We start from the raw sequence: 48,952 nt of genomic DNA on the forward strand, positions 1-48,952 counted from the left end.
GGCGCCGTTACCGCAGGACCGGTCGGTGCCCGGCGCGAAGGCGAAGTTCACCCCGCCGCCGGCTCGACCGCGGGCCGCAGCGGGCAGCACCGGCGCGGGCGCGTTCACTCCGGTGCTCTGGCGGACCCTCGCCGACGGTTCGGGGTGAGCGGCCAGGTGGTCAACATCGTCGTCCGCAAGACCGGTGACGGGCTGACCGAGTACGTGATCGAGCGCGGCCTGCGGTACATCAGGCGGCCGAAGAGCAACTTCGAGGAGCTGGAGGACATCGTCGAGCTGGACAAGAAGGCGGTGATGACCCGGGCCGGACGGGTGCTGGAGTTCCTGGGCAGGGGATCGGCGGCAAGTACGACAAGATCGACAACTGGATCATCCACGACGTCATACCGCCGCACGTCTGCTGAGCAGCACGCGGCCTTCGACCGCATACGACCACCGCCCCGGCTCGGACGTACTCGTCTAGGCTCGCTTCGTCCGGTGCGTCGGGAGTGGCGGGGGAGGCGGGCATGCGGGCGGGCTGGTACCCGGATCCGTTCGGACGGCAGCCGCTGCGCTGGTACGACGGTACGGAGTGGACGCCGCAGGCCCTGGACGGATGGCAACGCCCGGTGGTCGATCCGCCGCCCCCGCCGGGCGCTCCGGTTCCCGGTTCCTCCCCGGCTGCTGGTCCACCCTCGGCCCCGACCCCCGGGTTGGCCCCGGTCCCGGGTCCACCCTCGGCTCCGGTTGTCGCTGGCCCGCCCGGTCCGGCCGGCCCGCCCGAGCCTCCCGCGCTCCCCGCGCAGCCCGGTCCGGCGGCGAGGCCGGGGGTGCCGGCCCCGGAGGCCCCGGCGCCGTCGAAGTCGCTGGTGGCGTCGTTGGCCTGGAGAATGCCGCTCTTCGCCGTCGCCGCCGGGCTGATGCTCTTCGGATTCCTGGTGCTGCCGTGGGTCGAACTCCGCTTTCCCGACCGGCGGGTCGGCATCGGCTACCTCAGGTTCGCGGACTGGTTCATGGCGAACAACGTCGAGGTCGGCGCCGCGCGGGGCGCGTACGGTCAGGGACTCGCGCTGCTCCTGGCGGGAGTCTGCCTCGTCGTCGCGCTGGCGGCGATCGTGGTGACGGTCGCGCAGGGCCGGGTGGCCGGCTGGGTCACCGTCGTCTGGCTGCTGTTGTTCGTGTCGGCCCTCCTCAGCTGGGCGGGGCAGCCGACGGTGGGCGGCCTCGACGTGCCGTGGAGCGGTCCGCCGTACGCCCTGCCGGGCAAGGGCCCGCTGGCCGTCACCGTCGGTCATTTCGCGCTGGCGTTCGCCTGCCCGACGGTCGACGCGCCGATCAGGCGCACGACGCGACGGTAGGGCGGCGGACCGGGCGCTACGCCGACTGGCGCGGTACCAGGGTCGGCTCGAAGATCACCGAGGTGGGGCGCAGGGTGGGGTCGTCCACCCGGGCGAGCAGCAGCCGGGCGCTCTCGGCCGCCATGTCCTCCAGCGGATGCCGGATCGTGGTCAGCGCGGGCCGGGCGGCGAGCGCCGCGCTGCTGTCGTCGAAGCCGATCACCGCGACCTCCTGCGGGACCGCCCGGCCCGCATCCCGCAGCGCGGCCAGCGCGCCCTGGGCCATCAGGTCGTTGGCGACGAAGACGCCGTCCAGCTCCGGCTGCTCCGCCAGCAGCCGCCGCATCGCCCGTTCCCCGCTGTCGTGGGTGAAGTTGCCGGGGACGCAGGGGAACCAGGCGTGGCCGTGCCGGGCCATCGCCCGCCGGAAGCCGGCCATCCGGTCGGCGCTGGCCGGCACGTCCACCGGCCCGGAGATCATGGCGACACGGCGGCAGCCGCGCGCGGCGAGCCGGTCGGCCGCGAGCGCGCCGCCGGTCTCGTTGGCGAGGTCGACGTAGCTGATCGGCAGCGGCCGGGCCGGTCGCCCGATCATCACGGCCGCGAGGCCGGCCTCGGCCAGCAGGCGCGGCAGCTCGTCCTCCGGGTGCAGGGAGAGCAGGACGACGCCGTCGGCCTGACCCTGCCGCAGGTCGCCGACGAGCCGGGTGCGCGCGTCGGTGGAACCGACCAGTTGGAGGGCGAGCTGGACGCCGGCCGGGCGGAGCACGCTCATCAGCCCGCCGACCACCCGCCCGAAGAACGGGTCGGTGAAGAACCGGCCCATGAACGGGTCGTCCTCGGCGTGCTCCTCGGAGTCGGAGACGACCAGGGCGACGGTGCCGGTGCGCCGGGTCACCAGCGACCGGGCCGCGCGGTTGGGGACGTACCCGGTCGCGTCGACCGCGTTCCACACCACCTCGTGCAGGCGGGGATCGACGTTGCGCACGCCGTTGATGACCCGGGAGACGGTGGCCCGGGAGACCCCGGCGACCTGGGCGACGTCCTCCAGGGTGGGCAGCCGGGTCCCGCCGCGCCGGTCGGTGCTCATCGTGGCGCGCCCCGTGACGTCATGGCGGCATTTATAGCACAGCGCTGGGAGAGCGCTCTCCCGCCGCGCGGGTCCGCTGGGGAGGAACCCCGGAAGGCCCCTCCCCAGCACCGCCTCAGCGGTAGACGCCGAACTCCCAGAGCGAGTAGCCGTACCCGGTGCCGCGCTCGGTGCCGTTCATCCGGACGTACCGGCCGGACCCGGCCACGTCGACGCGGTCGAAGCCGCCGTCGCCGCTGGTGGTCGAGTAGACGGTGGTCCAGGTGTCGCCGTCCGGCGAGGTCTGGATCTGGTACGACTTCGCGTACGCCGCCTCCCAGGCGAGCAGCACGTGCGCGAAGGTGGTGTTCGCGCCGAGGTCGATACGGATCCACTCGGCCGGCGTCCAGTCGCTCGCCCAGCGGGTGCCGTAGTCGCCGTCGACGGCGTACGCCGGCAGCTGCGGGCCGCTCGGCCCGGTCGGCTGGTACGACGAGGCGGTGACCGGCCGGTTCAGCGCCACGTTGGTACCGGGGACCGTGGGCGGCACCACCCGGAACGAGCGCTGCTCGATCCCGACGTTGCCCTGCCCGTCGTACGCGTAGACGTAGACCTTCCAGACCCCCAGCTGCTCCGGCGCGGTGACCGAGAAGTGGCCGGGGCTGGTCTGGGTGAAGCGGACGTGCCGCAGGCCGGTGTTGCCGGTGATGTGCTTGTCGCTGAACATCAGGTTGTAGCGGACGGTGTCGCCCTGCGGGTCGGTGGCCGGCGCGTCCACGGTGAACTGCCCGCCGGCCGGCACCGCGGTCTGCGGGGTCACCGTCATGGCGCCGAACTCCGGCGGCGTGTTCGCCGACGCCTGGCCCGTGTACGCCTGCCGCAGCGCGTGGTAGCCCTGCCGGCGCCAGCCGCCCGTGGTCGTGTTGAGCCACACCCCGCCGAAGTCGTTCTCCAGCCCGTAGTGGAACTCGGTCGCCCCGAGGGCCACGCCGGGGTGCGACCGCACCGCGTTCCAGCTCGCGGTGTAGCCGGCCCGCTTCTGCGCGTCGGTCGGCTCGGACGGCACCCCGTTGACGTCGGCGGGCACCTCCCACTCGCCGGCCGGCCCGCCCTCGGTGATCAGGTACGGCTTGGTGTAGCCGCCCGCGATCCAGTCCGACTTCACCGTGCCGATCGCGCCGTACGAGTTGACCGCCAGCAGGTCCAGCGCCGGGGCGTACGTCCGGTAGTAGGGCCAGGCGCCGGTCCACGCGTCGGTGGAGGTGACCGGGTGGTTGGGGTCCGCGGCGTGGATCGCCACGGCCACCTCGTTGACGAACCTGGCGTACGCCACCCGCCGGGCCTCCACCTCGGCGGCGGGCAGGCCGTGGTCCTGCATGGTCAGGATGACCTCGTTGCCCACGTCCCAGAGCAGCACGCCCTGGCGGTTCTTCAGGGCGTTGACCCGCGCGACGATCTCGTTCTTCACGTTGTTCTTGTAGGTGGTGTCGTTGACGTAGTCGGCGCCCTGGTTGAGCCAGTGCCCGACGATGACCTTCACGCCCTGCTGGGCGGCCCGGTCGAGCAGCACCGGCGTCTGCGCGTCGTCCACGCCCCAGGTGCGGATCGTGTTGACGCCCATGTTCCGCAGGTCCCGCAGGTAGCCGTCGGCGGCACCCTGCGGTGGGCCGTAGGTGATCCCGCGCACCTCGTACGGCGCGCCGTTGACCTGGAGCTGCCAGTTGCCCTGGGAGCCGGTCACCCGTACCACGCTCGGGCCGGCCGGGGTGGCCGGGTCGGTCATCGCCGCCGGTACGGTCCCGCTGGCGCGGGCGACGGAGACCGAGTCGACGCTGAGGACTCCGCCGGACGTGGTCTCGGGCGTCGGGGTGGTGCGGCCGGCGACCGCGTTCGGCAGCGAACCGCCGATGGCGAGGTCCAGCCGCAGGTAGAACCCGTGCTGCACCGCGTCGCGCCAGGCGGTCACCCCGACCTGGCTCTCCCGGACGACCCAGGTCTGCCGCCCGTCGAGGTAGAACCGGATCTCCTCGTCGGTCTTCGTACGGTCGATGACCTGGCTGTACTCGTGGTAGCCGCCCTGGCAGCCGACGCAGCTGGCGAAGCCGCTGGTCCGGCCGTCGTACTCGTTGCACGGCCCGCCCGGCGCGGTGCCGCAGTGCAGGGTCTGCGCGAGCTGGTCCCGGCCGTTGACGTCGGTCATGATGTCCGTTTCGCCGACGCCCGGCCAGTTGGTGAAGTTGCCCCGGTAGGCGGCGCCGGTGGCCCGGAAGCCGGGCCAGTAGCCGAGGCCGACCGCCACGTCGGGCTGCCGCAACACGGCGCTGAACTTCAGCAGCTCGCCCGGGTTCGGGGCGAAGTCGGCCCGCTGGGTCTCCAGCCGCCCGGAGGTCCAGTTGCCGGCGCCGTCGCGCAGCGCCCGGATGTTGAGGTGCCCGGCGCCGTCGAGGTAGACGTTCGCGGTACCCGCGCTGGCGGTCTCGACCGAGCCGGTACCCCAGTTCGGGGCGCCACCCGGATACTGCGTACCGGTGCGCAGCAGCCAGTTGGCGGCCGACGGCGAGCTGTTGGCGCCGCCGGTGAAGTCGTCGCTCCACACCGTCGTCCAGCTGCCGGGCACCGGGTCGGGGGAGCCGGTCGGCCCGGGCGTCGGGGTGCCGTCGGTGCCGGTGTAGACGCCGAACTCCCAGAGCGAGTAGCCGTAGCCGTTGGCCCGTGCGGTGCCGTACATCCGCACGAAGCGGCCGGAGCCGGCGACGGTGAGGTCCTGCACGCCACCCGGCCCGCTGCCGGTGGTGTAGACGTCGGTCCAGCTCGTACCGTCCACCGAGGTCTGGATCGCGAAGGTCCGCCCGTACGCGGCCTCCCAGCGCAGCAGCACCCGGCAGATCGACCGGACGGCGCCGAGGTCGACCCGGATCCACTGCGGATCGGAGAACTGGCTCGACCAGCGGGTGTTCGGGTCGCCGTCGAAGGCGGCGGCGGCCGGGGTGCCGGCGCCCTCCTCCGAGGAGGCCGTCGCCGGGCGGCCCTGGGCGGCGTCGGTCGTGCCGCAGTCGGCCGCCGCGGCGCGGGCGGCGTACGGTGCCGCCCCGGCGCCCGGCGGCGTACCGGTCAGCAGGGCGGCGAGCAGCGCGGCCAGGGCGACCGGCAGCAGGATTCGCCAGGGTCGGGGCGGGATCGGCCACCGGTCGGGGCGGGGCGGGAAAGCCGGTTTCACGGGTGCACTCCTGCCTGGAGGGGGCGGCTGGCGGGGCGGTCGGCACGGCCCGGCGGGTGGGGGTGGGGGAGCGGGGTCGCCGGTCGGGGTGGCGTGCCGGGCGCGGTGCGGTCGCGCTTGGAGAGCGCTCTCCGTCCCGCCGTCGAAGTGTTACGCCGACTTTTCCAAACTGTCAAGACAGTCGATCCCGCGCCCTCGCGCCTCCGCGCCTCGTGCCCCGTGCCCGGCGGCCGGTGCCGTCGGGCACGGGGCCCGCCGCGGCGGGAGTCAGCTCGCCTCCGGAAGGAGCACCTCGCCGTCCGACGCGGCCCACGCCTCCGGTACCGCGCCGATCCGCTCGTGGATCGCGCGGGCCTGGCGCAGCTTCTGCGCCGCGTCCCGCGAGTTGCCCAGGCGCTGCGCGCAGCGGCCGATCCCCGCCAGCGCGCGCGCCTCCTCGCGAGGGTTGCCCGCGCGTCGCGCCAGCCGCAGCGCCGCCCGGTACCGGCCGGCGGCCTCGGTCGGCTCGTTACCGGTCAACAGGAGCAGACCGAGCTGGTTCAGCGCCTCCGCCTGGCCCAGGCAGAGACCGCGCCGCCGGAACAGCGCCAACGCCCGCTCGCAGGCGTCACGCGCGGCGCCGTGTTCCCCGCGCAGGCGCAGGAGTACGCCGAGCAGGTTCAGGGCGTCGGCCTCGCCGTCCGGGTCCTCGATTTCGCGGTACAGCCGCAGGGCCTCGGCGAGCTCCCGTTCGGCGGCCGCGTACTCGCCGGTTCGGCTGTGCAGGTCGCCCAGGTAGTTCAGGGCGTGCGCCTCGCCCTGCCGGTAGCCGAGTTCCCGATGCCGCCGCAGCGTCTCGGTGAGCGTCCGCTCGGCCGCCCGGTGCTCGCCGAGCTCGATCAGCACCAGCCCCTGCAGGCCGAGGACCCGGTCCTGCCCGTTGCGGTCCCCGAGCCGGCGGTACAGCACCAGGGCGCGTTCGTACGCCTCCTTGGCGGCGCGGTACTCGCAGCTGCGTTGCTGGAGCGTGCCGAGCTGCTTGAGCGTGCTCGCCTGGCCGTGGTCGTCGTCGAGCTCCTCGCGGATGGCCAGCGACTCGCGCAGGATGCGTACCGCGCCCGCGTGGTCCCCGGTCAGGTGGCGCACCACACCCAGCTCGTCCAGGACGTCCGCGTGTCCGTACGGGTCGCCGAGGCGCTGGCAGAGCGCCAGAGCCTGTTCCAGCTCCGCCACGGCGGCGAGCGGCTCGCCGCGCCGTCGGCGCAGGGTGGCCAGCTGGGTCAGCGCGTTCGCCCGCCGGTCGTCGCGCCCCAGCCGCAGGTACAGCTCCAGGGCCTGGCCCAGCGCCTCTTCCGCCTGCGGGTACCGGCCGGTCAACCCGTACGCCAGGCCGAGTTCGCGCCGGGCGTCGGCCTCGGCCAGTGGGTCACCGGTCTCGAGGGCGGCCCGCGCCGCCGCGCGATGCAGCGCGATGGCCTGTTCCCACGGCCCGGTCTTGCGCAGGTAGGCGGCGAGGGCCGCGGCGAGGTCGATCAGGCGGCGCGGCTCGGGCTCCCGGTGGAGCAGGGTCGCGCAGGCGACGAGGTTGGCCCGCTCGCGCTCCAGCCACGCGGCGGCCATCCGGTCGTCGGGCAGCTCGGGCACCGCCGGCCCGGGCCGCACCGCCGCGCCGCCGGCCGGCCGCCCGGGCCGGGACAATCGCCGGTCGGCAAGGTGGGCGCCGTGCTGGTAGTAGTCCAGCAGGCGCCCGACCGCGTCGTCCCGCTCCCGGCCCGGATCGTCGTCGGCCTTCGCCCGGGCGTACTCGCCGATCAGGTCGTGCAGCCGGTACCGACCCAGGACCGGCTGGTCCAGCAGGTGGTCCTCGTAGAGCGCGTCGAGTTGCCGGCGCGCCCGCTGCAGCGTGGTGCCGTCGAGCGCGGCCGCCGCGTAGGCGTCCAGGTCGGGACCGGGGTGCAGGCTGAGTCGGCGCAGGAAGCGCCGCCGGGTGAGCGGCAGCAACCGGTACGACAGGTCGAAGGCCGCGTCGACGGCGACGTCCTCGGCCCGCATGGCGCCGAGCGGGTGCCGGGCCGGGCCCATCTCCCGGACCAGGTCGGCGACCCGCCAGCCCGGCTCGGGCCGCAGCTTCGCGGCGAGCAGGCAGATGGCCAGCGGCAGCAGGCCGCAGCGGTGGACCAGCTCCTCGACCGCGTCCGCCTCGTCGCCGCCGGGACGACCGGCCACGGTCGAGAAGAGCGCGGTGGCGTCCTCGGGCGGCAGGGTCCCGAGCGACAGCGTCTCGGCGGCCTGCTGGGCGCCGAGACCGGCCAGCCGGCGCCGGCTGGTGACCAGGACCAGGCAGCCGGCACCGCCCGGCAGCAGCTGCTCGACCTGCCACCGGCCGGCGGCGTTGTCGAGGATCAGCAGGGCGCGTTTGCCGGCCATCCGGCCGCGCCAGGAGGCGGCCCGCGCGTCGACGCCGTCGGGCACCCGGGCGGGCGCCACACCGTCGGCGCAGAGCAGGGCGTAGAGCGCCTCGGCGGGGCGTACCGGGGTCCGGCCGGCCGTGTACCCGTGCAGGTCGATGAAGAACTGCCCGTCCGGGAAGCGGGTGGCGAGCACGTGTCCGGCGTGTACGGCCAGCGCGCTCTTGCCGACCCCGGGCATGCCCTCGATCGTGTAGATCGGCAGCGGCGCGCCGTCGGCGTCCGGCGCCGTGACGCGATCCAGCAGGCGCCGCAGTTCCCGCTCGCGGCCGGTGAACGCGGGCGTGTCGCGCGGCAGGATGTTGCTCGCCGTGGCCGGCGCCGGCGGCGGCTTCTGGTAGATGTACTGGTTCCCGGCGGCCTGGTACACCCGGTCGGTGCCGTAGGCCCGCAGGTTCCGCGCGCCCGGCGCGGTGGCCGGCTCCGGCCCGCCGGCCGGCTCCGGCCGGGGCTGCTCGCACGCGCCGGCCATCACGGTCGGTCCGGTGTGGGTGATCCGTCGAGTGACCTGCCGCCGGCCGGCGCCGGAACGGCGGTGGCGTCCGGACGCGACGACGTCGGGATGGACATAATGGTGTGCTTTCCTGCTCCTGCCAGCACGATGCTCCCCCTGACTAAAAGTGATCCTGAGGCTCAAGGTAGAGAGGCAAGTCGATGGTGCCCAGACATCGCCGACGGCCCACGCTGCCTGCTATGTCGGGTCTTTCGCGGCGGACTGATCGGGGCGTCAGCATCCTGACCGGCCGTGACGAGTGACTACCTTCGGTGTCGGCCGATGAGTAATGATCGGATAACCCTCTCATTCACCCGATTCCGTCACGCTCTTTCACGTATTCACGTCCATCGACGCGCTTGACTCCGTGGAAATTGCATCGGTACGGCACTCTCGGTATTTGGTGCCTTACTCGACGGTGGTCCGGTCGGTAGCGTGGGGTACTGGCCCTCTCGCCGGAGGTGGATGGTGACCGATCCAGTGATGCTCGCCGTGGCGACGGCGGTCGCGACCAAGGCCGCCGAGGGCCTGACCGAGGGAGGCCGGAGCGCCCTCGCCGCCCTCGTCCGGCTGGTCCGCGGCCGATTGCGCGACCACGACGAGTCCGCCGTACTCGACTCGGCCGAGGCCGAACCGGCCGACGACGACCGGGTGGGCCACCTCGCCGCCGCGCTGGAGCGCGCCGCGAGCCGGGACCCCCGCTTCGCCGACGAGCTGGGGCGGCTCTGGCGCGGCCTGCGCGAGACCGGCTCCACCGCCGTGGACGGCGGCGTGGTCAACCAGGCGTCCGGCCCGGTCAGCGGCACCGTGGTGCAGGCGCGCGACGTGCAGGGCGGCATCGTCTTCGGCGCTCCCGCCCCGGTCGACCCGGGCCGCCGATGACGGACTCCCGGTCCGAGACCGCCGCGACCGCGCCGGGCGAGGTCAGCAACGTGCTGCGCGGCACGATCGCGGGACCGACCGTCCAGGCCGGAGCCGTGTACGGGGGCGTCCACTTCCACGAGCCCGCGACGGAACTTCCGGCCCCTCGACAGGTACCGGCGCCGCCCGCGCACCTCGTCGGCCGGGCGGCGGAGCTGGCCGAACTGGACCGGTGCCTCGCGGCGGGTGGGACCGCCCCGCCGCTGGCCGTGGTGACCGGGGTGGGCGGCGTGGGCAAGTCCGCGTTGGCCCTGGCCTGGGCGCACCGCGCCGCCGCGCGCTTCCCGGACGGGCAGCTCTACGCGCAGCTCGGCGCCTTCGACCCGGAGGGTCCGGCCGCCCCGGGCGAGCCGCTCGGGCGGCTGCTGCGGTCGCTGGGGGTGCCGGCGCAGCGGGTACCGGTCGAGACGGGGGAGCGGTCCGCGCTGTTCCGGTCGCTGGCCGCCGGGCGGCGCCTGCTCGTCCTGCTCGACAACGCCGTCTCGGCGGCACAGGTGCGCCCGCTGCTGCCCGCCTCGCCCGGCTGCGCGGTGCTGGTGACCGCGCGGTCGCGGCTCGGCGCGCTCGCCACCGAGGGGGCGCGGTTCCTGCCGCTGGAGCCGCTGCCGGCCGACGCCGGGGCCGAGCTGCTGGCCCGTACGGTCGGCGCGGAGCGTACCGCCGGGGAGCCCGAGGCGACATCGTCGCTGGTACGCCTCTGCGGCGGGCTGCCGATCGCCCTGGTGGTGACCGGGGCGCGGCTGGCCACCCGGCCCCGCTGGCCGCTGCGGCGGGTGGCCGGCGAGCTGGCCGAGGAGAGCCGGCGGCTGCACGCCCTCGGCGGCCCGGGGGAGGCGACCGTGCGGACCACCTTCGACCTGTCATACCGGGGGCTGCCGGCGCCGGTCGCGCGCTGCTACCGGCTGCTCGGGCTGCACCCGGGGGCCGAGTTCGGCGTTCCGGTCGTGGCGGCCGGGCTGGACGTCTCCGCGGACGAGGCCGCCGAGCTGCTGGACGCGCTGCTGGAGGCGAACCTGCTCGGCGAGGTCGGCACGGCCGGCGAGACCGGGGCGTTCGGCGAGACCGGCGTCGCCGAGGATCCGGGGGACGAGCGGTACCGGATGCACGACCTGGTCCGGCTGCACGCCCGGCAGCGGGCCGTCGCCGAGCCCGACCACGCGCTGCTCACCCGCCGCCTCCTGGAGTGGTACCTCGCCGGCGCGCTCGCCGCCGACCGGCTGCTCACCCCGTACCGGCGGGGCGAGCCGGAGCCGGCGCTGACGCTGCTGGCGCCCGACGCCGTGGCGCTGGCCGACCGGGACGCGGCGTTGAGCTTCCTGGAGCGGGAGCGGACGAACCTCGTGTCGGCCGTCGCCGCCGCCGCGCCGGAGCTGCCGCTGCTGGCCTGGCAGCTCGCGTACGCCATGTGGCCGCTGTTCCACCACCACCGCCACCACGCCGACCGGCTGCGGGTGGATCGGCTCGCGGTGCGGTGCGCCCAGGCGCTCGGCGACCGGAAACGCGAGGCCCGAATGCTGCGGCGGCTCGCGTTCGGGCACTTCGACGTGGGCCGGCTGGACGAGGCGGGGGAGCTGTTCACCCGCCTGCTCTCCCTCAGCCGGGAGCTGGCCGACCGGTACGGGCAGGCCTCGGCGTACGAGGGGCTGGGCACGGTGGCGCTCGCCCAGCGCCGCTACCCGGAGGCGGTCGGTCACTTCGACCGGCAGCTTCGGCTCTGCCGGGAGCTCGGGGAACGGCGGCGCTGCGGGCTGGCCCTGCTGAACCTCGGCACTGTCGGCACCGAGTCGGCCCGGTACCGGGAGGCCGTCGCGTACCTGCGGGAGGCGGAGGCGATCTTCGCGGAGTTCGGCGGCGTCGACCCGTACAACGCGGCCCGGGTCCGGGTCGAGCTGGGCCGGGCGCTGGGGGCCTTGGGGGAGCGGGTGAGCGCCCGCGCCGAGCTGACCGCCGCGCTGGCCGAGCTGCGTCGCCTCGACTCGCCCCGGGGCGAGGCCCAGGCGCTGCACCGCCTCGGCGAACTCGCGCTGGCCGGACGCGAGTTCGCCGAGGCCCGTACCCGTCTGGAGGCGGCGTCGCGGATCTACGAGCGGCTCGGCGACGCCGAGGCCGCGCGGGTACGCGAGCTAACCGCCCTGGTCCCACCGGTCGACGCTGACCCGGACCGGGTGCCGCAGCCGTAGCCCGGCCAGCTCCGCCTCGCTGAGCAGCACGGAGGTGGGCTGCCGGTGCCCGATCCGCCAGCCCGCGAGGACGACCGCGTCGGCGAGCGCCTCGACCGGATTTCCCGTGGCCAGCCAACCGTGCAGGAAGGCCGCGAAGAGCGAGTCGCCGGCCGACGACGTGTTGCGCACGCCGAGCGGCGCGACCGCACCGGCGCGGACCAGCCGCCCGTCGCGCAGGCCGAGCAGACTGCCCCGGGAGCCGCAGCCGACGGCCGCGATGGCGGCGCCCGGGTAGCGGGTCAGCACCCGGGCGATCCACTCCGGCGGTGGGCAGGGCAACCGCTCGTCGCTACAGAAGATCACGTCGGCGACGTCCAGCCAGGGCCGGTAGTACTCCTCGTTCACGTCGGCGATCACGTTGACGTCCACCGCGATCGGTACGCCCCGCAGCACGGCGGAGGGCAGCAGCCGGCGTACAAAATCGGTATTTGTCAATATAGCGAGGTCGGCGCCGGTGACGGCCTGGGCGAACAGCTCCTCCGGATAGCGCACGGCGTTGACCGTCGCCAGGTGTGGGTAGACCATCCGCCGGCCGTCCGGCGCCACCAGCACCACGGTCTGCGAGGAGGCCGGCCCGTCGACCACGCCCGGACCGTCCAGTCCGGCCGCGCGCAGCTGGGCCCGGACCAGGCTGCCGGCCGGGTCCGGGCCGACGACGGTACAGAGGTCGACATCGTCGCCGAGTGCCCGCAGGATCCCGGCGATCTGCGCGCCCGCGCCCCCGGGACCGGTCTCCATCCAGGCCGGCGTGCTCACCGGCGTGTAGCGCACCGGGAACTCCTCCACCGCCAGGTGCACGGCCAGGCTGGCCACCCCGGCCACCACGATCTTGCTTCCCATCACGACCGTCCCCTCAGCCGTCGGCCAGCAGCGGCGCGGGCAGCGGTACGGCCGGCGCGTCGCCGTCCGGTTCGGCGAGCGCCATCAGGTGGTAGAGCCGCGCGCGGAGCAGCCGGGCGGCCCGGCCCGGCTCGGAGGTCACGGCCCGGGCCACCGCCGGGTAGTCCGGCGCGAGGCTCGCCGACCGGGCCTGGTCGAGCTGGTCGGACAGCCGCCGGTGCGGTGTCAGTACCGGTGCCAGCCGGGCGAGCAGCTCGGTCGGGGAGCCCGGCGCCGTGGCACCGGGCGGGGCGACGGCGCGCAGCACCGGCACCCCCGCCGCGGCGGCGTACGTGGTGGCCGAGCCGTGGTCGCCGATCAGCACGTCCGCCGCCGCAACCAGGCCGCGCCAGCTCGACGGGTGCACCACGCGCAGCCCCGGGTGCTGCTCGCGGCGCAGCCAGCCCCGTACCTGGCGAGGGCCGTGTCCCCAGTAGACGGCGGGATGGGCCGCGAGCCGGACCGCGTACCGGTCCGGCGGCAGCTGCGCCAGCAGGTCGAACAGCGTCCGCCAGTGGCTTCCGAGCAGCGAGTCCGCGCCCCAGGTCGAGCTGACCGCCACCACGGTCTGTCCCGGCTCGACGCCGAGCGCCCGCCGGTACGCCTCCCGCCCGGGCCGGGCCGCGCGGAGCCGGTCCAGGCAGAGGTCGCCGGTGACGGCCGCCACCGGTACCGCCTGCGGGCACTGCCGGGCCAGCACCGGCAGCACGTCGGCGTGGGAGAGCGCGACCAGGGCCGGTACGAGCCGCCCGTACCAGGTCAGCCACGGCGCGGCCAGCCCCACCACCTGCCCGCTCGCCGGTCCGCCGAGCGCGGCCGGCGCCAGCTTGTTGTTCGCGATGCCGTGCGCGAGCATCGCCACCGGCCCGGCCAGCTCGTGCACCCCGGCGCAGTCGCCCGTCAGCACCAGGTCGAAGCGGGTCTGCACCGCCTGCCGCCACGGCACGACGACCGCACCTAGGTCCCGCAGGTGCGCGGCCACGCCGCCGCCGAACAGGTCCGGTGCCTGGGTGAAGACCGTCTGGACCCGGGTGTCGCTCTCGACCAGCTCGGCCGCGTCCAGGACGTGCCCGGCGGTGGCCATCGTGTGCACCACCGCGAGGACCGTCCGTCGGGTCGCGGCGGTCCGCCACCGGTCGGCGTCCCGGCCGACCGGTACCCGCAACCACTCCCGCGCGCTCACCGCGCGCCCCGTCCGCACCGCGACGCCGCCGGTCCGGCCGGCGCGCGCCAATTCCACTCTGGACGTTTCACTCTCGCCTCCCTGTCCCGTCCCCGCTCTCCGCGGAGGTGGACCCAGGCTGCGACGCCACCCCGGGCACCGGTCCGGACACGAGAGCGGACGCGGGTCCGGACGGCGGTCCGGACGGCGCAGCTCGGCGGCCTCGTCGCGCGGCGAAAAAATGTCGACTGCCGATCGGCGCCGGTTGGTGTGACACTGCCAGCGACGGCAGCTGGGCCAGCTCCGGGTGGGAGGCGGCATGGACCTGCGGGTACTGGGGGAGGTCGGGATCCGCGCGGGCGACCGCTTCCTGACGCTGGACCGGGCCGGCGAGCGCTGCGTGCTCGCGGTGTTCGCGCTCGAACCGGGCCGCCCGATCCCCGTCGAGACGCTCGTCGAGCGGGTCTGGGGGGACGAGCCTCCGGCGAAGGCGGACGAGTCCATCGCGTCGTACGTCCGCGCCGTGCGACGGGTCGTGGAGCGGGCGGGCGGGGCGCGCGATTGGCTGGTCAATAGGCGGCCTCGGGCGTACCTGCTGCGCGTCGAGCGCAGCGCGGTCGACTATCACCGGTTCGCGGATTCGATCACCACGGCGCGCGCCCTGGCCGCGCGGGCGGAAAATGATCAGGCGGTGTCCGCGTACCGTCGCGCGCTGGATCAATGGGATGGAGATCCATTGACCGGCGTCACCGGAGAGTGGGCCGATCGACGCCGGGATCTGCTCCGGCGGGAGCGGCTGGAGGCGTGGTGCGGACTTCTTGACCAGCAACTCAGGATCGGCGCCCACGACGCGGTCGCCGGGCGGGTCGACCAGCTGATCGACGAGGTGGTGCCCACCGACCGGTTGATCAAGCTGGGCCTCTACGGCCTCGCGTACTGCGGGCGACACGCGGACGTCCCGCAATTCCTGGAACGCGCGGAACGGCGAATGTGGGAGGCGGTGCAACTCCGGCCCTCGCCCGCCGTCGGTACCCTCGCCCGACGATTGATGGCCGAGGCGGGTAACCGCGAGCTGATCGAAGAAGAATCGGTCCGGACCGATCGCCGTTTGGTGGACGGAACTGCCCGCAGTGATTCGCCGACGCCGTCGGAGGGCGCGAATTCGGGGCGGGACGAGAACGCCGGGACAAAGGAGCGGCCGACCGTTTCCGGGACCGCTGATCCCATGCCATTGGTATCGATGACGGCAATCTCGCACGGCAATATCTACCAGGCCGGCGGGGACCAGTACATCGTCGAGTCCTAGCCGTCGCCGGGTCGGCCACGAGGCGCCGGCCCGCCGGCGGTGCCGGCTGGCGCCGGCCGCGAAGGTGTGGCGTGCCAAGGATTGCGCGTCGCTGGGTCCCCGATCGTGCCGCTACCACCCCGAACCGCTGGTCAGCGGGCGCCCCCAGCGGCCGGTCGGTGCCCGTCGATGCCGCCGGTCCGAGAGAAATTGCAGGTAGAAGCGCTTGCCTGGTTTGACAACGTACGTCCTTGTCATCCGGCTAACCAATAGATCGTGGGAAATTAGCCGAGATGACCTAGGTCGTGCTAGCGTGCTTCCCTGCGCGGCGACCTTCGGTGTTATCCGCGTACGTACGGGTTCCTGAGGGGAGGACGTTGCGTTGCTGCGGCGACTCGTATCGGTAGTGCGCGCGTAGTAATCAACGCTTGGCTCCACGGGTGGTAACGGAGTCGCGTCCTTCAGCGAAGTCACAGAAATGCCGGCCGGCGGGGTTCACCGAGCCGACCGGCGAACGCCCCTTGCTGGCAGAAGGAGAAACGAATCGATGGGTACGCTCGGACGGCTGCTCAGGATCGTGGCGGTGGGTAGCGCCGCGGGGGTGGCCACCGGCGTGGCGGTACTTCTCGCGGGTCCCGCCTCGGCTGCCAGTGCTGACGGTGCCTCTGCCAGCGGCGACAGCCTCGCCGCGGCCGTCGCCGTGGCCACCGTCCGTGGTGCGGACGACGCGAAGTCGCACGCCCACTTCGACTGAGAGCGACTCATCGCGGGTGAGCCGACCGGATCACCCGACGACGGACCGCTCCACCCCGAGGTCCGCTGCCGCTGCTGCCGTCACCGCCGCCACCGCGGCCGTGGCGGCGGTTCTTACCTCCGGGGCCAGGACTCAGCGGCGGAGCAGGATGCCCCGGACGAACGCCGCCTGACCGGCGTGCTGGAGGTCGTCGCCGACCACGCTGACGAGCCGGACGCCGAGGGTCACCGGCGGATCCCAGGCCTCGTCCACGACCCGGTCGAACTCCTCGTCGCGCAGCTTCGAGACGTACGCGACGGTGCGCTCGCTGACCGCGGCGTGGTATCCGGCGAGCAGTTCGGCGTCGACCCGTACCGCCGCCACGTCGTCACCGCCGTGCCCGTAGCCGGTGTCCGACGGGTCGAACGGCAGCCCGAACCGCTCGGCCCAGCCGTCGGTGGTCCAGACCTGCCCGGTACCGGCCACGTCGGCCACGTGGTCGTCCTGGATGCGGGTCAGGTGCCACACCAGCCAGGCGATCGAGTTCGCCTCCGGGTCGACCCGGACGGCCAACTGTTCCGGCGTCAGCCCGTCGACGACATCGTGCACCAGCTCCCGGATCCGCCCGAACGCGTCGACCAGGATGTCCGCGCCCGTCATGACCGCTCGCCCCCTCACCAGTCGCGGCTCGACCTGCACGATCCACTCAACCATGGCCGGCCGCCTCCCGCACGGGAAAGCCCCGGTGGTGCTCGCCTTCGGCGTACCCGGGGGAAGCGACGGCGGGCCGCCCTCCCCGCACCGGGAAGACGGCCCGCCGCTGCTCCAGCTCTACCGGTCAGTGGTTGAACCAGGGGTTGGTCCAACCGAGGTAGCCGGCGCCCCACCGCTGCTCCAGCTCCGCGATGGTGGTGTACGTGAAGGTGCCGTTGCCGTGGATGTCGTTCGACGCCAACTGCCCGGGGGCGGTGACGATCGCGACGTGGCCGTACTGGCCGGTGGTGAAGAAGACCAACGTCCCGACCGGCGCGTCGCGGTCGCCGGGGTGCTTGTACTGGCTCGGGGTGCTCTCCCAGTGCACCTTCGCTGAGGCGAAGCCGCTGGCGCTGTACCCGTAGGCGAGCCCCATGATGTGGTCGCAGCGCTGGTAGTAGTCGGCCACGTAGTTGGTGGTGATGTGCTGGTTCGCCCAGGTGACCGCCTCCGCGCAGGTGCGCGGGTTGTGGATGGTCGACACGTCGCACTCGGACGTGTCCCCGCCGTCGCCCGCGTCGCAGGCCGGCGCCACCCAGCCGTTCGAGCCGGTGTAGACGTAGGTGTCCGACACGTAGCCCTTGCCGGCGATGTGGTCCCAGAGCGAACTCGTACCGTAGTAGCCGGTCACCGTCGTGCCGGTGATCTGGCAGTCGATCGAGATGGTGGCGCCGTTGGCCACCGTACCGACGATGCTGGCCGAGGTGCTCGGGGCGGAGCGGACGTTGAGCGCAATGCCGGAGGTGCGCACCGTACCGTTGACCGCGGCGGCGGCCGGGCTGGCGAGCAGCAGCACCGACGCGAGGGCCAGCCCCGCGCCGGCGAGCACCCGGCGGCCCAACCGTCGGCCGGCGCGGCGCCCGGACGCCAGGGCCGACGCCTCGGCGCCCCATCCCCGTCTGGTAGCTAACGGCATCCGCCGCCTGGTGAAGTACGACATCTGGGCGCCTCCCGTGAGTGGTACCGGTACGGAACCGGTGGATCTCAGCCAAGGGTGGGCGGAACCGCTACATCCCTACTACATCGCCGCCCGCGCCCCGGTTGCCGGCGCCGGCCCGAGCAGCGGCTCGTCGCGTTCGGGCAGCCGCTGCACGTTCGGGTCGACCTCGCGCCAGAGCAGCGCGGAGCGGCGCAGGTACCGCTCGCCGGCGGTCCGGTCCTGGCCCTGGCCGTACAGGGTGGCGAGCAGGGACGTGGTCATCGCCTCGCCCCGCCGGTCGCCCGAGTCGTGCAGCACCCCGGTCGCCCAGTCCAGCTCGACGATCGCCGCGTCCGGCTGGTCGCAGGCGATCAACGCGCGGGCCAGCGGCTCGATCGTGTACGCGCGGCAGCGGTCGTCCTCCAGCGAGCGGAAGAGGGTCTGCGCCCGGTGCAGCGTACGCAGGGCCGCGTAGGGGGAGTTCTCGGCCAGTTGCAGCTCGCCGATCTGGGTCAGCACGCAGGCCACCCGGTGCTGGTCGCCGACCTCTGTGGCCAGTCGCAGCGCCCCGGTCAGCCAGCTCCGAGCCCGGCCGAGGTCGCCCAGCGAGCGGTAGACCATGCCGATGCCGTTGCGCGCCTGGGCCTCGGCGTGCCGGTTGCCGGTCGCGACGAAGCTGGCCAGCGCGCGCCGGTAGGAGCGGATCGCCCGCAGCGGATCGCCGACGACCCGGTCGACGGTACCGAGGCCGGCGACCGCCACCGCCTCCGCGCCGGGGTCGCCCAGCTCGCGGGCGAGCCGCCGGGACAGGTCGAGCAGCTCGTACGCCTCGTCGTACCGGTCCTGGTAGAGCGCGACCTGCCCGAGCCCGCGCAGCAGCGCCGCCTCGCCGCGCCGGTTGCCGGCGGCCCGTACCGCCCGCAGCGCGCCGCGCTGGGCGCGCTGCCACTCGTCCAGGTAGCCGCGCAGGTCCAGGTACGGCATCATCGTCGCCGCCAGCTCCCAGGCCAACTCGTCCAGCCCCGCGGCGGCGGCCAGCTCGACGGCGTTGACCAGCGCGGCCCGCTCTGCGTCGAACCAGGCCAGCGGCCGGGCCGTGACCAGGTCGAGCAGCGCCGGATCGGGCCGCCAGCGCGGGGCCCGGCCCGGGCCCGGCCGGAACACGCACGGCGGCAGCCCGGCGGCGGCCCGTTCGGCGAGCGCGAGCCAGCCGGCGAGTACCCGGACCAGCGCCTCGCGGCGTACCGCCGGATCCTCGGCCGCGGCGGATTCGGCCGCGAATACCCGGAGCAGGTCGTGCAGCCGGTACCGGGGCTCGCCGGCGGCGTCCGGACCGGTCACCCGGACCAGGCTCGCGTCGATCAGGGCGTCCAGCTCGGGCTGCCCGTCCGGCTGGTCCAGCAGCCGCCCGACCACCCAGCCGGGCAGCTCCACCGGACCGAGCGGGCCCAGCCGGGCGAAGGCGCGCGCCGCCGACGGGGGCAGGGAGCGGACGCTGAGGTCGAAGCTGGCCCGTACGCCGAGGTCGCCGACGGAGAGTTCGTCGAGGCGGCCGGTCCGGTCGCGGAGCCGGTCCGCCAGGGTCCGCAGCGACCAGGGTCGGCGTCCGGCGAGCCGGGCCCCGGCGATGCGGATGCCGAGCGGCAGCCGGCCACACGCCTCGATGATCCGGTCCGCCTCGCCCCGCTCCGCGCCGACGCGCTCGGCGCCGATCAGCCGTCCGAGCAGGGCGCGGGCGTCGTCGGGCGGGAGCACGTCCAGGTCCAGTTCGTGCGCGCCGGGCAGGCCCGGCACCCGCCGCCGGGCGGTGACCAGCAGCGCGCTGCCACCGTCGGGCGGCAGCAGGGCGCGGACCTGGTCCGCGCCGGCCGCGTCGTCGAGGACCACGAGGACCCGCCGGCCCCGGATCAGCGACCGGTACCGGGCCGCCCGACCGGCGACGCTGTCCGGCAGCGCCGTACCGGCGACCCCCAGCGTCCGCAGCAGCTCGGCGAGCGCCTCGCCGGCGCCCCGGTCCGGATGGGCCGTGCCGTCCAGCTCCACGTAGAGCTGCCCGTCCGGATAGCGCGCGGTGAGCCGGTGCGCGGCGTGCACGGCCAGGGTGCTCTTCCCGACGCCCGGCGGCCCGACGACCACCGCGATGGTCGGCGCGTCGCCCCTGTCGCCCCTGTCGCCCGCGTCGCCCGCGGCGCCCCCGTCACCCGCGGCGCGGGCGAGCGGGTCGAGCCGGTCGAGCAGGGCGGCGACGTCGGCGGCCCGACCGGTGAAGTCCGCGATGTCCGGCGGCAGCTGCAACATGGCCGGCTCGGGCGCGAGCACCTCGCCGGAGTACCCGGTCGCGGCGGTGGCCGACCCGGCCGGGGCGACCGGTACCGCGACGTCCGGGTCGCCGGCCGTCGCCTCGTCGCTCGTACCGGCCGGCTCCGCGTCCGACAGCAGATCGCGACCGTGCCCCCGCAGCACGGCCGTGTGTGCCTGACGCAGCGCCGGCCCCGGCTCTATCCCCAGCTCCGCGACGAGCAGCGCGCGGGCCCGCTGGTACGTGCGCAGCGCCGCGGCCCGCTGGCCGGTGGCGCCCAGCACCCGGATCAGCTGACCCCAGAGCTCCTCGCGGAACGGGTCCTCCTCGACCAGCGCCCGCAGCTCGGCCGTGGCCGACTCGTACTGCTCCTGTCGCAGCAGGAGCAGGGTCCGCAGCTCCCGTGCCGCGCGGTGCTGCGTGACGAGCTGCTCCACGCTGTCCTGCCAGGCCGGCGCGGCCGGCATGCCGGCCAGCGGGTGTCCGCGCCAGAGCCCGAGCGCCCGTTCCAGCAGGGCGAGGGCCTCGCCGTACGCGCCCTGGGCGCGGTGCTGCTCGGCCTCGGCCACCCAGTGCTGGAATCGGCCCGCGTCGATCTCCTCGGGTTCGGCGCGCAGCAGGTAGCCGTGGCGCGAGCGTTCCAGCCGGGCGCCCGAGGAGGGCGGTGGCGGCAGCGCGAGCCGCAGCCCGCTGACATAGGTGTGCACGTTGGCCAGCGCCGATCGGGGCGGGGTCTGCCAGACGGCCTCGACCAGCTCCTCGACCGGTACGAACCGGTTGGCCCGCAGCAGGAGGGTGGCGAGCAGCAGATCGCGTTTGGTGCCCCGGGCGAGGACGGTACGCGAACCGTCCCAGACCTGCAGCGGGCCGAGCACGCCGAATACGGCGGGGTTACTGTTCATCGTCGGCACTCCCTCGGTGGGAGGCGGCAGAGCCGTGCTGATCATCGCAGTCAGCCCCGGCTCGCGCCAGTGGTCCGGCTGAGTTCCCGTTAACCATCACGGGTCTCGGTGCAGGCGGGAGCCTAGATGACGGAGCGGTCCCCGGTCGATGCCGGTACGGGTGACCGTCCTCAGTGGCCGGTTTCGCGGGCCGGGTCGGATTCGAGCTGCTCGATCACCGGGGTGAGTAGCTCGTCCAGCTCCCGCGCCAGCACGGTGACCGCCCGCCGGGCCGCCTCCGCCAGCCGGTCGTGCGGCCCGTCGGGGGCGGCCGGCAGCCGCTCCACCGGTACGGGCGCCTCGACCAGCAGCGAGGCGCGCAGGTGGGGCCGGCGGCTGAGGTCCTCCTCGGTCGGGTCGAGCCACTGGCCGAAGCGCTGCGGCCAGTCCCGCCAGCCCCGGTCCCGCCACCAGTGCCGCGCGGCGCGCAGCTCCTCCGGCCACCCCGCCACCAGGGTCACCTCGGCGGTGAGCGTGCCGTCCCAGCGGTTACGGCGGCAGGTGGCCGAGATGATCCGGGGATGCCAGCGCACGAAGCCGGGGGAGAGGGCCGGCGGGGTGGCGAGCCGCCAGGCGACGCAGGCGAAGGTGACCGGGGCGATGTCCCCGTACGCGTCGGTGAACTCGGCCGCGCCGTCGTGGACCCGCCGCGCGTACCGGCCCGTGCCGGCCACCGCGTGGGTCCGGTCGTACCCGTGGTCCAGCCAGAACGACCGCTGCCTGGTCATCGGCGTCTCCGTCCACCGTGGGGTGATCGGTCCGGTCGTGGCGGCCGGATAAAATGAGTCCCGACTCAATTTGACGATAGTGAGCCTGAACTCAGCCTGTCAACGACGGCGCGCGGAGACGCGGGACGCCGCGCGGGAACGTCGCGGGAACGGGCGCCGGGCAGGAACGCGGGACGCCGCGCGGCACGCGCGTGCTGACGCGAGCGCGGGAACGGGGCGGGCGGGGTCGGATCAGGGCTTGCGGGCGACCGCGCCGTACGCGTCGATCGCCTTGGCGTCGGGGTTGTCCGGGCGCCACCGCGTGATCGGTACGAGCCCGGGCTCCACCATCGTCAGGCCCTCGAAGCACTCGGCGAGCTGCGCCGGGCTGCGCAGGATGTAGGGGACGCCGCCACTCTCCACGAGCTTGTCGGCGCCGTCCACCACCGCCGGGCTCGTGTCGGTGCCGTCCCAGAGCACCAGGTAGCTGCCGGAGGCGGCGGCCTCCACCATCCGCGCCACGATGGAGCGGACCACCGCCAGGTCCGGCTCGTAGCCCAGCACTCCCATGAACATCACCGCGACCGGCTGCCGGAAGTCCAGCGTCTTCGCCGCCTCGGCGAGGATCTTCTCCGGGTCGTGGTAGTCGGCATGCACGTAGGTCGTGGCGCCCTCGCGGGTGGTGTTGGCCAGCAGCGCGCGGGCGTGTACCAGCACCATCGGGTCGTTGTCGACGTAGACGATCCGGGACTCCGGAGCGACCCGCTGGGCGGTCTCGTGGGTGTTCTCCATCGTGGGCAGCCCGGTGCCGACGTCGACGAACTGCCGGATGCCCGCCTCGGCGGCCAGGAAACGCACGGCCCGGATGAGGAAGCGCCGGGACTGTCGCGCCATCACGACGATCTCCGGGTACACCTCGGCCACGGCCTCCCCGGCCGCCCGGTCGGACTGGAAGTTGTCCTTGCCGCCCATCCAGTAGTTCCAGATCCGCGCCGCGTGCGGCACCTCGAATTGCAGCTGCGCGGCGAGCTCGGAATTCGGGTCGGCCATGGCCGGGCTCCTAGGCGAGGGGGCGGACGAGGCGAGGGGCGGACGAGGCGAGGGGCGGGCGGGGCGAGGGGCGGGCGGGGCGAGAGATCGACGAACGCGAGGTACCGGTGCGGCGAGACCGGGCGATCCTACCGGGCCAACCGCCGCCGACCGGCCCCGGGACGCTCGTGTCGCCGACGCCCGCCTGGCCCGCCGCCGACCGGTCCGTCGGGCCCGGGGCGCACGGCTAGGCCGGTCCGCCAGGTCCGGGCCGCCCGGCTGGTGCCAGTCCGTCAGACCCGGGCCGCGCCGCTAGGCCGGTCCCGTCTCGTCCGCCCGCCCGGACCCGGTGCTGAGCCGGCCCCGGCCGAAGACGTCGACGCGGCCCCACCGGCCGGGCACGCCGATCAGTTCGATCCGCCCCAGGCTGGCCGGCACGGCGGGGCGGACAGTGAGCCCGTCGCCCTGCGGTTCCAGCCCGAGCATCGTGCGCAGCAGCAGCATCGGCGCCCCCGCCGACCACGCCTGCGGGGTGCGCAGACAGGTGAAGATGCTGTCCCGCCCGAACAGCGTCATGAACCACGGCAATCCGGCCGCCGGCAGCTTCTCCTTGCGCAGCAGCCCCGTGTAGCGCAGCGCGGCCAGGTCGGTGAGACTGCGCTGGTACGAATCGCTCAGCGGCTCGCAGTCGCAGGTCAACCTGGGCGCCCGCGCCAGCCACTCGTCCAGCCGGCGCTGCACCTCGGGCCGGCCCCGCCCGCGTTCGTGCCGCTCCAGCTCCTCCAGGGCCGACTCGTCGCCGCTGAACAGCGTGATCACCCGCAGCAGCGTGCTCCACGCGCCGTGCGGCTCGACCCGGACGCGGAACGTCATCCCGTGCTCGTCGATCTCCGCCGGGCTGCTCGACGAGATCACCGTCTCGCGGACGAACGCCTCCCGTCGGTACCGCAGCCGGAGCCGGTCCTCCTCGACGGTGGCGGTCACCCGTCCCCGCTTGGGCAGCAGGTTCTTGACCTCGAAGAGGTCCGCGAAGTCGCCGTCCATCTCGATCCGCAGGGTGTACTCGGCCGGCTCCTCCTCGTGGTTCAGCACGGTCAACCGTTCCTCGAACCCGCCGCCGACCCGGCGCTGCCGGATCACCGACGCCTTCGCGTCGAGGTAGTGGGTCGGCTCGCCCGGGGCCAGGAAGAAGCTGGCCTGGAAGTACCGCAGGTCGTCGACGGAGAGCGAGTGCAGCGGCTGCCCGTCGACGGTGAGTTCCCAGCGCGAGATGAACCGCGTGTCCAGCGAGAAGAGGCCGGTGGGGTAGTTGGGCGACGGATCGATGTCGCCGTTGCGGTCGCTGACCACGAACGTGGCGCCGTCGAGGACGCTGACCGGCCGGGTCGTCGCGGCTCCCGCTCGCGGACCATCCGGCGCGGGTCGACGGCGTCGCGGGACGGCGGGAAGAACCGGCGGAACTTCAGGAGCAGCGCGATGTCCCCCTCCAGCACGCACTCGGTACGGATCATCGCGGAGATGAGGGAGGCGTCGCCGGTGGCGATCCGGTCGAACAGCTCCTCCCGGAGGTGCACCACGCAGTCGGCGTCCCGCCGGTCTCGCGGGACGAGCATGCTGCCGTGCCGTATCGCCACGAACCAGTACTCGACGCCGGCGTCGCGGCGCAGGTCGAACCGGACTGTGCCTGGACCTTCCGCGGCAGCAACTCGTACACCCGCTCGCCCAGGTGCTCGAAGAACCCGCTGGTCACCTCGCTCATCCCCCGCCTCCCCGACACGCCCCCGCGCACCACGCTCAGCCGGCCACCACGAGCGCCTGCGGTGCGGCCTGCTTCATCCGGGTGCGCAGCCAGGCGAGGTCGATCGCCGTCCGCTGCTCGCCGGCGCGGACGGTCGCCAGCAGGTCATGGTCGCGCGCGCCCTGCGCCGCCTGCCCGATCACCGTCCAGCTGATCTCGCACTCGGCGGCCATCAGGTAGAGGTCCTGCAGGTCCCGCAGCAGCCCGAGCGGGCCGCTGCGCACGCCGGTGAACAGCTCCGAGTGCAGCCGGTCCGGCTCGTCCGGCGCCTGTTCGCGGTACCGGCCGACGAACGGCAGCAGCGCCTCGGCCTGCTCGGCGCAGTGCCGGGCCAGCCGCTCGCAGTTCTGCCGCACGTCCGGCTCGTCGCCGTGCGCCGTGCCGACCTCCCGGTACGCGGCGCCCAGGTTGTCGAGGGTGCGGTGGAGCAGACCGAGGTAGTGGGCCAGTTGCATCTCACGCCTCCCGGGGCGGTAGGGGAGCGGACCCGCCGACCACCGGCGCGGGCGCCGGCGTGCCGTCCGAGCCGGCGAGCTTGACCAGGCGTACCGCCGCGTTCTTGAACAGCGGCTGCTTGGAGACCGGATCCCAGGCGGTGAGGGTCAGCTCGTTCGCCGCCCGCTCGTGCGGGGAGTCGGGCCCCTCCGGCTCGTCCCAGTAGCCGTAGTGGAACGGTACGAAGACCGTGCCGGGGCGGATCCCGGTCAGCCGTACCCGGGCCCGCACCGCGCCCCGGCGCGACTCCACCCGGACCAGGTCCCCCTCGGCCAGCTCCAGGCGCCGGCCGTCGCCCGGCTCCACCTCGACCCACACCTGCGGCGCCGCGGCGTTGAGCTGCGGGGCCCGGCCCGTCTTGGTCCGGGTGTGGAACTGGTAGACGGTACGGCCGGTGGTGAGCTGGAGCGGGAACTCGTCGTCCGGTGCCTCGGGGCCGGGCGCGTAGTCGAGGGCGTGCAGGAACGCGCGTCCGTCGGGGCGCTTGGCCCGGTAGGCGGCCTCATCCAGCTCCGCGCCGGTTTCGAGGTCCTGCCCGTAGCTCTCGCAGTAGTCCGGGTCGGTGTGGAACACCCCGTCGCCGTAGAGCCGCTCGACGCCGTCGGGCGTCTCCTCCGTGCACGGCCACTGGATGCCGCTGCCGCCGCGCAGCCGGTCGTAGGTGATGCCGGTGTAGTCGCAGGGCCGCCCGGCCGAGCAGCGCTTCCAGGCCTCGAACGCCGACTCCGGGTCCGTCCACGTGATCAGCGGCGCGCCGTCGCGGTCACGGAAGTCCATCCGGCGCGCGTAGTCCAGGAAGATGTCCAGGTCGGGGCGGGCCTCGCCGGGCGGCGCCACGGCCGGCTCGCAGAGGTGCACGGTACGGTCGGCGTTGGTGAAGGTGCCCAGCTTCTCGCCCCAGGTCGCGGCGGGCAGCACCACGTCGGCCAGCCGGGCCGTCTCGGTCAGGAACAGGTCCTGCACCACCACGAAGAGGTCCGGCTGGGCGAGGATGCGCCGGATCCGGGCCAGCTCGGGCAGGGAGACCGCCGGGTTGGTCGCCGAGATCCAGAGCAGCTTGATCGAGCCCTGTTCGGCGTACCGGAAGATCTGCATGGCGTGCGTCGGCGGCGCCCAGTGCGGGATGGTGTCGACGTCGACGTTCCACAGCTCGGCGAGCTGCCGGATGTGCTCCGGATTCGCCCAGTTGCGCAGGCCGGGCAGGTCGCCGTCGGCGCCGGTCTCGCGGGTGTTCTGCGCCGTCGGCTGCCCGTTCATCTGGCAGACGCCCGCGCCCGGGCGACCGATCATGCCCCGGATCAGGTGCAGGTTGTTGACCTGGCAGGCCGCGGCGGTGGCCTGGTTGGACTGGTAGAAGCCCTGGAGCACGGTGGAGAAGAGCCGGTCCGCGTGCCCGAGCAGCTCCGCCGCCGCCTCGATCCGCGCGGCCGGTACGCCGCAGATCTCGGCCACCCGGCGCGGCGGATACCGGTCGACCACCCGGCACAGCTCCTCGAAGCCGAGCGTGTGGGCGGCGACGTACGCCTCGTCGTACCAGCCGTTGCGGATCACCTCGCGCAGCAGCCCGTTCAACAGCGCCAGGTTGGTGCCGGGGCGTACCGGCAGGTGCACGTCGGCCTCCCGGGCCACCGGGGTCGGGCGCGGGTCGACCGCGAGCATCGCCGGCGGGTTCGGGCCGCGCCGGCGGTCCAGCATCCGCATCCAGAGCACGGCCTGCGTCTCGGCGACGTTGTGCCCCCAGAGCGCGAGCGCGTCGCAGTGGTCCACGTCGGTGTACGAGCCGGGCTGACCGTCGGTGCCGAAGCTCGCCTTCAGTGCCGAGGCGGCGGTGGCGGTGCAGAGCCGGGTGTTGCCGTCCATGTGCGGCGTACCGATGCCCGCCTTGCCGATGACGCCGAGCGTGTAGTAGTCCTCCAGGAACAGCTGGCCGCTGGTGTAGAAGCCGAAGTGCCCCCAGCCGCCCGGCTGGTCCAGCAGTTCCCGAGAGCGCGCCACCACCCGCCCCATGGCGGTGTCCCAGTCGGTCTCGACCAGCTCGCCGCCCTCGCGGATCAGCGGACGCCGCAACCGGTCCGGGGCGTTGTTCGCCTGCCAGCCGTACAGGTCCTTGGGGTCCAGCCGGCCGTGGTTGACCCGGTCGACGGCCCGGCCGCGTACCCCGACGATCCGCCCGTCGCGGACCGCGATGTCCATCGCGTCGCCGTTGGAGTGCAGCAGCGACGCCGCCTGCACCCACCGCTGCACGTCGCGCTCGTCGAGCCCGTCGTCGAGGTACGTGTCCACCCGCACCGGCCAGGACGAGCCCGCCGGCTCCGCCGGGCGGCCGGCCGCCGAGGGGTCCGGCCCGTAGGGGGTACGGGGACCCCACGGGTCCGCGATCCGGTCAGTCATCTCGGTCTCCTCCGGTTCGGCTCCGCCACGCCGGCATCGGTCGGCCGGTGGCGCGGTTGAAGAGCCAGTCGAGCATCGTCAGCAGCGCGACCGCGGCCGCGACGACGAGTAGTTGGGTCGGCGTGCGCAGCAGGCCGAGGCTCACGAGCAGGGTGGTCGCGCCGGCGGGGGCGTGGTTGGCGTCCAGCAGGATCAGCACCAGCGCGGTGACCGCGACCGAGCCCGCGGCGGCGATGATCCGTTCCGTGCTCACCCCGACCTGGAGCACCGACGGCGTGTCCGCCAGCCCGGTCGCGGCCAGCAGGCCGTAGCCGGCGAGCAGCGCCACGGCGTGCCCGATCAGCGTGTTGCGCGGGGCCGAGGAGGGGTCCTGCGGACGCTCGACGTGCAGCATGACGGTCGGACCGAGGCTGGGAAAGAGCCACGGCTGGCCGGTCGCCAGCGCCAGCGCGCCGAGAATTCCCAACCCGACGGCGCTGCCGGCGAACGTCCGAACCGCCGCCCGGGCGCGCTCAGACACCGTAGGCGTCCGGGTTGGCGATGCCGGCCGACGGCGCGGGAACGCGCAGCCCCCGCCCGCTCGCCGACGCCGGTACCGCGTCGAGCACCCGGAGCGTCTCCTCGGCGAGCTGCATCTCCTCGCGCGGCTCCACCACGAGCACCGGTATCGCCGCGCCGGGCGGGCTGACCGGGCCGTCGCTCGCCCGGTTGCCGCCCACCGGCAGCGGTACCCCGAGCGGCCCCAGGCCGGCGCAGATGTCGTACCGCACCTCCGGCTGGTCCCAGCCGATCTCGCCGGTGAAGACCAGCGCGTCGACGCGGTCCAGGCTGGTCGCGGCGGCGGCGATCTCCCGGCGTACCTGGTGCGCGTAGACCCGCAGCGCCAGGGCCGCGGCCGGGTCGTCCGGCGCGGCGGCGACCAGGTCCCGGGTGTCGTCCGACCGCCCGTCCGCCAGCCCCAGCAGCCCGGACTGGTGGTACAGCCCGTCGGCCAGTTCCTCCCGGTCGAGCCGGCCGTCGAGCAGCCAGAGCAGCATGCCCGGGTCGACCGCGCCGGAGCGCCTGCTCATCGGGATGCCGTCGAGCGGCGTGAAGCCCATCGAGGTGTCCACGCTGCGCCCCTCGCGTACCGCGCAGACCGAGGCACCACCGCCGAGGTGGGCCAGGACCAGTCGCAGCTCGGCGACGGGCCGGTCGAGCAGCCGGGCGGCCCGCCGGGTGGCGTAGGCGTACGACAGGCCGTGAAAGCCGTACCGGCGCAGCCCCCAGCGGCGCCGCCACTCGGCGGGCAGTGGATAGGTGGCGGCGGCGTCGGGCAGGTCCGCGTGGAAGGCGGTGTCCGGGCAGACCACGTGCGGTACGTCCGGCAGTCCCGCGCGGAGCCGGTCGAGCAGGGCCAGCGCGGGCGGCAGGTGCAGCGGCGCCAGCTCGGCGAGCGGCTCCAGCGCGGCCCGGGTGGCGTCGTCGACCCGCGCGGGGGCGCGCAGCACGTCGCCGCCGTGCACGAGCCGGTGGCCGACCGCGTCGGGCCGGTCGTGCCGGGCCACGAACTCCGTCACGGCCCGGCCGACCTCCTCGGAGCCGGGCGAGCCGGAGAGGTCCAGCCGGTCGGTGACCGTCCCGTCGCGCAGGTACGCGAGGTGCAGGCTCGCGGAGCCGGCGTTGACCGTCAGTACGGTGGACACCTCGCCTCCCTTCCGCGATCTAGGGCAAATCCTCGTGAGAGGATCTCTAATCACCGCGATTTGCCCTAGATCGACGGGGTGGCCCGCCGCCGGGGCCCGCCACGGCCGTCGCGCTCCGGTGGATCTTCGTACCCCGCCGGGCGGCGACCGAACCCTCCGGTTCTGCCCGGACCGGTGGCGGCGGCCGGTTCACGTTCCCGCGCCGGCTCGTTGGCGGCGGGCCGGCCCGTTCCGGCTCAGCTCATGGCGGCCAGCAGCTCCCGGCAGGCGTTCTCGCAGACGCGGCAGCTCTCGCAGCAGATCCGGCAGTGCTCGTGCATCGCGGCGTGCCGCTGGCACTCGTCGCCGCAGGCCCGGCAGGCCGTCGCGCAGGCCTCCAGCAGGCCGCGGGTGAGGTTGGCGTCGTACCCGGTGTGCCGGGAGAGGACCCGGGCGGTGGTGGTGCAGATGTCGGCGCAGTCCAGGTCGGTGCGGACGCACTTGGCCAGCGTGCCGACGTTCGCCTCGCTCAGGCACGAGTCGGCGCAGGCGGTGCAGGCCTGGGCGCAGGCGGTCAGGATGTCGATCGTGCGGCCCAGCTTGTCCCGGTCAAAGTTGATCTCTGCTGGGTACGCCCGCAGCATCGGCATGGTGGTCGCGGTCACGGCGGCGCTCCTGTCAGGGTCGGCGTGTCGGTGAGGGTCCCTCCGCCTGACCCATACCCGCCGGACCGGCCGTCACGCCCCTCCGGCCGCGCCGGCGACCGCGGCGGTCACCTCCACCTCCAGCCGCGTCCCGGCGAGAAACAGGCAGCTGACCTGCGCCGTCGTGCTCGCCGGCGACGCCGGCGGGGTTGTCGAGGGTGTGGCGCATGCGCACTCCCCGTCGGCACGGGAGACGGAATCGGTACCGGCGGGCACCCGGTCGGCGCCGGCACCGTCGTCCGCGAAGGGCCGGTGCGGGCAGCGCGCGCCCGGCGCCCGGCCGGCGGGGACGAGGACCCCGCCCCGCCCGCCCGTCCGGTGCGTCAGGCCACGGCCTCGCTCGCCCGGCGCGGCCGGGCCACCGCCTGGTAGAGCGCGCCGAGCTGCTGTGCGGTACGGGTCCAGGAGTAGCGCTGCCGGATCCGGTCCAGCCCGGCGGTGCCGTACGTCATCCGGCGCACCCGGTCGCCGAGCAGCCGGCGCAGGGCGGTGCCGAGCGCACGGGGGTCGCGCGGCGGCACGAGGTCCCCGGTCAGCCCGTCGACCACGCTGTCGGCCAGCCCGCCCACCCCGCTGGCCACCACGGGCACCCCGCAGGCCATCGCCTCCAGCGGGGTCAACCCGAACGGCTCGTACCAGGGCGCGGCGACCACCACGTCCGCCGAGCGGTACCAGGCCGCCAGCTCCTCCCGCGGCACCGCACCGACCAACCGGAACCGGTCCGCCACGCCGCAGGACTCGGCCAGCCCGCGCAGCCGGTTCGCGAAGGGGTCGGCGGGCAACGCCGGGCCGGGCGGGGCGCCCACCACCACGCACTCGGCGTCCGGTACGCCGCGCATCGCCCGGATCACGTCCTGGAAGCCCTTGCGCTCCACCAGCCGCCCCACCGACAGCACCCGCGGCCGGCCCCGGTCCCGCGCGACCGCCGGACCTTCCGGGTGGAAGATCCGCTGGTCCACGCCCGGCGGGACGAGGGTGATGCGGGTGCGGGCGACGCCCAGCCGGATCAGCTCCCGCACCTCGTCCTGGCACTGCGCGACCACCCGGTCCACGGCCTGTCCCAGGATCCGCTCGAACCCCACCCGGCGGGGCGGGCCGCTGTCCGCGCCGCCCTGGTGCCGTCGCTTGACCGCGCCGAGACCGTGGTAGGTCTGCACCACCGGCACCCCCAACTGCCGGCCCGCCGTCAACCCCGCGAGTCCGCTCATCCAGTGGTGGGCGTGTACCACGTCCGGCCGCCACAGCTCGTCGCGCCAGTGCCGCGTCAGCCAACGGCCGAACTCGCCCACGTGCGGCAGCAGCCCGTCCCGGGCCACCGGTTCGGCCGGGCCCGCCGGTACGCGCACCACGGTGAGCCCGTCGCGCACCGGTACCGCCAGCGGCCCGGACGGATCGTCCCGGCGCGTGTAGACCCGTACGTCATGACCCGCGTTCGCCAGCGCGGTCGACACCTCGGCCACGTGCACGCTCTGCCCGCCCACCGGTCCACCGACGCCCCCTGGCCCCCCGGGTGGCGCGGCTGTCCCGGCTGTCCCGGCTGTCCCGGCCCCGGCCCGCGCCGCTGCCCCGGTCCGCTCCGGCGCGCCGACCTGCTCGTATGCCCCGGCCTGCTCGTATCCTCCGGCCTGGTCCGAGACGATGGCTATCCGCACGGCTCCCCCTCCCGTAGTCGATCCCGATCGGCACGAAGACCCGTTCTGTGCCGGCTCCGGCCCGTCCTGGGCCGACCGGGCGCGAAGCGGGCGGCCAGCGGGTTTCGGCACGTCGGGTCGGTTCCGAGCACACCCATGGCGGCGCTCCTACCCCCGGCCGGGACGCCTAACCACGATGTGGCCAACTTCCCAGCGCTGTCCCAGGCGGATACGCGGGCAACCGGTACCGCGATCGGTCGGTGGGCGTCCCGTACCCCGCAGACCGCGCCGATGACCTGAGCGGACGAGGTATCACCGCCGGTGGAGCGGGTAGCCGCACGGGGTCAACCCGGAGTCGATCCGGTACGGCGGCAAGGGGAGGAACGCCGAGATGACGCAACAGGAGAGCCGTTCCGGCCAGCAGTCGGCGGCCGGCGAGGCCCGGGAACAGGTCTCCGCCACGAGCCATCGCGCCGCGCAGGTCGGCGGGGGCGTGGCACAGGGGGCCATGGCACAGGGCCGGCAGACCGCGGCCGAGGGGGCACAGCAGGCTCGCAACCTGCTCGGACAGGCGAGTTCGCAGGTCCAGCAGCAGGCCGGCATGCGACAGAAGGAGGCCGCGCAGCGGCTGCGCACGCTCGGCGACCAGTTGCAGTCCATGTCCGGCCAGGCCGGTCCCGGTATGGCGGAGGACCTGGTCCGGCAGGCGTCGGACCGGGCGCACCGGGTCGCCGAGTGGTTGGAACACCGTGAACCGGGCGCGGTGGTCGAGGAGGTGCGCGACTACGCGCGCCGGCATCCCGGGCTGTTCCTGGCCGGCGCCGCGTTGGCCGGCGTGATCGCGGGCCGGCTCACCCGGAACCTCGCCGGCGGCGGTGGCGACGGTCAGCCGGCGGAACAGGGCGGTCAGCCGGCGGGACGGGGCGGTCCGCAGTTCGGTATGGCGTCGATGGAGCAGGAGGCGCCGCGGCCGGACGGGCATTCCGGCCAGCCCGGCACCGGGACGCCGGACGCCGAGCGACGGGAGGTGGGTCCGTGAGCACGACGTCACCGCGCCGGGTCGAGCCCGACTCCGCCCAGGCCTCGATCGGGGATCTGCTCGCCGGGATTACCCAGGACATGTCCACACTGGTGCGCCAAGAGGTGCAGCTCGCCAAGGCGGAGCTGCGGCAGGAAGTCAAGATGGCCGGCCAGTCGGCCGGGATGTTCGGCGCCGCCGGCTTCGCCGGCTACATGGTGCTGCTCTTCCTCTCCTTCGCCTTCTGGTGGGGCCTGTCGAACGTGCTGGACGAGGGTGTGTCCGCGCTGATCGTCGGCGTGGTCTGGGCGGTGATCGGCGGGCTTCTCTTCGTGATGGCCCGGCGACGCATGCGTCAGGTACGGCGCCTGCCGCAGACGACCGAGACCGTGCGGGAGTTCCCGGGCACGTTCCGGGGCCGCTGAGCGGAAGGGAGGGTGACATGAGCATGGATCCGGAGCAGATCCGACAGGAGATCGAGAGCACCCGGGGCGACCTGCGCAGCGACGTGGACGCGCTCACGTACAAGGTGAACCCCAAGCGGGTCGCCGGCGAGCGGGTGGAGCGGGCGCGCGGCATGTTCGGGGCCGTACGCGAGAAGGTCATGGGTACGGCGTCCCAGACCCGCGAGGCCGGCGCCGGCAGGGCGTCGGGCGCCGCGCAGCAGGCCTCGTCGGCGGCGCACCAGGTCCGCGACCGGGCGTCGTCCGCGGCCCACCAGGTCCGCGAGACGGCCGGTACGCTCGGGCAGCGGCAGCGGGAGCAGACCCAGGGCAGCCCGCTGGCGGCCGGGCTCATCGCGTTCGGCCTCGGTGTGCTCGTCTCGTCGCTGCTCCCGCCGAGCGGGCAGGAGCGGCAGGTGGCAGGCCGGGTCCGGGAACGGGCCAGCGACTACGCCGGCCCGCTGAAGGAACAGGCGGTCGGCGTGACCCAGCAGGTTCGGGACAACCTGCGGGAGCCGGCCCAGCAGGCGATGGAGTCGGTCCGGTCGCGTGCCACGCAGGGCGCCTCGGCGGTACAGGAGCAGGGCCGCTCGGCGGCGCAGGACATCCAGGGCCAGGTGCGGGAGTCGAAGGAGAACGTCCAGCAGCGGCGTTGACCCGTGGCGGCGCGCCGACCCGCGCTGACCCGTCGCCGGGCGTACCGGTGGCGGGTCAGCGGCGCAGGTAGAGCCGGACGGTGGTGGCGCCGGGCCGGGTGTGCACCCGGACCAGGTCGCAGAGCTGGTTAACGATTACCAACCCCCGCCCGCCGGTCGCCGCGGTCCCGGCGGGCGGGATCCGGCCGGCGAGCGGGTCCGTGAGGTGGCCACCGTCGCTGACCTGGCAGACCAGGTGCTCCTCGTCGGTCCAGAGGGTGACCGAACCGGTGCCGCCCGCGTGCTCGACGGTGTTGGCGGCCAGCTCGCCCACGGCCAGGACCAGGTCCTCGACCCGGTCGTCGGGCAGCCCGGCCGTCGTGGCGTACCGGGCGACGGCGTGCCGCAGGGCCGACAGCCCGTCGAACGTCACGGGCAGCGTCGGCGCGTGCCCGGGCGGCGGTGGCAGCGGCCGGTTGAAGTCGGCGGCCACCGCGAGCGGATCGCCGTAGCGCGGGGAGGCCCAGCGGCGCGCGCCCATGGCGAGCGTCGGATGGGTCCGGTACGCGTCGTCGATCGCCCGCTGGTCGAGGTCGGCGAGGTCGTACGGGCAGAGGATCTCCGCGTTCCGCCCGGCGAACGCGGCGTTGATCAGGGCCTCGTGCTGGGCGCAGGCGGGGTACTCCAGCTCGCTGCGGCCGGGCCAGATCGGCTCGCCGATGATCCGGGGGCGCCGGCCCGGATGCGCCCGGGCGAAGGCGAGCAGCACGCCCGGGATGATCCGTCCCGGGTTGCGGCCGGCCACGGTCATGTCGTCCAGCCGTACCCGGGAGGCGTCGTCGCCCAGCGCCGCCCGGATCGCCGCGAGGTTCGCCCCCGGCACGGCGACCAGGACCGGATCGCCGGCGTCGAGTCCGGCGCGGATGAAGGGAAGCGTGCCGGCCAGGTATTCGTCGATGCCGCGGTAGAGCAGCGCCGGATGGTCGAAGTGTTGCGCGTCCGGGTTCGAGAACCGGTTCTCCGCAGTGTGTGGAATCACCGCGCGGTACCGATCCGCAGCGACAGCGCCGGCACCCGCCCGACGTCGAGGAGGTCGAGCAGCCGCGCCAGCCGGGGCGAGCAGACCAGGGTGGTCGGTCGGTCGCCGCGGGCCACCGCCACGTCCACGAGCGAGGACATCGCGTACGCGTCGGCGAAGCGCAGCCCGGTGGCGTCGATCACGCAGCGTCCCGGCATCGGGACCACGGCCGAGAGCACGCTCGACAGCGCGGCCCGGTTGCTCAGGTCGGCCTCGCCGTCCACGGCGAGGCCGGTCGGGGCCACGGTCAGCACGCAGCGCAGACCCGACACCGGCGTCTGGGTGGCCGGGCGGAGGCTGGCCGGATGTGCCGCCACCAGCTCCTGCCAGGCGGTGCTGGCGAACTGCCGCGGGTCGTAGTGGCACACGCCCAGCGCCCGCCCGCCCACGAACAGCAGGTTGGCCCGGGTCTCGTAGTCGGCCAACAGCCGGCCGTCCACGCCGTGGGCGGCCGCCCAGGTGAGATCTCCGCTGATCCGCAGCCCCGGATAGCCCTCCCGCTCCGCCAGGTCGATCTCGGCGGCGAGGGTACGTAGCGTGCGTTCCGGGTCGAACCGTCCGTCGGGGAAGTAGATGTCGGCGGCGTCCGAGACCACCAGCTGCCCGTGGGCCAGGGCGTCGGGCGCACCGGGAAGCTTCGCCCGGAGCGCGTCGACCAGGGCCGACGGCGCGGGACGGCTCGTGGCGAGCAGAACCTTCTGCCCCTCGCGCAGGCCGGCGTCGGCGAACTCGTGGAGCATCGCCGGCTGGTCGGAGACCTCAGCGGTCGGTACGCAGACATGGTCGCCGAGGGCGAGTCCGTGCCAGATCGCGCTGCCCCGCATCGAAACACCCGCTCCCGTCTGCGGCGGTCAGGGACATCCCCCGAAACGGTGGCCGGTCCCTCGTCCGTTCAGGCCCACCGACTCCACCCTACGCCCAGTGACGGCGGGTGCCCAGCACCCGAGCCCGCTTCGGGGGCGCGACCAGCCTCCATCGGCGGTTCGGTAACCTGCGGTACCCGGCTCCCGCGCCCGCGCACCACACCCACCCCCGGACGACGGAACCGGGTGGAGGAGGAGCCGCAGCAGTGTCCGGACGCATCGTCGACGCCCGCGTGATCGTCACCTCGCCGGGTCGTAACTTCGTCACCCTGAAGCTGATCACCGAGGACGGGGTCAGCGGGGTCGGTGACGCCACCCTCAACGGCCGCGAGCTGGCCGTCGCCAGCTACCTGACCGATCACGTCCTGCCCACCCTGATCGGGCGTGACTCGGCCCGGATCGAGGACACCTGGCAGTACCTCTACAAGGGTGCGTACTGGCGGCGCGGCCCGGTCACGATGAGCGCCATCGCCGCCGTGGACACCGCGCTCTGGGACATCAAGGGCAAGGTCGCCGGCCTGCCGGTCTACCAGCTGCTCGGTGGTCGCTCCCGCGAGGGCGTGACCGTGTACGGGCATGCCAACGCCGAGACCGTCGACGGGGTGCTGAGCGAGGTCGCCCGGTACCACGACCTCGGCTACCGGGCGGTACGGGTGCAGACCGGCGTCCCCGGCCTGGCGACCACGTACGGCGTGGGCAAGGACCGGATGTTCTACGAGCCGGCCGACGCCGCGATCCCGTCCGAGGCGGCCTGGTCGACGGAGCGCTACCTGAACCACGTACCGACCGTCTTCGCCCGGGTGCGTGACGAGTTCGGCCCGGAGCTGAAACTGCTGCACGACGTGCACCACCGGCTCACCCCGATCGAGGCGGCCCGGCTCGGTCGCAGCCTGGAGCCGTACGCGCTGACCTGGATGGAGGATCCGGTACCGGCCGAACTCCAGGAGGGCTTCCGGCTGATCCGCCAGCACACGACGACGCCGATCGCGGTCGGCGAGGTCTTCAACACCGTCTGGGACTGCCAGCAGCTCATCTCCGAGCAGCTCATCGACTACGTCCGCGCGACCGTGGTGCACGCGGGCGGGATCACCCACCTGCGCCGCATCTTCGACCTGGCCGCGCTGCACCACGTCCGCAGCGGCTCGCACGGCGCCACCGACCTGTCGCCGGTCTGCATGGCGGCGGCCCTGCACCTGGACGTCGCCATCCCCAACTTCGGACTGCAGGAGTACATGCGGCACACCGAGGAGACCGACGCCGTCTTCCCGCACGGCTACCGCTTCGCCGACGGGTACCTGCACCCGTCCGAGGAGCCGGGGCTCGGGGTGGACATCGACGAGGAGTTGGCCGCGCAATACCCGTACCGGCCGGCGTCGCTGCCGGTGAACCGGCTCGAGGACGGCACCATGCACTCCTGGTGACCCCGCCGCCGCCCCGTCAGCCGCCACCCCGACGGGGAGGCGCCAATCGGATCTCAGGCCGGTTCGGTCCCCGCCACGGCCTGCTCCGGTACCACGGCCGGCGCGGCGGCGGCCCCGCCGTCCGCCGTCCCGGTCTGCGCCGTCCCGGCCCCGGCGGCGGCCCGGCGGGCGCGGTGGCGCAGCCAGAGCGTGCTGCCCAGGCCGCAGCAGATCGCGACGGCCAGGGCCACCCAGGAGAGGTCCTTGAGCCAGCGCTCGGCCACCCGGCCGAGGGAGAAGAGCAGGTAGGTGGTGCCGAACGCCCAGACCAGGCCGCCGGCCGCGTTGGCGAGCAGGAACCTGCGGTACGGCACCCGCAGCGCGCCGGCGAGCGGGCCGGCCAGGATGCGCAGCAGCGCCACGAACCGGCCGAAGAAGACCGCCCAGACGCCCCAGCGGGCGAACATCTGCTCGGCGCGGGCCAGGTGCTCCGGGCCGAGGTGCCGGGGGAACCGGCGCCCGAGACGTTCCAGCAGGGCGCGCCCGCCGCGCCGGCCGACCGCGTACCCGATGGAGTCCCCGACGATCGCGCCGAGCGCCGCCGCGGTCGCCACCCAGAGCGGTTCGGTCACCCCGGTCGCGGCCAGCAGGGCCGAGCTGACCAGGACGATCTCGCCGGGCAGCGGGATGCCCATGCTCTCGACGCCGATCACCAGCCCGACGATCAGGTAGATGCTCACCGCGGGCAACGTCGCCAGCCAGGTCTCCACGTGGTGCACGCCAAGCCTCCCCGAAGTCCGGTAGCGAACCCTACCGGCCCCCGATGACACCCGGGGGTAAGGGGCGAACTCCCGTCGGCGTCCGGGTCAGCGCGTCGGCCGGTAGTCGCCGGTGAGCCGGCCCAGCTTCAACGCCAGGTGCAGGCAGAGCCGCTCGTTGCCGTCCTTCAGGTCGGTACCGGCGAGCTGCTCGACGCGTTGCAGCCGGTAGTAGAGGGTGGCCCGGTGCAGCCGGAGCGCTTCGGCGGTGGCGTGCGCGTTGCCCGCCAGGTCCAGGTACACCTCAAGGGTCTCCAGCAGCACCTGGTTAGCCTCGCCGCGCAGCAGGCGCTCCAGGCCGGGATGCACCCCGCCGACGTCGAGCCGCGCACCGTCCAGCCGGGACAGCACCCGGTAGATGCCCAGGCCGGACCAGGAGACGACCCGACCCAGGGCCGGCAGTCGCACGCCGACCCGGGCCGACCGCAGACCCTCCTGGTACGACTCGACGGCGTCGACCAACCCCGGACGGGCCTGCCCGATCCCGACGACGGTACGGGTCACCGAGTCCAGCCCCCGGGTGGCGTGCCGCAGCGCCTCGTCCAGGTGCCGGGCGACCGCCTCCGGGTCGGGGCGCCCGCCGCCCCGGGCGTCGCCGAGCAGCAGCACCCCGTGGTCGTGCCGGACCAGGTGCAGCCCCGCCCGGCTGCCCAGCCAGCGGCGGGTACCGACGAGCGCCTGCTCCAGCGCGATCCGGGCCACCTCGTCGGGGAGCTGCCCGTCCGCGGTCACGAGCTGGGCGACCAGCGCGGTGGTCGTACCGTCCCCGCCGATCGCGCCCTCCTCCAGCAGCAGCCGTACCGCCTGCGCCCGTGCCGCCGGGCCCTCCACCAGCAGGGTGCGCACCGCCTCGGTCTCCCGCTGCGAGGCGAGTTCACCGAGCAGGTTCTCCCGGTAGAGCGCGAGGGAGAGGTCCCCGGTCGCGTCGGTCACCGTGGCGATGTCGGCGTCCGTCATGCTGCCGTCGGCGTCGATGAACCAGACGAAGCCGAGCAGCAGGTCGTCGTGGCGGATCGGGACGCAGACCCGGGGGAGCAGGTCGAGTTCCGGGCAGGCCGGGGTGCGTACCGGCTCGCGGGCGTTGAGGATGCCGACGGCGCGGAACCACGCGATCACCTCGGGGGTGGTCTGGCGGCGCAGGATCGAGGCGCGCCGGACGTCGTCCATCAGCCCGGTCTGTTCGCTGTAGACCAGCAGCCGCTGGCGCCGGTCCTCGATCAGCGCCGGCCGGCCCACCCGCGCCGCCACCGCGTCGACGATGCGTTGCAGCTCGCCCTGCATCGAGCCCTTCCTCCTCCCCGTCCGCCGGATCCCGTGCCGGCGCCGGCCCTCGCGCCGGACCCGATGCCGGGACCCGATCCCGCGCCGGACCCGGGCCCACCTCCGCCACCGGCGCGGCCCACCCGCCTCAGCGGGTCGGGCTCGTCGCCGGCCCGTCCAGCTTCTCGGCGATCCGGCCGGCGTCCGGATGGTCCAGCCGCCGCAGGATCTCCCGGGCCCGCCGCCACAGGTCGCGGGCCGCGTCCCGATCGCCCGCCACGGCGTGGGCGTCGCCGAGCCGGTCGAGGGTCGCGGCCTCCAGGTACCCGTCACCGACGGCGTGGAACAACTCGGCGGCGTGCCGGTACCGGGCGACCGCGCGGTCGTACTGGCCGGCGCGCTGGTGGGCGTAGCCGAGACTGTCCGAGGTGGCCGCCTCGCCGAGCGTGTCGCCGGTGCGGCGGAACAGCTCCAGCGCCCGCTCGCAGTGCTCCAACGCCTCCGGCACCTCGCCGAGCTGGGCGTGGTACCAGCCCACCGCGTTGAGCGCCTCCGCCTCACCGGCCCGGTAACCGGCGGCGCGGAACAGCTCCAGGGCGCGCTGGGCGTGCCGCAACGCCTCCCGGTTCCGGCCGCGCACCTGCCCCAGCCGGGCGAGGCTGATGTGTACGTGGGCCTGGCCGGCGGCGTCGTCGAGCGCGGCGAACTCGGTCAGCGCGGCACGCAGGTGCTCGTCCGCCTCGTCGTGCCGGTCGAGGTGCGCGTACGCGCGACCGAGGCCCCGGTGGGCGTGGCCGAGCGCCCGGCCGTCGGCCAGCCGGCGGGCGGCGGCCAGCGCGAGCCGTTGCGCGTTCACCTCCTCCGACCAGCGCGCCTGCCGGCTGAGATGGTCGGTGACCGTCCAGGCCAGCCGCCACGTGTGCGCGTCCGAGCCGCCGTCTCCGGTGCCGGCCATGGCGGCGAGCAGGACGGCCTGCTCCGCGGTGAGCCAGGCGATCGCCGCCGCGCGGTCGGCGAGGTCGTCCGGGACGGCGCCCGGCCGGGCGGGCGGCAGCGCGATCCGGTCCCGGTGCGGGTGCAGCAGCCGGTCGGCCCGGTACGCGGTGTGCAGGTAGTAGTCGAGCAGGCGGTGCAGCGCCTCGGTGCGCTCCGCCGTCGACTCCATCGAGTGGACCAGCTCGCGCGCGTAGGCGCGGAGCAGGTCGTGGGTGACGTACCGGCCGGCGACGTGCTCGGTGACCAGTTGGGCCCGGGCCAGCTCGGCCAGCTGGGCCCGGACCAGCCGCACCGGCTCGCCGGCGAGGCTGGCGGCGGCCGGTACGGCCAGATCCGGTCCCGGGTGCAGCCCGGTCAGCCGGAACAGCCGGGCGGTCGCGGCGTCCAGGGTCCGGTACGAGGCGGCGAACGCGGTCCGTACGTCGCTGGTCCGGTCACCGGCGTAGAGCGCGTCGAGGTCGTGGTGCGCGACGCGCAGCTCGTCGGCGAGCGCGGCGAGCGGGAAGCCGGGGTGCAGCGCGGCGCGGGACGCCACGATGGCCAGCGCCAGCGGAAGCCGCGCGCAGGCGGTGATGATCTCGTCGACGGCGCGCGGCTCGGCGGCCACCCGGGCGGTACCGAGGCGGCGGGTGAGCATCTGGCGCGCCTCGTCGGCGGTGAGCAGGTCCAGCGTCAGCGGTTGGGCGCCCTCGGTCGCGACCAGGCCGGGGAGCTGGTGCCGACTGGTCACCAGGACCAGGCAGCCGGGGGCGCCCGGCAGCAGCGGACGGACCTGGTCGGCGTCGCGGGCGTTGTCCAGCACCACCAGCACCCGCCGGCCGGCGAGCAGGCTGCGGTAGAGCGCGGTCTGCGCGTCCGGACTGCTCGGTACCCGCTGCGGCGGCACCCCGAGCGCGTCGAGCAGGGAGCGCACCGCCTGCGCCGGGGTGAGCACCGGGCCGGTGGGGTCGAAGCCGCGCAGGTTGAGGTAGAGGTGGCCGTCGGGGAACCGGTCGCGGACCCGGTGCGCCCAGTGCAGGGCCAGGGCGGTCTTGCCGACCCCGGCGGTGCCGGAGACGGTGGCGATGACGACCGAGCCCGAGCGCTCGGTGGGCGGGCCGAGTAGCGCGTCGAGCCGGGCGAGCTGGTCGGCCCGGCCGGTGAAGGTGGCGACCCCGGCGGGGAGCTGGGCCGGCACCTCGCGGCGCTGGGCCGGGTCGGGGCCGCCGAGGATCTCGCGGTGCGCCGCCCGCAGCTCCGGGCCGGGATCGGTGCCGAGCTCCTCGACGAGGCGCGCGCGTACCGCCGCGTAGCGCTCCACCGCCTCGCCGGTGCGCCCGGCGGCGTGCAGCACCCGGATCAGCGCCGCGGCCACGGGCTCGACCAGCGGGTACTCGCCGGCGAGGTCGGTCAGCGGGCCGAGGACCACGGCGGGGTCTCCGGCCCGTACCTCCGCGCCGGCCCACGCCACCACGGCGTCCAGCCGCTGCTGCCGCAGCCCCTCGCGGGACCGGGCCGCCCACTGCCCGCCCAGGCCGGCGAGCGGCTCGCCGCGCCAGAGCGCGAGCGCCTCACGCAGCACCGCGATCCGGCCCGCCGCATCCCGCCGCGGCGCCCGCGCGGCGTCGAGCAGACCGCGGAACCGGCGCACGTCGACCCACTCCGCCGGGGCCTCCAGCACGTACCCGCCGGAGCGGCGCGTCAGCCGTACCGGCTCCGTCCCGCCGGCCTCGGCCAGCATCCGGCGAATCCGGGCGATGTGGGCGTAGAGCGCCCGGCGGGCTCCGTCGGGCGCGGTGTCCCAGACGCGGTCCAACAGGGTCTGCAACGGTACGGGCTGACCGGCGTCGATCGCCAGCGCCGCGACGACGTGCCGCTGCTGGGGCGGTCCGGCGTCGAGTACGCGGCCGTCGGCCCAGACCTCGACGGGACCCAGCAGCCGGAACTCCACCCACCACTCCCGACGCATCCACCATGCGGGGATCGACTGCCGGCGGAATGATCAACAAACTTACGGCAACAATCTACTACACCCCGGTACAGCAAACTCTCAGGTGTTCAACGGGTACCGCCGCCGTTGAGCCGACCGGTGGTCGTACGGCGGACGAAGGTAGGCAGGACGTGGCTGCACCAACTTCCGGGGGCACGGCGGTGGCCCTTCCGAACCGAGATTTCTGATTCGTCGTACCGGTGCCGCGACGGCGCGATTTCTCGGCGTGATCTTCCATTAAGTTTCGCTTTAGCCGTATCCGGTTCCGTCATCAAGATCGGTACCTTGCCCGGCATGCGACACATCGGAACCGTCATCGCCGCCGCCGTCGTGGGACCGGCGGTGTGGATACTGCTCGCCATCGGCCAGCCCCGGTCCGCCGCGGCGTTCCAGGCGGCGCGGGACGGCGGGATCGCCGTCGACGACGTCGTCCGGCCGCTGCTGCTGTTGGTGGCCGGTGGGCTGGTGCTCGGCCTGCTGGCCATGCTCAGGTTCTCCCCGCTCGGCGCGGTGCTGGTCGGGGCCGGCTACCTGGCCAGCTACCTCGGGCCGGTGTTCAGCCCGGGGCTGCTCGACCTGGTCGACCGCAAGCCCAGCCTGGCCGGGCACCAGATCGACCTGGCGGCGCCGGTGCGCTCCGGCACCACGCTGGTGCTGGGCGCGTTGCTGCTGGTCGGCGTCGTCAGCGCGCAGCGCTGGCGCCGCTGGCCCCGGCCCGTACCGGAGGAGCCGGCCGCGATCGAACCGGACGAGATCATCCCGGCGGAACTGCCGGCCGACCGTCCGCTCGGGGCGGACGGGTTGGACCTGCCCCGGCGCGATCGGGGTGCGGACCGGCTCTCCGGCGGGCCGCTCGGGGCGGACGGGCCCGACCTGGCCCGCCACGATCGGGGCGCGGAGCGGCTCCCGGGCGGGCCGTTCGACGGGGAGGGACCAGACCCGTCCCGGCCGGCGCGCGGCGCCGAACCGGTTGCCGAGCGGCGGGCGACGACGCTCGCCGACGCGGAGCCGGCGACCGAGCAGTGGCCCGCGGGTACGCGCCGCGGCGACCCGTCGTCGCGGGGCGAGCCCGGGAGCGCCCGCCGCCGGTTCGACCAGACGCACCGGTCCTGACGACCGGCCGGTCCGACCGGATGCACCGGTCCCGACCGGCCGCCTCGGTCCGGCCGCAGCGGTCCGTCGGAATTCGCCGCCGAGATCCTCCTTCAGTTGTCGGAAGCCGCCGGGTGACCTGCCGACATCTGCATGGTGACCGGGATGTGGCGGCACTTCTACATTCCTTGCGCGGTGCGGCCCCCGTGGCGCACCCGGCTGCTCGCGGCGCGGACCCCCACGCGCCGCCCCCCGACGAAGGGTGGCTCGATGCACCTGACCTTCACCAGGCGAACGGCGCGACGATCCGCGCTGGTCGCCGCGGTGGCGACCGCGCTGGTCGTCGCCGCGGCGGCCGGTCCGGCACCGGCCGCGCCCGCCGCGTCCGCCGCGGGTACGGGCCCTTTCCAGGTGCTCGACCCGCAGTACTGGCAGAACCCGGACACGATGACGTGGAACGACTACAAGCCCGTTCCGAACAAGAACTGGGCCGACCCGTCGGTGCGTGGCTCGGTCCGCAACTTCAAGATCGCACTGGTCACGCTCGACTACCCGGACCAGCCGTTCGTCGTCACCCAGCCCGCCCGGTCGAGCGTCTTCGGTAACCCGCAGGCGACCGCCGCGAACATCCCCCGGGACCAGGTGCCCGCCTTCTACCAGGGCTTCCTCAACACCCCGAACACCCTGAACAAGGGGCACACCCTGCACGAGTACTGGATGCAGGACTCCAACGGCCGGTACGGGGTGGACCTCACCGGCTTCGGCCCGTACCAGATGCCGGCGAAGTCGTACCAGTACGGCATCACCAACGACATGAACCCGGGCATGTGTCCCTCGGGCGAGACCTGCAACCGCAACATCCGTACCGACGGGCTGGGCGCGTGGCGCGCGGCCGTCGGCGACGAGGTCGCCAACCAGTTCGAGCTGGTCTTCATCCTCGGTGCCGGCCAGGACGAGTCGTCGACCTGGCAGGAGTTCGGCGAGATGATGTTCCAGAACAAGGAGGACGTGCCGGACGCCTGGGGCCCGCCGGACCCCAACCTGCCCAACTACGCGCGGACCCGGTACGTCGAGTGGACCTCCTGGAAGGCGGCGGCGAACATCTGGCCGAACGCCGGTGGCGGCTCCTCGACCCAGGCGGAGAGCTCGGGCCAGGGCACGTACGCCCACGAGCTGACCCACCTGCTGAGCATCGGGGACAACTACAACAACCCGTACGGCACGCCGCTGCGCCGGGCGTACACCGGCATCTGGAGCATGATGTCGCGCGGGTCGTTCAACGGTCCGGGCGGACCGCACACCCGCTGGCAGATCCCGCCGGTCAACGGCGGCTCCATGGGCTCGCTGCACACCGTCCGGGACAAGATCAAGATTGGCCTGCTCGGCGAGGACCACCTGCTGCGGCTCTCCCGCGAGGCGCTCGCCTCCTCGGGCCTGGTGGTGGCCGACGTGAAGGCCCGCGCGGTCGACGCCGGCCCGGGCGGCCTGACCGGCCTGAACATCGCCCTGAACCGGGACCTGGAACCGGCCTGTGACGTCACCGCCAACCCGCTCTGCGACGGCGGCAACTACAACAACTACACGGTCGAGGTCGTGGACCGGATGGGCGCGGACTCGTTCACCCCGGACAACGGCGTGCTGATCAGCAAGACCAAGAACCAGGACAGCGCGCCGTTCCAGTGGGTGGTCGACGCCAACCCGCAGGACATCGATATGATCGACTACTACAAGCCGGACGGCACCCCGCGGAAGATCACGATGGGGGACTACCGGCAGCTCTCCGACGCGCTCTTCCACGCCGGTACCAACTCCGGCAGCGAGTACGAGTACGTCGACGAGGCTAACCGGCTGCACTTCTACGTGCTGAACGTGAAGCGGGACCGCACCGGGATCCTGTCGTACACGGTGGCCGTACGGTCGCTCGACGGCACCGGCGGCCCGAGCGCCCACGGCGTACGGCTGGGCAAGGGCGCGGTCGTGGGCGGCGGCAGGCCGACCAAGCAGGGCGTGAGCTGCTCGTTCGACCTCACCAACACGGGTGTCTTCTCCGCCGGTGGGCAGCAGCACCCGGAGGACGTGACCCCGTACCTCACGTCGGACGTCTACCGGCTCACCGCCACCGTGAACGGCAAGGGCTGGCGGGCCGAGCTGCCGAACGCCCTGGCCACCGCCAAGTTCGGCGCCTCCACCCAGGTACGCGTCTCGGTCGGCGCCAGCGCGTCCGCCGCGAACAACGGCATCGTGCAGCTGACCGCGACCTCGGTCAGCGACCCGACCAAGACCGAGACCCGGACCTGTCGGGTGCAGAAGTCCTGACGGGACGCGCGACACCCTCCCGCGATCTAGGGCATATCGTCGTGATTAGAGATCAACTCACAACGATGTGCCCTAGATCGGCGGGTCAACGGCACCGTCGAGGAGGAGCGATGCGGCGCTGGACCGTCCGGTACGCGACCATGGCGGCGCTGGCGGCGCTGCCGCTGCTCGCCGGCGCCGTCACCGGCTGCGGCGGCCCGGACGAGGCCACCTCGGCGCGGACCGTGCGCGTGCTGGTCCGCGACATCAACCTGCGCGAGGTGGGCGTCGACTGCGCCGGCACCGGGGCGTACGTCTTCTTCCACAACCGCGCCCCGTACCGTGTCGTGGACGGCGCCGGCGAGACCCTGGCCGACGGGCGGCTGCCGCCCGGCCGGTCGGTACGCACCTTCGAGGAGGACCTTGGCGTGGACCGGGTGCCCACCTACTGCGAGTTCTCCGTCCCGGTCACGCTGCCCCGGCGCGACGTCTACCGGCTCGTGGTCGACGACCAACCGCCGATCGAGTTGACCGCCAACGACGCCGAGGGCCCGGCGCTGGTCGCGGTGGTACCCGCATGAGGCGGCGGTCGCCCCACGCCGTGGCCGCGCTGCTGGTCGCGGCGCTGCTGCTCGGCGGCTGCTCCGGCGGGCCGCCCGCGAAGCCCGAGCCGGTGCCCGGCGGTGCCGCCGCGCTGCCCGGCCCGGCGCCCGCGGGGCTCGCGCTGCGTCCGGCCCCGTCCGGCGCGCCGGCCGCGCCGGTCTTCACCGGTACGCTCACCGACGGCAGCGCCCTGCCCGTGGCCGAACTCTGGGCGCAGCGCCCGGTGGTGCTGCTCTTCTTCAGCTCCTGGTGCACCGGCTGCGCCCGGCAGCAGAGCGCGCTGAGCGACCTCGCCCGCACCTACCGGGACCGGGTCGTCTTCGTCGGCGTGACCGCCCAGGACGAGCCGGGGGAGTTGGCGCCGTACCTGCGCGAGCACCGGGTCGAGTTCCCGGTGGTGGTCGACGCGGACCAGACCATCTGGCGGTCGTACGCGGTCCGCGAGCCGCCCGCGGTCGTGATCGTCGCCAGGGGCGGCGCGCTGCTGCGCGGCTGGCCGGGCGGGCTCGACGCGCCCACGCTCGACGCCCGGCTGCGCGAACTCGTCCTGGCCCCGTGACGAGCGCCGGTGGTCGGGGCGTGGACGCCCAGGAGGACAGGTACTGTCAACCTGCCGTACGCAGGGTCAGTGAAAGAACGCGGAGAAGTTATCTTCCAGGGGGGAGGAGGCAGAGCTAGCCGCCGCGTCTTTCTTTCCGAACCCGCCGGCGACCTCGCCGGCCACGGTACGGGAGGGTCCAAGTGAGCATCGACCAACGCGCGTCCGGCGGACGGGGCCGGCTGCGGATCGCACAGGCGGAGATCGACCGTGAGCTGATGCTCAAGTGGATCGCCGCGTTCCAGGCCGGGGACGTCGAGGCCTTCGAGTGGTTCGTCCGGTTCGTGCAGCACCGGGTCGCCGGGTACCTCTGCCGCAAGTACCAGCTCGACTCCGACGAGGCGGTCGAGCTGACCCAGGAGACGCTGGTGGCGGCCTGGCGCAGCCTGCGCGCGGGCACCACCCCGCAGCACCCGCTCCCGTGGCTGTTCACCATCGCCGACAACAAGCTGCGCAGCTACTACCGCCGGGCCGAGCGCAAGCACGTCGTGCTCGACGGCGAGCAGCGGGACCGGGCCGACCCGCACGCCCTGGCCGCCTTCGCCGAGGCGGAGGACCGGCTGGTCCGCGACCTGACGGTGCGCCAGAACCTACCGGTCTTCCTGGACCTCGTCGGCGACGCGCTGCGCAGCCTCTCGGCGCGGGACCGGGAGACGCTGACCGTCCACCTGAGCTCGCCCGGGCAGCGGTTGCCCGACGCGCAGGCCCGCTCCGCCACCATCGACGCCCTGGTCGAGCGGGTGGGCGTCGACCGTCCCGAGGCGTCCCGACGGCTGTACGAGGCCATGGCCGCGCTGCGCCGGGTCGCCGGGGCGCTGCTGATGGCCCGTACCTCCCTCGGCGCCTGCGCGGGATTGCGCGCGAAGCTGCCGGGCGACCACCCGTACCACGGGTCGCTGGACGAGCGGTCGCGGCCGAAGGTCATGCAGCACGTCGGGCAGTGCAAGGCGTGCAAGGCCCGGCTCGCGCAGGCGATGACGCTGGTCGGCGGGCTGCCGACCCTGGTGCTCTTCCTGGTGGTGGAGCTGGACGAGCGGCGGGACCGGTTCGTCGAGGCGGCGTTCGCCGACGCCGCCACCGACGAGGCCCGGCGGGGCGAGCCCGACGAGCGGGACCGGGCGGGCGACGAGGACGCCACCGACGAGGACGAGACGGTCCACGACGGCGCCGCGCTGCCCCGGGACGGTGCCACCCCGGCCCGCGCCGCGCAGGCCGCGATCCCGGCGGCGGCACCCGTCGCGCCGGCCGCGGCCGAGGTACCGCTCGGGCTGCGGATCGCCCAGCTGCCCGGGGTCCGTACCGTGGTGGAGCTGGTCACCGCCCACCCGCAGCTGGCCAAGGCCGCCGCCGGGGTGGTCGCGGCCATCGTGATCGGCACGGTTGTCCTCGACGGCGGCGACGCCGACCCGTGGACCGGGCCCGCGCCGAGCCCGTCCGTGACGGCGCCCTCGGCGGGAGGCCCGGGTGGCCCGCCCGGCGGCGGCCCGGGTGGCCCCGGCACGTTCCCGCCCGGCGGCGGCCCGGTGCCCGGTCCCGGTGCCACCGGTCCGGACGGGCGGCCGATCGCCCCGCCCGGAACGCAGCCGAGCGCCACCCGCCCGGGACCGGACGGCGGTCGCGGCGGCGACGACGGGCCGGGCGCGCCGCCCGCACCCCGCGCGGCCGCCTGGGGCTACGCCTCCAGTCGCGAGTACCAGTACGAGGAGCCGGTCGGCCACACCGTCGACCTGCACCGGCAGTGGCAGTGGGGGACCTGGCGGCGCGGCGGCGACGCGGCCAACCGGTACGCGACGATGACCCGCACCGGCACCGGCCGGTACCTGGTCCGCCTGCCCGGCCTCGGCGGCACGCCCGGCGTCGCGCACGCCGAGCTGAGCGCCGGGTGGGGGTACCCGCAGGCCGCCGCCTGCCAGGTCGCCGACGCGCGTCCGGCCGGCGCCGACCAGCTCGTCGACGTCGCCTGCTTCGACCCGGCGGGCACCGCCAAGAACCTGCCCTTCCTGGTCGTCTTCGTGGCGCCCAGCGACGGGCCGACCCCGATGGTGACGGCCCGGTACGGCACCGGCGGTACGGTCGCGTCGGGCGGGAACGTGACGGTCACCCGCACCGGCACCGGCGCGTACCGGCTGACCGCCGACGCCGCCTTCGCCGGCACCGGGTTCGCGCGGATCACCCCGGTCGGTACGGCGCCGGTCCGCTGCCGCCCGGCCGGCGTCACCGCTTCCGGCGGCCGGCTGCGGGTGGACGTGGCCTGCGCGGCCCCGGGCGGGGCGGCCCGCGACACGGGCTGGAGCTTCTCGTACACCGAGGGGGTGGGCGCGCACCACGACGCGGGCGTACCGGCCGCCTACCTGGCGACCGGCGGCGATCCGGCCGCGCCGACCGTGGCCACCGGCCGCAGCTGGAGCTTCAACGGCGAGGTCCCGGCCCTGACCCGCACCGGCGTCGGCGCGTACGACGTCTGGTACCAGCGACTCGGCAAGACGCAGGTGTACCCGGCGGACGCCGTCATGGTCACCGCGACCGGTGCCAGCCCCCGGTTCTGCCGCAACCAGGTCTGGAACTCGTACTCGTACCCGGGCAAGGTACGGATCATCATCTACTGCTTCGACGCCGCCGGCGCCCCGGCCGACGCGACCTTCGCGCTGGCGTACCTCCGGGCGCCCTGAGTCCCGGAGGTCCGGGGTGGGAAACCACGACGCCCCCGGCCGCTCGCGAGCGGCCGGGGGCGGGCGGGCGGGGGGGGGGGGCGGGCCCGCCCCCCCCCCGGGGCTGGGGGAGGGGGGCAGACAAAGAGAACCCAAACCCA

The 48,952-nt window shown here is 74.5% G+C and carries 37 protein-coding genes and 2 pseudogenes (1 of these 39 running past the window's edge); 16 read left to right on the forward strand and 23 right to left on the reverse strand.

The genetic code is table 11. The features are described from left to right. The 3 genes and pseudogenes from AB0J86_RS17360 to AB0J86_RS17370 all read left to right on the forward strand — a co-directional run. Nucleotides 1-148: the 3' portion of a hypothetical protein gene (locus AB0J86_RS17360; RefSeq protein ID WP_363858115.1), read on the forward strand. Its footprint begins 14 nt before the window's first position; the window shows 148 of its 162 coding nt (coding positions 15-162); its start codon lies beyond the left edge, outside the window; it ends in the stop codon at nt 146-148. A gap of 358 nt (nt 149-506) precedes the next feature. After that, nucleotides 507-578 (forward strand): annotated as a pseudogene (locus AB0J86_RS17365) (DUF2510 domain-containing protein); the annotation flags it as partial. 231 nt (nt 579-809) lie between these two features. Beyond that, nucleotides 810-1,337: a hypothetical protein gene (locus AB0J86_RS17370; RefSeq protein ID WP_363858310.1), complete on the forward strand. Its 528-nt coding sequence runs from the start codon at nt 810-812 to the stop codon at nt 1,335-1,337. Between the two features lie 16 nt (nt 1,338-1,353). Here the strand turns inward: AB0J86_RS17370 and AB0J86_RS17375 are convergent, their stop codons facing one another. The 3 genes from AB0J86_RS17375 to AB0J86_RS17385 form a co-directional block, all read right to left on the reverse strand. Next, nucleotides 1,354-2,406 (reverse strand): LacI family DNA-binding transcriptional regulator, encoded by a 1,053-nt coding sequence (locus AB0J86_RS17375; RefSeq protein WP_363858117.1) that lies wholly within the window; start codon nt 2,404-2,406, stop codon nt 1,354-1,356. Nucleotides 2,407-2,521: 115 nt separating this feature from the next. After that, on the reverse strand, nt 2,522-5,602 hold the full coding sequence (locus AB0J86_RS17380; protein ID WP_363858119.1) for a discoidin domain-containing protein: 3,081 nt from the start codon (nt 5,600-5,602) through the stop codon (nt 2,522-2,524). 267 nt (nt 5,603-5,869) lie between these two features. Beyond that, complete coding sequence (locus AB0J86_RS17385; protein ID WP_363858120.1) at nt 5,870-8,521, reverse strand: tetratricopeptide repeat protein; 2,652 nt, start codon at nt 8,519-8,521, stop codon at nt 5,870-5,872. 489 nt (nt 8,522-9,010) lie between these two features. Between AB0J86_RS17385 and AB0J86_RS17390 the strand changes: the two genes are divergently transcribed. Continuing rightward, nucleotides 9,011-9,424: a hypothetical protein gene (locus AB0J86_RS17390; RefSeq protein ID WP_363858122.1), complete on the forward strand. Its 414-nt coding sequence runs from the start codon at nt 9,011-9,013 to the stop codon at nt 9,422-9,424. Continuing rightward, nucleotides 9,421-11,643: a tetratricopeptide repeat protein gene (locus AB0J86_RS17395; protein WP_363858124.1), complete on the forward strand. Its 2,223-nt coding sequence runs from the start codon at nt 9,421-9,423 to the stop codon at nt 11,641-11,643. The genes AB0J86_RS17390 and AB0J86_RS17395 overlap by 4 nt, the downstream gene beginning before the upstream one ends. Here AB0J86_RS17395 and AB0J86_RS17400 read toward each other — a convergent pair. Further along, entirely contained in the window at nt 11,587-12,525 is a 939-nt protein-coding gene (locus AB0J86_RS17400; protein WP_363858126.1) for a carbohydrate kinase family protein, read from the reverse strand. The genes AB0J86_RS17395 and AB0J86_RS17400 overlap by 57 nt on opposite strands. 13 nt (nt 12,526-12,538) lie before the next feature. Next, nucleotides 12,539-13,747 carry a hypothetical protein gene (locus tag AB0J86_RS17405; protein ID WP_363858128.1) on the reverse strand — a complete coding sequence of 403 codons (1,209 nt, stop codon included), beginning with the start codon at nt 13,745-13,747 and terminating at the stop codon, nt 12,539-12,541. Nucleotides 13,748-14,045: 298 nt separating this feature from the next. On the opposite strand from AB0J86_RS17405, the gene AB0J86_RS17410 reads away from it, so the two are divergent. Both AB0J86_RS17410 and AB0J86_RS17415 read left to right on the forward strand, forming a co-directional pair. Then, nucleotides 14,046-15,032 carry a BTAD domain-containing putative transcriptional regulator gene (locus AB0J86_RS17410; protein WP_363858130.1) on the forward strand — a complete coding sequence of 329 codons (987 nt, stop codon included), beginning with the start codon at nt 14,046-14,048 and terminating at the stop codon, nt 15,030-15,032. 526 nt (nt 15,033-15,558) lie between these two features. After that, entirely contained in the window at nt 15,559-15,765 is a 207-nt protein-coding gene (locus tag AB0J86_RS17415; protein WP_363858132.1) for a hypothetical protein, read from the forward strand. A gap of 132 nt (nt 15,766-15,897) precedes the next feature. On the opposite strand, the gene AB0J86_RS17420 is transcribed toward AB0J86_RS17415, so the two are convergent. From AB0J86_RS17420 to AB0J86_RS17480, 13 genes and pseudogenes are all read right to left on the reverse strand, one after another. Continuing rightward, the gene (locus AB0J86_RS17420) at nt 15,898-16,458 is read right to left on the reverse strand and encodes a DUF664 domain-containing protein (RefSeq protein WP_363858134.1); all 561 of its coding nucleotides are present in this window, start codon (nt 16,456-16,458) and stop codon (nt 15,898-15,900) included. 124 nt (nt 16,459-16,582) lie between these two features. Further along, entirely contained in the window at nt 16,583-17,326 is a 744-nt protein-coding gene (locus AB0J86_RS17425) for an SH3 domain-containing protein (protein ID WP_363858136.1), read from the reverse strand. 189 nt (nt 17,327-17,515) lie between these two features. After that, complete coding sequence (locus AB0J86_RS17430) at nt 17,516-20,617, reverse strand: BTAD domain-containing putative transcriptional regulator (RefSeq protein WP_363858138.1); 3,102 nt, start codon at nt 20,615-20,617, stop codon at nt 17,516-17,518. A gap of 170 nt (nt 20,618-20,787) precedes the next feature. Next, a complete protein-coding gene (locus AB0J86_RS17435) occupies nt 20,788-21,384 on the reverse strand; it encodes a hypothetical protein (protein ID WP_363858140.1) in 597 nt (198 codons plus the stop codon). A 231-nt stretch (nt 21,385-21,615) separates the two neighbouring features. Then, nucleotides 21,616-22,413, reverse strand: a complete 798-nt coding sequence (locus AB0J86_RS17440) for an SAM-dependent methyltransferase (RefSeq protein ID WP_363858142.1) — start codon at nt 22,411-22,413, stop codon at nt 21,616-21,618. Between the two features lie 291 nt (nt 22,414-22,704). Beyond that, nucleotides 22,705-23,889, reverse strand: coding sequence for a glycogen debranching N-terminal domain-containing protein (locus AB0J86_RS17445; protein WP_363858144.1), 1,185 nt, complete (start codon nt 23,887-23,889; stop codon nt 22,705-22,707). Continuing rightward, nucleotides 23,850-24,089, reverse strand: a pseudogene (locus AB0J86_RS17450) (SCP2 sterol-binding domain-containing protein); the annotation flags it as partial. The gene AB0J86_RS17445 and the pseudogene AB0J86_RS17450, both read right to left, overlap by 40 nt. A 97-nt stretch (nt 24,090-24,186) precedes the next feature. Further along, nucleotides 24,187-24,645: a hypothetical protein gene (locus AB0J86_RS17455; protein ID WP_363858146.1), complete on the reverse strand. Its 459-nt coding sequence runs from the start codon at nt 24,643-24,645 to the stop codon at nt 24,187-24,189. A gap of 1 nt (nt 24,646) precedes the next feature. Beyond that, on the reverse strand, nt 24,647-27,076 hold the full coding sequence (locus AB0J86_RS17460; protein ID WP_363858148.1) for a nitrate reductase: 2,430 nt from the start codon (nt 27,074-27,076) through the stop codon (nt 24,647-24,649). Next, a complete protein-coding gene (locus AB0J86_RS17465) occupies nt 27,069-27,596 on the reverse strand; it encodes an HPP family protein (RefSeq protein WP_363858150.1) in 528 nt (175 codons plus the stop codon). Before AB0J86_RS17465 ends, AB0J86_RS17460 begins: the two co-directional genes overlap by 8 nt. After that, nucleotides 27,589-28,761, reverse strand: a complete 1,173-nt coding sequence (locus tag AB0J86_RS17470) for an acetate kinase (protein ID WP_363858151.1) — start codon at nt 28,759-28,761, stop codon at nt 27,589-27,591. The genes AB0J86_RS17465 and AB0J86_RS17470 overlap by 8 nt, the downstream gene beginning before the upstream one ends. 236 nt (nt 28,762-28,997) lie before the next feature. Continuing rightward, nucleotides 28,998-29,405 (reverse strand): four-helix bundle copper-binding protein, encoded by a 408-nt coding sequence (locus tag AB0J86_RS17475; protein ID WP_363858153.1) that lies wholly within the window; start codon nt 29,403-29,405, stop codon nt 28,998-29,000. A 362-nt stretch (nt 29,406-29,767) separates the two neighbouring features. Then, nucleotides 29,768-30,925 carry a glycosyltransferase gene (locus AB0J86_RS17480; protein ID WP_363858154.1) on the reverse strand — a complete coding sequence of 386 codons (1,158 nt, stop codon included), beginning with the start codon at nt 30,923-30,925 and terminating at the stop codon, nt 29,768-29,770. Between the two features lie 541 nt (nt 30,926-31,466). Here AB0J86_RS17480 and AB0J86_RS17485 point away from each other — a divergent pair. Genes AB0J86_RS17485 through AB0J86_RS17495 form a run of 3 tightly spaced genes read left to right on the forward strand, consistent with a single transcriptional unit; the run spans nt 31,467 to nt 33,192 of the window. Next, nucleotides 31,467-32,114: a hypothetical protein gene (locus AB0J86_RS17485; protein ID WP_363858156.1), complete on the forward strand. Its 648-nt coding sequence runs from the start codon at nt 31,467-31,469 to the stop codon at nt 32,112-32,114. Next, nucleotides 32,111-32,518: a phage holin family protein gene (locus AB0J86_RS17490; RefSeq protein WP_363858158.1), complete on the forward strand. Its 408-nt coding sequence runs from the start codon at nt 32,111-32,113 to the stop codon at nt 32,516-32,518. Before AB0J86_RS17485 ends, AB0J86_RS17490 begins: the two co-directional genes overlap by 4 nt. A 17-nt stretch (nt 32,519-32,535) precedes the next feature. After that, the gene (locus AB0J86_RS17495) at nt 32,536-33,192 is read left to right on the forward strand and encodes a DUF3618 domain-containing protein (RefSeq protein ID WP_363858160.1); all 657 of its coding nucleotides are present in this window, start codon (nt 32,536-32,538) and stop codon (nt 33,190-33,192) included. A 55-nt stretch (nt 33,193-33,247) separates the two neighbouring features. On the opposite strand, the gene AB0J86_RS17500 is transcribed toward AB0J86_RS17495, so the two are convergent. After that, nucleotides 33,248-34,210: a sensor histidine kinase gene (locus AB0J86_RS17500; RefSeq protein WP_363858162.1), complete on the reverse strand. Its 963-nt coding sequence runs from the start codon at nt 34,208-34,210 to the stop codon at nt 33,248-33,250. Further along, on the reverse strand, nt 34,207-35,073 hold the full coding sequence (locus tag AB0J86_RS17505; protein WP_363858164.1) for an MEDS domain-containing protein: 867 nt from the start codon (nt 35,071-35,073) through the stop codon (nt 34,207-34,209). Before AB0J86_RS17505 ends, AB0J86_RS17500 begins: the two co-directional genes overlap by 4 nt. A gap of 245 nt (nt 35,074-35,318) precedes the next feature. On the opposite strand from AB0J86_RS17505, the gene manD reads away from it, so the two are divergent. Next, nucleotides 35,319-36,533 carry a D-mannonate dehydratase ManD gene (manD, locus tag AB0J86_RS17510; RefSeq protein ID WP_363858166.1) on the forward strand — a complete coding sequence of 405 codons (1,215 nt, stop codon included), beginning with the start codon at nt 35,319-35,321 and terminating at the stop codon, nt 36,531-36,533. Nucleotides 36,534-36,586: 53 nt separating this feature from the next. On the opposite strand, the gene AB0J86_RS17515 is transcribed toward manD, so the two are convergent. The 3 genes from AB0J86_RS17515 to AB0J86_RS17525 form a co-directional block, all read right to left on the reverse strand. Beyond that, nucleotides 36,587-37,291: a DedA family protein gene (locus AB0J86_RS17515; protein ID WP_363858168.1), complete on the reverse strand. Its 705-nt coding sequence runs from the start codon at nt 37,289-37,291 to the stop codon at nt 36,587-36,589. An 87-nt stretch (nt 37,292-37,378) separates the two neighbouring features. Continuing rightward, a complete protein-coding gene (locus AB0J86_RS17520; RefSeq protein ID WP_363858170.1) occupies nt 37,379-38,611 on the reverse strand; it encodes a helix-turn-helix domain-containing protein in 1,233 nt (410 codons plus the stop codon). Nucleotides 38,612-38,738: 127 nt separating this feature from the next. Beyond that, the gene (locus AB0J86_RS17525; protein ID WP_363858172.1) at nt 38,739-41,534 is read right to left on the reverse strand and encodes a BTAD domain-containing putative transcriptional regulator; all 2,796 of its coding nucleotides are present in this window, start codon (nt 41,532-41,534) and stop codon (nt 38,739-38,741) included. 315 nt (nt 41,535-41,849) lie between these two features. Between AB0J86_RS17525 and AB0J86_RS17530 the strand changes: the two genes are divergently transcribed. From AB0J86_RS17530 to AB0J86_RS17550, 5 genes are all read left to right on the forward strand, one after another. After that, entirely contained in the window at nt 41,850-42,668 is an 819-nt protein-coding gene (locus tag AB0J86_RS17530; RefSeq protein ID WP_363858174.1) for a hypothetical protein, read from the forward strand. A gap of 249 nt (nt 42,669-42,917) precedes the next feature. Beyond that, nucleotides 42,918-44,963: a M6 family metalloprotease domain-containing protein gene (locus AB0J86_RS17535; RefSeq protein ID WP_363858176.1), complete on the forward strand. Its 2,046-nt coding sequence runs from the start codon at nt 42,918-42,920 to the stop codon at nt 44,961-44,963. Between the two features lie 110 nt (nt 44,964-45,073). Then, the gene (locus tag AB0J86_RS17540) at nt 45,074-45,523 is read left to right on the forward strand and encodes a hypothetical protein (RefSeq protein ID WP_363858178.1); all 450 of its coding nucleotides are present in this window, start codon (nt 45,074-45,076) and stop codon (nt 45,521-45,523) included. Continuing rightward, entirely contained in the window at nt 45,520-46,104 is a 585-nt protein-coding gene (locus AB0J86_RS17545; RefSeq protein ID WP_363858180.1) for a redoxin domain-containing protein, read from the forward strand. The genes AB0J86_RS17540 and AB0J86_RS17545 overlap by 4 nt, the downstream gene beginning before the upstream one ends. A gap of 182 nt (nt 46,105-46,286) precedes the next feature. Continuing rightward, on the forward strand, nt 46,287-48,812 hold the full coding sequence (locus tag AB0J86_RS17550) for a sigma-70 family RNA polymerase sigma factor (RefSeq protein WP_363858182.1): 2,526 nt from the start codon (nt 46,287-46,289) through the stop codon (nt 48,810-48,812). Nucleotides 48,813-48,952 lie beyond the last annotated feature (140 nt).

The organism is Micromonospora sp. NPDC049559, assembly GCF_040676675.1.
Classification (GTDB): domain Bacteria; phylum Actinomycetota; class Actinomycetes; order Mycobacteriales; family Micromonosporaceae; genus JBFAPK01.

Coding starts and splice junctions, on each gene's coding strand:
- AB0J86_RS17375 (WP_363858117.1), bottom strand. CDS start 2,406: ATGAGCACCGACCGGCGCGGCGGGACCCGGCTGCCCACCCTGGAGGAC.
- AB0J86_RS17385 (WP_363858120.1), bottom strand. CDS start 8,521: ATGGCCGGCGCGTGCGAGCAGCCCCGGCCGGAGCCGGCCGGCGGGCCG.
- AB0J86_RS17395 (WP_363858124.1), top strand. CDS start 9,421: ATGACGGACTCCCGGTCCGAGACCGCCGCGACCGCGCCGGGCGAGGTC.
- AB0J86_RS17400 (WP_363858126.1), bottom strand. CDS start 12,525: ATGGGAAGCAAGATCGTGGTGGCCGGGGTGGCCAGCCTGGCCGTGCAC.
- AB0J86_RS17410 (WP_363858130.1), top strand. CDS start 14,046: ATGGACCTGCGGGTACTGGGGGAGGTCGGGATCCGCGCGGGCGACCGC.
- AB0J86_RS17415 (WP_363858132.1), top strand. CDS start 15,559: ATGGGTACGCTCGGACGGCTGCTCAGGATCGTGGCGGTGGGTAGCGCC.
- AB0J86_RS17420 (WP_363858134.1), bottom strand. CDS start 16,458: ATGGTTGAGTGGATCGTGCAGGTCGAGCCGCGACTGGTGAGGGGGCGA.
- AB0J86_RS17430 (WP_363858138.1), bottom strand. CDS start 20,617: ATGAACAGTAACCCCGCCGTATTCGGCGTGCTCGGCCCGCTGCAGGTC.
- AB0J86_RS17435 (WP_363858140.1), bottom strand. CDS start 21,384: ATGACCAGGCAGCGGTCGTTCTGGCTGGACCACGGGTACGACCGGACC.
- AB0J86_RS17440 (WP_363858142.1), bottom strand. CDS start 22,413: ATGGCCGACCCGAATTCCGAGCTCGCCGCGCAGCTGCAATTCGAGGTG.
- AB0J86_RS17455 (WP_363858146.1), bottom strand. CDS start 24,645: ATGCAACTGGCCCACTACCTCGGTCTGCTCCACCGCACCCTCGACAAC.
- AB0J86_RS17460 (WP_363858148.1), bottom strand. CDS start 27,076: ATGACTGACCGGATCGCGGACCCGTGGGGTCCCCGTACCCCCTACGGG.
- AB0J86_RS17485 (WP_363858156.1), top strand. CDS start 31,467: ATGACGCAACAGGAGAGCCGTTCCGGCCAGCAGTCGGCGGCCGGCGAG.
- AB0J86_RS17495 (WP_363858160.1), top strand. CDS start 32,536: ATGAGCATGGATCCGGAGCAGATCCGACAGGAGATCGAGAGCACCCGG.
- AB0J86_RS17505 (WP_363858164.1), bottom strand. CDS start 35,073: ATGCGGGGCAGCGCGATCTGGCACGGACTCGCCCTCGGCGACCATGTC.
- AB0J86_RS17520 (WP_363858170.1), bottom strand. CDS start 38,611: ATGCAGGGCGAGCTGCAACGCATCGTCGACGCGGTGGCGGCGCGGGTG.
- AB0J86_RS17525 (WP_363858172.1), bottom strand. CDS start 41,534: ATGCGTCGGGAGTGGTGGGTGGAGTTCCGGCTGCTGGGTCCCGTCGAG.
- AB0J86_RS17530 (WP_363858174.1), top strand. CDS start 41,850: ATGCGACACATCGGAACCGTCATCGCCGCCGCCGTCGTGGGACCGGCG.
- AB0J86_RS17535 (WP_363858176.1), top strand. CDS start 42,918: ATGCACCTGACCTTCACCAGGCGAACGGCGCGACGATCCGCGCTGGTC.
- AB0J86_RS17540 (WP_363858178.1), top strand. CDS start 45,074: ATGCGGCGCTGGACCGTCCGGTACGCGACCATGGCGGCGCTGGCGGCG.
- AB0J86_RS17545 (WP_363858180.1), top strand. CDS start 45,520: ATGAGGCGGCGGTCGCCCCACGCCGTGGCCGCGCTGCTGGTCGCGGCG.